This is a genomic window from Microbacterium lemovicicum (assembly GCF_003991875.1).
GTDB lineage: Bacteria > Actinomycetota > Actinomycetes > Actinomycetales > Microbacteriaceae > Microbacterium > Microbacterium lemovicicum.
In genome coordinates, this window is sequence record NZ_CP031423.1 from 169972 (window position 1) to 227642 (window position 57671).

Annotated in this window: 40 protein-coding genes and 1 pseudogene (1 of these 41 running past the window's edge); 25 read left to right on the forward strand and 16 right to left on the reverse strand. The window is 67.6% G+C overall.

Annotated elements, in window-relative coordinates; genetic code table 11:
• The 8 genes and pseudogenes from CVS47_RS00805 to CVS47_RS00840 form a co-directional block, all read left to right on the forward strand.
• Positions 1-738, forward strand: the final stretch of a protein-coding gene (locus tag CVS47_RS00805; protein ID WP_127094380.1) for a DEAD/DEAH box helicase. Its footprint begins 1902 nt before the window's first position; 738 of the gene's 2640 nt are visible here — the last part of the coding sequence; the start codon falls outside the window, past its left edge; its stop codon occupies positions 736-738.
• A gap of 374 nt (positions 739-1112) precedes the next feature.
• A pseudogene (gene recQ / locus CVS47_RS00810) lies at positions 1113-2938 on the forward strand (DNA helicase RecQ).
• 49 nt (positions 2939-2987) lie between these two features.
• Positions 2988-4760: a glycoside hydrolase family 3 protein gene (locus CVS47_RS00815; protein WP_127094381.1), complete on the forward strand. Its 1773-nt coding sequence runs from the start codon at positions 2988-2990 to the stop codon at positions 4758-4760.
• Between the two features lie 62 nt (positions 4761-4822).
• On the forward strand, positions 4823-5614 hold the full coding sequence (locus CVS47_RS00820; protein ID WP_127094382.1) for an alpha/beta fold hydrolase: 792 nt from the start codon (positions 4823-4825) through the stop codon (positions 5612-5614).
• The gene (locus CVS47_RS00825) at positions 5614-6279 is read left to right on the forward strand and encodes an esterase/lipase family protein (RefSeq protein WP_206502791.1); all 666 of its coding nucleotides are present in this window, start codon (positions 5614-5616) and stop codon (positions 6277-6279) included. The genes CVS47_RS00820 and CVS47_RS00825 overlap by 1 nt, the downstream gene beginning before the upstream one ends.
• 251 nt (positions 6280-6530) lie before the next feature.
• A complete protein-coding gene (locus tag CVS47_RS00830; RefSeq protein WP_127094384.1) occupies positions 6531-8636 on the forward strand; it encodes an acyl-CoA dehydrogenase family protein in 2106 nt (701 codons plus the stop codon).
• Between the two features lie 49 nt (positions 8637-8685).
• The gene (locus CVS47_RS00835; protein WP_127094385.1) at positions 8686-9258 is read left to right on the forward strand and encodes a DNA-3-methyladenine glycosylase I; all 573 of its coding nucleotides are present in this window, start codon (positions 8686-8688) and stop codon (positions 9256-9258) included.
• A gap of 204 nt (positions 9259-9462) precedes the next feature.
• Positions 9463-11835 carry an ATP-binding cassette domain-containing protein gene (locus tag CVS47_RS00840; RefSeq protein WP_127094386.1) on the forward strand — a complete coding sequence of 791 codons (2373 nt, stop codon included), beginning with the start codon at positions 9463-9465 and terminating at the stop codon, positions 11833-11835.
• Positions 11836-11885: 50 nt separating this feature from the next.
• Here the strand turns inward: CVS47_RS00840 and CVS47_RS00845 are convergent, their stop codons facing one another.
• Positions 11886-12350 carry a recombinase family protein gene (locus CVS47_RS00845; protein WP_127094387.1) on the reverse strand — a complete coding sequence of 155 codons (465 nt, stop codon included), beginning with the start codon at positions 12348-12350 and terminating at the stop codon, positions 11886-11888.
• A 104-nt stretch (positions 12351-12454) separates the two neighbouring features.
• Entirely contained in the window at positions 12455-14215 is a 1761-nt protein-coding gene (locus CVS47_RS00850) for a cation:proton antiporter (protein WP_127094388.1), read from the reverse strand.
• A 189-nt stretch (positions 14216-14404) separates the two neighbouring features.
• On the opposite strand from CVS47_RS00850, the gene ypfJ reads away from it, so the two are divergent.
• Together ypfJ and pip are read left to right on the forward strand one after the other, a co-directional pair.
• Positions 14405-15283, forward strand: coding sequence for a KPN_02809 family neutral zinc metallopeptidase (gene ypfJ / locus CVS47_RS00855; protein ID WP_127094389.1), 879 nt, complete (start codon positions 14405-14407; stop codon positions 15281-15283).
• On the forward strand, positions 15280-16257 hold the full coding sequence (gene pip / locus CVS47_RS00860; protein WP_277600950.1) for a prolyl aminopeptidase: 978 nt from the start codon (positions 15280-15282) through the stop codon (positions 16255-16257). Before ypfJ ends, pip begins: the two co-directional genes overlap by 4 nt.
• A gap of 85 nt (positions 16258-16342) precedes the next feature.
• On the opposite strand, the gene CVS47_RS00865 is transcribed toward pip, so the two are convergent.
• The 6 genes from CVS47_RS00865 to CVS47_RS00890 all read right to left on the reverse strand — a co-directional run bounded on the left by CVS47_RS00865 (position 16343) and on the right by CVS47_RS00890 (position 23222).
• Positions 16343-18046, reverse strand: coding sequence for a GMC family oxidoreductase (locus tag CVS47_RS00865; RefSeq protein ID WP_241240224.1), 1704 nt, complete (start codon positions 18044-18046; stop codon positions 16343-16345).
• Complete coding sequence (locus tag CVS47_RS00870) at positions 18043-19746, reverse strand: aldehyde dehydrogenase family protein (protein WP_127094390.1); 1704 nt, start codon at positions 19744-19746, stop codon at positions 18043-18045. Before CVS47_RS00870 ends, CVS47_RS00865 begins: the two co-directional genes overlap by 4 nt.
• An 85-nt stretch (positions 19747-19831) precedes the next feature.
• Entirely contained in the window at positions 19832-21097 is a 1266-nt protein-coding gene (locus CVS47_RS00875) for a kynureninase (RefSeq protein ID WP_127094391.1), read from the reverse strand.
• Complete coding sequence (locus tag CVS47_RS00880; RefSeq protein WP_241240225.1) at positions 21087-22058, reverse strand: amidohydrolase family protein; 972 nt, start codon at positions 22056-22058, stop codon at positions 21087-21089. The genes CVS47_RS00875 and CVS47_RS00880 overlap by 11 nt, the downstream gene beginning before the upstream one ends.
• Positions 22059-22063: 5 nt before the next feature.
• Positions 22064-22921, reverse strand: a complete 858-nt coding sequence (gene kynA / locus CVS47_RS00885) for a tryptophan 2,3-dioxygenase (protein WP_127094392.1) — start codon at positions 22919-22921, stop codon at positions 22064-22066.
• A gap of 40 nt (positions 22922-22961) precedes the next feature.
• Positions 22962-23222 (reverse strand): glutaredoxin family protein, encoded by a 261-nt coding sequence (locus CVS47_RS00890; protein ID WP_127094393.1) that lies wholly within the window; start codon positions 23220-23222, stop codon positions 22962-22964.
• Positions 23223-23361: 139 nt separating this feature from the next.
• Here CVS47_RS00890 and CVS47_RS00895 point away from each other — a divergent pair, with 139 nt between their 5' ends.
• Together CVS47_RS00895 and CVS47_RS00900 are read left to right on the forward strand one after the other, a co-directional pair.
• Positions 23362-24510 carry a glycosyltransferase gene (locus CVS47_RS00895; RefSeq protein WP_127094394.1) on the forward strand — a complete coding sequence of 383 codons (1149 nt, stop codon included), beginning with the start codon at positions 23362-23364 and terminating at the stop codon, positions 24508-24510.
• A gap of 212 nt (positions 24511-24722) precedes the next feature.
• Positions 24723-26345 (forward strand): metallophosphoesterase, encoded by a 1623-nt coding sequence (locus CVS47_RS00900; RefSeq protein ID WP_127094395.1) that lies wholly within the window; start codon positions 24723-24725, stop codon positions 26343-26345.
• A gap of 67 nt (positions 26346-26412) precedes the next feature.
• Here CVS47_RS00900 and CVS47_RS00905 read toward each other — a convergent pair whose 3' ends face one another.
• A complete protein-coding gene (locus tag CVS47_RS00905) occupies positions 26413-26859 on the reverse strand; it encodes an FAD synthase family protein (RefSeq protein ID WP_127094396.1) in 447 nt (148 codons plus the stop codon).
• Between the two features lie 225 nt (positions 26860-27084).
• On the opposite strand from CVS47_RS00905, the gene CVS47_RS00910 reads away from it, so the two are divergent.
• From CVS47_RS00910 to CVS47_RS00920, 3 genes are read left to right on the forward strand one after another with little or no spacing between them, the layout of a single operon-like run.
• Positions 27085-28068: a glycosyltransferase family protein gene (locus tag CVS47_RS00910; protein WP_127094397.1), complete on the forward strand. Its 984-nt coding sequence runs from the start codon at positions 27085-27087 to the stop codon at positions 28066-28068.
• Positions 28049-29104 (forward strand): NAD-dependent epimerase/dehydratase family protein, encoded by a 1056-nt coding sequence (locus CVS47_RS00915; protein WP_127094398.1) that lies wholly within the window; start codon positions 28049-28051, stop codon positions 29102-29104. The genes CVS47_RS00910 and CVS47_RS00915 overlap by 20 nt, the downstream gene beginning before the upstream one ends.
• A complete protein-coding gene (locus CVS47_RS00920) occupies positions 29101-30192 on the forward strand; it encodes a Gfo/Idh/MocA family protein (protein ID WP_127094399.1) in 1092 nt (363 codons plus the stop codon). Before CVS47_RS00915 ends, CVS47_RS00920 begins: the two co-directional genes overlap by 4 nt.
• Before the next feature lie 23 nt (positions 30193-30215).
• Here the strand turns inward: CVS47_RS00920 and CVS47_RS00925 are convergent, their stop codons facing one another.
• From CVS47_RS00925 to CVS47_RS00935, 3 genes are all read right to left on the reverse strand, one after another.
• Positions 30216-32711 (reverse strand): right-handed parallel beta-helix repeat-containing protein, encoded by a 2496-nt coding sequence (locus CVS47_RS00925; RefSeq protein ID WP_127094400.1) that lies wholly within the window; start codon positions 32709-32711, stop codon positions 30216-30218.
• Positions 32712-32985: 274 nt separating this feature from the next.
• Positions 32986-34053 (reverse strand): glycosyltransferase, encoded by a 1068-nt coding sequence (locus tag CVS47_RS00930; protein WP_241240226.1) that lies wholly within the window; start codon positions 34051-34053, stop codon positions 32986-32988.
• Between the two features lie 122 nt (positions 34054-34175).
• Positions 34176-35159, reverse strand: a complete 984-nt coding sequence (locus tag CVS47_RS00935) for a glycosyltransferase (protein WP_127094402.1) — start codon at positions 35157-35159, stop codon at positions 34176-34178.
• A gap of 108 nt (positions 35160-35267) precedes the next feature.
• Between CVS47_RS00935 and CVS47_RS00940 the strand changes: the two genes are divergently transcribed.
• Both CVS47_RS00940 and CVS47_RS00945 read left to right on the forward strand, forming a co-directional pair.
• Positions 35268-37313 (forward strand): glycosyltransferase, encoded by a 2046-nt coding sequence (locus CVS47_RS00940; protein ID WP_127094403.1) that lies wholly within the window; start codon positions 35268-35270, stop codon positions 37311-37313.
• A gap of 134 nt (positions 37314-37447) precedes the next feature.
• Positions 37448-38062: a CDP-alcohol phosphatidyltransferase family protein gene (locus CVS47_RS00945; RefSeq protein WP_338142384.1), complete on the forward strand. Its 615-nt coding sequence runs from the start codon at positions 37448-37450 to the stop codon at positions 38060-38062.
• Here the strand turns inward: CVS47_RS00945 and CVS47_RS00950 are convergent.
• The gene (locus CVS47_RS00950) at positions 38040-39200 is read right to left on the reverse strand and encodes a glycosyltransferase (RefSeq protein ID WP_127094405.1); all 1161 of its coding nucleotides are present in this window, start codon (positions 39198-39200) and stop codon (positions 38040-38042) included. The genes CVS47_RS00945 and CVS47_RS00950 overlap by 23 nt on opposite strands.
• A 170-nt stretch (positions 39201-39370) precedes the next feature.
• Here CVS47_RS00950 and CVS47_RS00955 point away from each other — a divergent pair, with 170 nt between their 5' ends.
• The 3 genes from CVS47_RS00955 (at position 39371) to CVS47_RS00965 (ending at position 48696) form a co-directional block, all read left to right on the forward strand.
• Positions 39371-40045 carry a hypothetical protein gene (locus CVS47_RS00955; RefSeq protein ID WP_127094406.1) on the forward strand — a complete coding sequence of 225 codons (675 nt, stop codon included), beginning with the start codon at positions 39371-39373 and terminating at the stop codon, positions 40043-40045.
• A 277-nt stretch (positions 40046-40322) separates the two neighbouring features.
• On the forward strand, positions 40323-47324 hold the full coding sequence (locus CVS47_RS00960) for a PKD domain-containing protein (protein WP_164734575.1): 7002 nt from the start codon (positions 40323-40325) through the stop codon (positions 47322-47324).
• Positions 47325-47403: 79 nt separating this feature from the next.
• A complete protein-coding gene (locus CVS47_RS00965; protein WP_127094408.1) occupies positions 47404-48696 on the forward strand; it encodes a hypothetical protein in 1293 nt (430 codons plus the stop codon).
• A 16-nt stretch (positions 48697-48712) separates the two neighbouring features.
• Here the strand turns inward: CVS47_RS00965 and CVS47_RS00970 are convergent, their stop codons facing one another.
• Positions 48713-50251 carry a glycosyltransferase family 39 protein gene (locus CVS47_RS00970; RefSeq protein WP_127094409.1) on the reverse strand — a complete coding sequence of 513 codons (1539 nt, stop codon included), beginning with the start codon at positions 50249-50251 and terminating at the stop codon, positions 48713-48715.
• Complete coding sequence (locus tag CVS47_RS00975; RefSeq protein WP_127094410.1) at positions 50235-51638, reverse strand: tyrosine-protein kinase domain-containing protein; 1404 nt, start codon at positions 51636-51638, stop codon at positions 50235-50237. The genes CVS47_RS00970 and CVS47_RS00975 overlap by 17 nt, the downstream gene beginning before the upstream one ends.
• Before the next feature lie 290 nt (positions 51639-51928).
• Here CVS47_RS00975 and CVS47_RS00980 point away from each other — a divergent pair, with 290 nt between their 5' ends.
• From CVS47_RS00980 to CVS47_RS00995, 5 genes are all read left to right on the forward strand, one after another.
• The gene (locus tag CVS47_RS00980) at positions 51929-53071 is read left to right on the forward strand and encodes a glycosyltransferase (protein WP_127094411.1); all 1143 of its coding nucleotides are present in this window, start codon (positions 51929-51931) and stop codon (positions 53069-53071) included.
• Positions 53072-53100: 29 nt separating this feature from the next.
• Positions 53101-53820, forward strand: coding sequence for a polysaccharide biosynthesis protein (locus CVS47_RS16725; protein WP_164734576.1), 720 nt, complete (start codon positions 53101-53103; stop codon positions 53818-53820).
• An 8-nt stretch (positions 53821-53828) separates the two neighbouring features.
• Positions 53829-54536 carry a lipopolysaccharide biosynthesis protein gene (locus CVS47_RS00985; protein ID WP_164734577.1) on the forward strand — a complete coding sequence of 236 codons (708 nt, stop codon included), beginning with the start codon at positions 53829-53831 and terminating at the stop codon, positions 54534-54536.
• The gene (locus CVS47_RS00990; RefSeq protein WP_127094413.1) at positions 54533-55588 is read left to right on the forward strand and encodes an acyltransferase family protein; all 1056 of its coding nucleotides are present in this window, start codon (positions 54533-54535) and stop codon (positions 55586-55588) included. The genes CVS47_RS00985 and CVS47_RS00990 overlap by 4 nt, the downstream gene beginning before the upstream one ends.
• 78 nt (positions 55589-55666) lie before the next feature.
• Positions 55667-56308 carry an arsenate reductase/protein-tyrosine-phosphatase family protein gene (locus CVS47_RS00995; protein WP_127094414.1) on the forward strand — a complete coding sequence of 214 codons (642 nt, stop codon included), beginning with the start codon at positions 55667-55669 and terminating at the stop codon, positions 56306-56308.
• Positions 56309-56365: 57 nt separating this feature from the next.
• On the opposite strand, the gene CVS47_RS01000 is transcribed toward CVS47_RS00995, so the two are convergent.
• Positions 56366-57511 (reverse strand): DUF1972 domain-containing protein, encoded by a 1146-nt coding sequence (locus CVS47_RS01000; RefSeq protein ID WP_127097120.1) that lies wholly within the window; start codon positions 57509-57511, stop codon positions 56366-56368.
• Positions 57512-57671 lie beyond the last annotated feature (160 nt).

Below are 57671 nucleotides of genomic sequence, written 5' to 3' on the forward strand. Positions count from 1 at the left end.
TACCCGCAGCCCCTCGCCGAGCTGCTCGCGCAGTCGTTCGAGGTCTTCGCATCGAGCCAGCCATGGGTGCGCGACTTCGAGCTCTCGCCCAAGTCGGTCGTGCGCGACATGTTCGAGCGGGCGGTGTCGTTCGCGGAGTTCATCTCCGTCTACCAGCTCGCCCGCAGCGAAGGCCTCGTGCTGCGCTACCTCAGCGACGCGTACCGCGCGATCCGCCAGACGGTGCCGGCCGAGGCGCAGACCGAAGACCTGCTCGACGTCATCGCGTGGCTGGGCGAGCTGGTCCGCCAGGTCGACTCGAGCCTCGTGGACGAGTGGGAGAGCCTCATCAACCCGGTCGCCGACCCGACCGCTCCGGTCGTGCCGCCCGCGCCCCCGTCGGTGCTCACGAACCGCCGCGCGTTCGTCGTGCTCGTGCGCAACGAGCTCTTCCGCCGCGTGCAGCTCGCCGCGCTGCAGCAGGATGACGCCCTCAACGAGCTCGACCCCGAGGTCGACTGGTCCGCCGCGCTCGACGGCTACTACGACGACCACGACGTGCTGCTCACGGGCGGCGCCGCGCGGTCGCCGGCGCTCGTCACGATCGACGAGTCCGAACCCGGCGTGTGGCGTGTCGAGCAGACGCTCGACGACCCCGAGGGCGATCACGACTGGCGCGTCCGCGCGGAAGTCGACCTCGCCGCCTCCCAGGAGGAGGGCACCGCCGTCGTGCGCGTGACCGAGGTGCTCCGGCTGTAGCCCGGGCAGCCGGAGCCGCGGGTGACGAGCCGAACACCGGATGCCGCGGCATCCGCTCCTCACGAGGCGACCGTCCTCCCACGCGGCTCACTGCGGACCGTCCGGCGGGCGGCTGCGTCGGCGGCCGCGGATACCCTGGAGAGGTGACCCCTCCTGCCGCGCCCGGCGACCCGTACGCCGACCTCGTGTGGGATCCCGATGAGCTCGCACCGCCCGACGACGAGTTCGCCCCGCCGCCCGACGAGTACCTCCCCGGCGGCTTCGACGACCGGCCGGCCGGTCCCCGTGCGACCGGCGAGCGCAGCGCGACCAGCCGGGCGGCGAGCAGCAGCGCGCCCAGCCGGGCGCCGAGCAGTGCCGCCCCCGTCCGCGGCGTGCGCGCCGCGCGCTACCCGACCGCCGCGGCGGCGCTGCACGACGTCTACGGCTACGACGCGTTCCGCGGTGACCAGGCCGACATCGTCGAGCACGTCATCGGCGGCGGCGACGCCGTCGTGCTCATGCCGACGGGCGGCGGCAAGAGCGTCACCTATCAGGTGCCCGCGCTGGTGCGAGAGGGCACCGGCCTCGTCGTCAGCCCGCTCATCGCCCTCATGCACGACCAGGTCGACGCGCTCACCGTCAACGGCGTGCGGGCGGCCTACCTCAACTCCACGCAGAGCCCCGCGGAACGCGCCGACGTCGAGCGCGCCTACATCGCCGGCGAGCTCGACCTCATCTACGTCGCCCCGGAGCGGCTGTCCTCGCCGGCCACGGCCTCCCTGCTCCAGCGCGGCACGCTCAGTGTGATCGCGGTCGACGAGGCGCACTGCGTGTCGCAGTGGGGCCACGACTTCCGGCCCGACTACCTCGCGCTCGGCGGCCTGACCGACCTCTTCCCCGGCGTGCCGCGCATGGCGCTCACGGCCACGGCCACCGCCGCCACGCACCGCGAGATCACTGAGCGGCTGCGCCTGCCCGAAGCACGCCACTTCGTCGCGAGCTTCGACCGCCCGAACATCCAGTACCGCATCGAGCCCAAGGTCGACCCGCGCCGCCAGCTCGTCTCCTTCGTCAAGGAGCACGCGGGCGAAGCCGGCATCGTCTACGCGCTGAGCCGCAAGTCGGTCGAGGCCACCGCTGAGCACCTCCGCACCCAGGGCGTCGACGCACTGCCCTATCACGCGGGTCTCGACGCCGGCATGCGGGCCCGCCACCAATCCCGCTTCCTGCGCGACGAGGGCGTCGTGATGGTCGCGACCATCGCGTTCGGCATGGGCATCGACAAGCCCGACGTGCGCTTCGTCGCGCACATCGACTGCCGAAGTCGGTCGAGGGCTACTACCAGGAGACCGGCCGCGCCGGCCGTGACGGCGAGCCGTCGGTCGCGTGGATGATCTACGGACTCGGCGACGTCGTGCAGCAGCGCCGCATGATCGACCAGAGCCCCGGCGACCGGTCGTACAAGATGCGCCTGGGGCAGCATCTCGACGCCATGCTCGCCCTCTGCGAGACGATCGGATGCCGCAGGCAGAACCTCCTCGGCTACTTCGGCCAGGACTCGGCCCCCTGCGGCAACTGCGACACGTGCCTCTCCGCGCCCGAGACGTGGGACGGCCTCATCCCGGCGCAGAAGCTGCTCTCCACGATCGTCCGCCTCCAGCGCGAGCGGAACCAGTCGTTCGGAGCAGGTCACCTCATCGACATCCTGCGCGGCTCCGACACCGAGCGCATGCGCCAGCAGGGCCACGACCGGCTCTCCACCTTCGGGCTGGGCTCCGACCTGTCCGAGCAGGACTGGCGCAGCGTCATCCGCCAGCTGCTCGCGCGCGGCATCCTGGTGGCGCAGGGCGAGTACGGCACCCTCGGTCTGAGCGACGCGGCCGCTCCCGTCCTGCGGGGCGAGGCCGACGTGCCGCTCCGTCGCGATGTGCTCGGGCGGGGCGGCGGAGGCGGCGGCTCCCGATCGCGGCGCGCGACGGCGCCGGCGAGTCTCGGGGGAGCCGACCAACCGCTGTTCGAGGCACTGCGCGCGTGGCGCGCGGAGCAGGCGCGCGAGCAGGGCGTGCCCGCCTACATCGTGTTCGGCGACGCCACCCTCCGCGCGCTCGCCGAGCAGCGCCCCACGTCGCTCGCCGCGCTCGACGGCATCACCGGCATCGGCGCCAAGAAGCGCGAGGCCTACGGCGAGGCGGTCGTGGCGGTCATCGCCGAGCACTGATCCGCGACCGATCCACAAAACCTATCGTCGTTCGGTTTATGCTCGACCCATGAGCAACGACGCCCCGGCCCTCGACGACCGCCCCTGGCTCGACTCGGCGCTGCCGATCGAGGAGCGCGTCGACCTCCTCATCGCGGAGATGACGCCGGAGGAGAAGGCCGGTCTGCTCTTCCACACCATGCTCGGCGTGGGCGACCTCGAGCAGGCCAATCGGGCGTTCGACCTCCCGTCCGGCCGCGAGTACGTGACCGAACTGCACATGACGCACTTCAACGTCCTCGGCGCGGCTCCCACCGGCCGGGAGCTCGCGGCCTGGCACAACGCGCTGCAGCGGCTCGCAGCATCCACTCGTCTCGGCATCCCCGTGACGCTGTCGACCGATCCGCGGCATTCGTTCAGCGACAACCCCGGCGCCGCGATCAACTCCGGACCCTTCTCGCAGTGGCCCGAGACGATGGGCCTCGCCGCCATCGGCGATGCCGACCTCGTCGAGCGCTTCGGAGACATCGCGCGCCAGGAGTACACCGCCGTCGGCATGCGGGTCGCCCTGCACCCGCAGGTCGATCTGGCCACCGAGCCGCGGTGGGCGCGCGGCTCGGCGACCTTCGGCGAGGACGCCGATCTCACCTCGCGCATGGGGGCGGCGTACATCCGCGGCTTCCAGGGCGCGGCGTTCGGTCCGGGATCCGTCTCGACCATGACGAAGCACTTCCCGGGCGGCGGCCCGCAGAAGGACGGCGAGGATCCGCACTTCGCCTACGGGCGTGAGCAGGTCTACCCCGGCGGGCGGTTCGAGCTGCACCTGAAGCCGTTCGAGGCGGCGTTCGAGGCCGGCACCCGCCAGATCATGCCGTACTACGGCATGCCGGTCGGCACCGAGCACGAGGAGGTCGGCTTCGGGTTCAACAGGTCGGTCATCACCGGACTCCTGCGCGAGCGCTTCGGCTTCGACGGCGTCGTCTGCACCGACTGGCGCCTGCTGACCGACTCGGTCATCCTCGGCGACACCCATCCGGCGCGCGCGTGGGGCGTCGAGCACCTGTCGCCGAAGGAGCGGGCGAAGAAGGTCCTGGATGCCGGAGCCGACCAGTTCGGCGGTGAGGCGTGCCCCGAGCTCGTCCTCGAGCTCCTCGCCGAGGGCGGCCTCACCATGGACCGGCTCGACGTGTCCGTCCGCCGCCTGCTCCGCGAGAAGTTCGCGCTCGGCCTGTTCGACGACCCCTTCGTCGATGAGGACGAGGCCGACCGCATCGTCGGTCGCGCCGACTTCCGCGCGGAGGGCGAGGCCGCCCAGCGCGCGTCGGTGACCCTCCTCGCCGACACGGGCATCCTTCCGCTCGCCACCGGCACGCGGCTCTACGTCGAGGGGATCGATGCGCAGACGGCCGCCGCCTACGGCACCGTCGTCGACGACCCCGCCGACGCCGACGTCGCGATCCTCCGCCTCCACGCGCCGTTCGAGACGCGCGCGACCGCGTTCGAGAACTTCTTCCACGCGGGTTCGCTCGACTTCCCCGTCGAGGTGATCGCGCACGTCCGCGAGGTGGCCGCTGCCGTGCCCACCGTCGTCGACGTGCTCCTGGACCGGCCGGCGATCCTCGAGCCGCTGGCGGATGTCGCGGCCGCCCTCACCGCGAACTGGGGGGTCAGCGCGGCCGCGCTCCTCGACGTCCTCACGGGCGCGGCCGTGGCGAAGGGCCGGCTGCCGTTCGATGTGCCGCGCAGCATGGCGGCGGTCGAGGCATCCCGTCCCGACGTCCCGTTCGACACCGCCGACCCGCTGTTCCGCTTCGGCCACGGACTGGACCTGCCGGCGCGCTAACCCGGCGCGCCCGCGCGCACAACCCGGCGGGTACGGCGGTCGCGCGCCGTTATCGTGAGCGGATGCCTCGACCCTCCGTGCACGTCCGCCCGCTGCTGCGGTCGTGGTTCGTCGACGACCTCCAGCTCCGCACGCGCACGTCGACCGGGGCCGTGGGCAGTGCGCGGACGTACGTGCTGATCCACGGGATCGGGATGTCGCACCGTTACCTCATGCGCCTCCACGGCGAGTTGGCGGCTTCCGGCGCGACCGTCCACACCTTCGATCTGCCCGGGTTCGGCGGCTTGCCGAAGCCCGGACACGACCTCGACGCCGGAGACATGGCGGACGCCCTCGCCACGGTGCTCGACCGGCTCGACGTCGGTGCCGCCGTGCTGGTCGGACAGTCGATGGGCACCCAGTGGGCGGCCGAGCTCGCGGCCCATCGCCCCGACCTGGCCGCCGCCGTGGTGCTGATCGGGCCGGTGTCCGACGAGCGGCATCGCTCCTTCGCGGGGCAGGCGGTCGCCCTCGCCGTCGACACGCTCCGGGAGTCGCCGGACGCGAACCTGCTCGTCTTCACCGACTACCTGCGGTGCGGCATCCCGTGGTACCTCGTGCAGCTCCGCCACATGCTGACCTACCGACTGGAGGAGACGGTGTCGAGGATCGAGGCCCCGGTGCTCGTGCTGCGCGGCGGTCGCGACCCGATCGCCGGCGTCGAGTGGTCGCGCCGGCTGCGCGACCGCGCCCGCCGCGGATCCCTGGTGAGCGTCCCGGGCCACGCGCACAACGCGCAGCACTCCGCGCCGCGCGCGGTCGCCGCTGCGATCGAGGCGTTCGCGGCGGCGCAGAGCGCGATGGCGACGACGTGATGACGCTGCTGCGCAACCTGGCCTGGTGGGTGCAGGACTACACCTATGCCGCCATCTGGCAGGTGCGGGCGGCCTTCGACCGCACGACCCCCGAGAGCTTCGGGACCGGACCCGGCGTGCCCCTGGTCATCCTCCCCGGCGTCTACGAGACGTGGCAGTTCCTGCAGCCGCTCATCACCGCGCTGCATGATCGCGGCCATCCCGTGCACGTGGTGGCACCCGCGCGCCGCAATCAGCGCCCGGTCGCCGACATCGCGCGGCAGGTGGAGGACTACCTCGTCGCGCACGGCCTCACCGACGTGGTGCTCGTGGCGCACAGCAAGGGCGGGCTCGTCGGCAAGCAGGTCATGACCGGCGGGGAGGGGGCGGAACGCGTGCGCGGCATGGTCGCCGTCGCGACGCCCTTCGGCGGATCGCTCTACGCGCGGTTCATGCTCGGCCGCACGCTGCGGAGCTTCTCGCCGGCGAACGCGACGATCCTCGCGCTCTCGCGCTCCACAGACGTCAACGCGCGCATCGTCTCGATCTACGGGCGCTTCGACCCGCACATCCCGGAGGGCAGCGAACTCGCCGGCGCCAAGAACGTCGAGCTCGAGACCGGCGGCCACTTCCGCATCCTCGCCCACCCGCGGGTGATGGCCGAGGTGGCCGCGCTCGCGGAGTAGCCGGCGAGGCCGAGCATCCCGGCGGGTCCGACGTGCGACCCGCCGTCCCTCACCGTCGCCTCCTCGGAGTGCCGCCGCCGCGGCCCGCCGGGATGCCCGCTCGACCCGCCGCACCGTCGGCTGTGGGGGGAGCACAACGCGCCGGCGAGACGTGGTCCCGTCGACTTGGAGGTATCACCCAACCCGCTTGGGAGGTCGTTGGAGGAGTCCTACCGTGGACACGTCTTCACGCTTCGCCGAAAGGTACCGACATGGCCGACGCCGCCGTTCGCCCCCACCGCCCCGCCACGAGCAGGCGCACGCCCGCCGGAGGTGCTCCCCGCGCCCCGCACACCCCGGAAGAGGCCTCGGAGGCGCGCATCGACGTCGCCGCCGTGACCGACCTCCTGCTCGGAACCTGGGGCGAGACGCGCCGTGAGGCGCGCGAGATGATCAAGGACCCCGCGTTCTGGCAGGTCGCCGGCATGCCGATGGACCAGCACCGCGAGCGCGTGCTCACCCAGCTGCACCTCCTCGTCGAGGCGGGCGGCTCGCGCCGCGCGTTCCCCACGGAGTACGGCGGACTCGACAACAACGGCGCCAACATCGCCGGCTTCCAGGAGCTCGTGCTGGCCGACCCCAGCCTGCAGATCAAGTCGGGCGTGCAGTGGGGCCTGTTCGGCTCCGCGGTGCACCAGCTCGGCACAAAGAAGCACCACGACGCATGGCTGCCGGGCATCATCGACCTGTCGATCCCGGGGGCCTTCGCGATGACCGAGACCGGGCACGGATCGGATGTCGCGGCGCTCGGCACGACGGCGACGTACGACCCCGCGACCGAGGAGTTCGTCATCCACACGCCGTTCCGCGGCGCCTGGAAGGACTACCTCGGCAACGCCGCCCTGCACGGCAAGGCCGCGACCGTCTTCGCGCAGCTCATCACCGGCGGCGTCGACTACGGCGTGCACTGCTTCTTCGTGCCCCTGCGCGACGACGAGGGAAACTTCCTCCCCGGCGTCGGCGGCGAGGACGACGGCGTCAAGGGCGGTCTGAACGGCATCGACAACGGCCGCCTGCACTTCGATCAGGTGCGCGTCCCGCGCTTCAACCTGCTCGACCGCTACGGCCAGGTCGCCGCCGACGGCACGTACACCAGCGAGATCGCCAGCCCCGGCCGCCGCTTCTTCACGATGCTGGGCGCACTGGTGCAGGGGCGCGTGTCGCTCGACGGCTCCGCCACGACCGCGACCGCCCTCGCCCTCTACATCTCGCTGACCTACGCGGGCCAGCGCCGGCAGTTCGACTCCGGCGCGGGCACCGACGAGGTCACGCTGCTCGACTACGGCAAGCACCAGCGGCGCCTCATCCCGCTGCTCGCCCAGAACTACGCGCAGTTCTTCGCGCACGACGAGCTGCTGAAGAAGTTCGACGGCGTCTTCTCGGGCCGCACCGACACCTCCGAGGAGCGCGAAGACCTCGAGACCCTCGCCGCCGCACTGAAGCCGCTCTCGACCTGGAACGCCCTGAACACGATCCAGGAGTCGCGCGAGGCCTGCGGCGGCTCGGGCTTCCTCGCCGAGAACCGCATGGTCGACCTGCACCACGACCTCGACGTGTTCGTCACCTTCGAGGGTGACAACAACGTGCTGCTGCAGCTCGTCGGCAAGCGCCTGCTCGCCGACTACGCCGCGCAGTTCAAGGGCGCCGACACCGCCGCGCTCGCGAAGTTCGCCGTCGGTCAGACCGCCGGTCGGGTGTTCCACGGCGCGGGCCTCCGCCAGCTCGGCCAGGCCGTCGCTGATTTCGGCTCGACCGCCCGATCGGTGGAGCTCGGGCTGCGCGTCGAGCAGCAGCACGAGCTCCTCGCGGGGCGCGTGCAGCAGATGGTGGCCGATGTCGCGGGTGCCCTCCGTCCCGCGTCCAAGCTCTCCCGCGCCGAGGCCGCCGCCCTGTTCAACCGCCACCAGAGCGAACTCATCGAGGCCGGTCGCGCCCACGCCGAGCTGCTCCAGTGGGAGGCGTTCAGCGACGGCGTCGCGCGCATCGACGACGAGGGCACGCGCCGGGTGCTCACCTGGCTGCGCGACCTCTTCGGTCTGCACCTCATCGAGAAGCACCTGGCCTGGTACCTCATCAACGGGCGTCTCTCGGCGCAGCGGGCTTCCGCGGTGAGCCGCTACATCGACCGTCTGACCTCGCGCCTGCGCCCCCACGTGCAGGATCTCGTCGACGCCTACGGCTTCGCGCCGGAGCACGTGCGCGCACCCATCGCCTCCGGTGCCGAGCAGCGCCGCCAGGACGAGGCCCGCGAGCACTACCGCCGCCTGCGCGAGTCGGGCGAGGCGCCCGTCTCCGAGAAGTCGCTCAAGAAGAAGTAGGCCCTCCGGCCCCGGGTCCGGTGGGGGAGGCGCTCGCTAGAGTCTCTGCGTGAGCACCGACGTCCTCCTCGGACCCGACGGCCGCGCGCGCTGCGCGTGGGTCGGTGACGACGACGAGTACCGCCGCTACCACGACGAGGAGTGGGGGCGCCCGCTGCACGGCGATCGGAAGCTGTTCGAGAAGATGAGCCTCGAGGGCTTCCAGGCCGGCCTCTCCTGGATCACGATCCTCCGCAAGCGACCGCGCTTCCGCGAGGTGTTCGCCGGCTTCGACCCCGAGACCGTCGCCGCCTTCGGCGAGGCGGACGTCGAGCGCCTGATGACGGATGCCGGGATCATCCGCAACCGCGCGAAGATCCTCGCCACCATCGGCAACGCGCGCCTCGTGCGCGACATGGCCGACGGAGAGCTCGACGCGCTGCTGTGGTCGTTCGCGCCACCGCCGCGCCCGGCCCCCGGCGCCTTCGCCGACGTGCCCGCGACGACGCCGGAGTCCGCGGCGATGAGCGCGGAGCTCCGCCGCCGCGGCTTCCGCTTCGTCGGGCCGACCACCATGTACGCGCTCATGCAGTCCGGCGGGATGGTCGACGACCACGTCGCGGGCTGCTGGCGCGCTGCCTGACCCGCCCGCCCGCGCCCGCCGCCGCCCCGGCCTCACGCGCGCTCTTTCCCGCGAGACTGCATCGGGAGCGCGAGACGTAGGGGAATCCCCTACGTCTCGCCGCCCGGGTGCAGTCTCGCGGGAAGTCCGGCATCGCGCAGGATCGAGGAAGCGCGATGTCAGCCGGGTGCGCCACACTGGTGGCACGCTTCCCGAGGAGGGCTCATGACCGACGACGCGCGCCCGGCCGCAGCATCCGCTCCGTCGCCCGACAGCCATGATGTGCTGCGGGTCGTCGGCGCCCGGGAGAACAACCTCAAGAACGTCACCGTCGACATCCCGAAGAGGCGCCTCACCGTCTTCACGGGGGTGTCGGGCTCGGGCAAGTCATCGCTCGTGTTCGCGACGATCGCGAACGAGTCGCAGCGGCTGATCAACGAGACGTACCCGACCTTCGTGCAGCAGTTCATGGGGCAGCTCAGCCGGCCCGAGGTCGACGCGCTCGAGAACATCAGCCCGGCGATCGTCGTCGACCAGGAGCGGATGGGTGCCAACGCGCGCTCGACCGTCGGCACGGCGACCGACGTGCACGCCATGCTCCGCATCCTCTTCAGCCGCCTGGGTCAGCCCCACGTCGGCTCGCCGCAGGCCTTCTCGTTCAACGTCCCCTCCGTCTCCGGCGCGGGCGCCATCACGATCGCCACCGGCTCCGGCGCGGGACGCAAGGAGCGCCGGTCGTTCGAGATCACCGGGGGGATGTGCCCGCACTGCGAGGGGCTCGGCACCGCGTCCGACCTCGATCTCGACGCCCTCCTCGACAAGACGAAGTCGCTGGCCCAGGGAGCGATCCTCGTGCCCGGGTACACCGTCGACGGCTGGATGGTGCGCGCCTACACCGAGTCGGGCTTCCTCGACCCCGACAAGCCGATTCAGGACTTCACGGAGCAGGAGCGCGCCGACTTCCTCTACAAGGAGCCGACGAAGGTCCGCATCCAGAGCATCAACATGACCTACGAGGGTCTCGTGCCCAAGATCACGAAGAGCATGCTCCAGAAAGACCGCGACGGCCTGCAGCCGCACGTCCGCGCGTTCGTCGACGCCGCGGTGACCTTCATGCCCTGCCCCGAGTGCGGCGGCACGCGCCTCAACGAGGGCGCGCGGTCGTCGCGCATCGGCGGGGTCAACATCGCGGATGCCGCGGCGATGCAGATCAGCGACCTCGCGGCCTGGCTCGCCACCGTCGACGACCCGGAGGTCGCGCCGCTCATGGCCGGCCTGCGCGACACCGTCGGCTCGTTCCTCGACATCGGACTCGGCTACCTCTCGCTCGACCGCGCCTCGGGCAGCCTGTCGGGCGGGGAGTCGCAGCGCATCAAGATGATCCGCCACGTCGGCTCGCCCCTCACCGACATCACCTACGTCTTCGACGAGCCCACCGCCGGCCTGCACCCCCACGACATCCAGCGCATGAACGCGCTCCTGCAGCAGCTGCGCGACAAGGGCAACACCGTGCTCGTGGTGGAGCACAAGCCCGAGGTGATCGAGATCGCCGATCACATCATCGACCTCGGGCCGGGCGCCGGACGGCACGGCGGCGAAGTCCGGTACACGGGCGATGTGGCGGGCCTGCGACGCTCCGACACGATCACCGGACGCCACCTCGACGATCGCGCTCGGCTGAAGCCTTCGACGCGCATCGCCACCCGGTCACTGCCGATCCGGGGCGCGACGCAGCACAACCTCAAGGCCGTCGACGTCGACATCCCGCTCGGCATCCTCACGGTCGTCACCGGCGTCGCGGGATCGGGCAAGTCATCGCTCATCCACGGCAACGTTCCCGCCTTCGACGACGTGGTCGTCGTCGACCAGACCCCGATCAAGGGCTCGCGCCGCAGCAGCCCCGCCACCTACACCGGCCTGCTCGACACCATCCGCGCCGCCTTCGCGAAGGCGAACGGCGTGAAGCCCGCCCTCTTCAGCGCGAACTCCGCCGGCGCTTGCCCCGCCTGCCGCGGGCTCGGTGTGATCATCACCACCCTGGGCTTCACGCAGACCGTCGAGACGCTCTGCGAGCTGTGCCAGGGCACCGGGTTCAGCGACGAGGTGCTCGAGTACACGCTCGACGGCAAGAACATCGCGGAGGTGCTCGCGCTCTCCGCGTCCGAAGCGCTCGAGTTCTTCCCGAAGGGGCCGGCGGCGCTCACGCTCGCCCGTATGGTCGACGTGGGCATCGGCTACATCACGCTCGGACAGGCGCTCAACACCCTGTCGGGCGGCGAGCGGCAGCGCCTGAAGCTCGCGATCTCGATGGCCAAGAAGGGGGCGGTCTACGTCCTCGACGAGCCCACCACGGGCCTGCACCTGGCCGACATCGACAACATGCTCGGGATGCTCGACCGACTCGTCGAGGCGGGCAACAGCGTCATCGTCATCGAGCACCACCAGGCCGTGATGGCCCACGGCGACTGGATCATCGATCTCGGTCCCGGAGCGGGCCACGACGGCGGCAGGGTCGTGTTCGAGGGCACGCCGGCAGATCTGGTCGCCGCGGGCGGGACGCTCACCGCGACCCACCTCGCCGCCTACGTCGCCGGCTGAGAGCGGCTCGCCGTCGGCCGCAGCGGATACCCCCGCCCGGGCGTGCGGCCTCAGCGCCCGGCGTCGTAGAGGTGCCGGCCGCCGGCGCCCAGCACCTTCACCACGACACCGCGGCGGTGCAGCTCGGCGACGGTGCGGGTCTCCTCGTCGATGTCGCGGCCCAGGGCGTGCACCGTGGCCACGACGAGCACGTCACCCGCGCGGAGCGTGCCGAACAGGCGCACGAGGCGCTGCTCCCACGTCTCCATCGTCTCCGGGGACGGATGCCGGAACCCCTCGATCGGCACACCGAACCGCGTCAGCTCGTCACGCTGGGCCACGATCGACGGCATGTCCTCGCGGGAGATGACCAACCCGACCAGGCGGGAGCCGGCCGGCCGGGCGCGCCACCAGTTGTGGTCGCTCTGCAGCTCGGTGAAGCACTTGGGGCAGTCCGCCGCGACATGGGGGAGGTGCAGGGGCGCGGTGGCCGCGGCATCCGCTGTCCCGCCCGACGCCCTCGTCGTCTCGCTCATCCCGGTGCCACCCCCTCGCCTCCATTGTGCACTGCGGCGCGGCGCCGTGCTGCCGAGAAGCGCGACCGTCAGGCGCGGCGCCGTGCTGCCGAGAAGCGCGACCGTCAGGCGCGGTCGCCCAGTCGCAGCTGGATGCTGATCTCGTCGGCGTCGAGCTCGGCCAGCGCGTGCCGGAGCGCGAGGGTGCTGTAGCTCCCCTCGGATGACAGCTCGAGGAGGCGCCGGCGCATGACGCCGATCATCGCCAGTCGCAGCTCGATCAGGTCGCGCCCGAGCATGCTCGTGTCGTCGTCGGGCGGTGTCGTGAAGCGGGCGCCGACGCGTTCGACCAGTCCGTCCGGGAACGGTGACCCGTCACGGCGCACGATCGTCGTGTCGTCCCCGACCAGCTCACGGGAGGCTGCTGCCCGCAGCTCGTCATCGATCGCGCGCTCCTCGGCGGCCGACGGGCCGGCGGGTGCCTCGCTCGTGAGCTTCAGCATGCGGGCGACGCGGGGGAGCGTCGTGCCCTGCAGGAGGAGGCTCCCCGCGGCGACGAGGAACGCGGTGAGCACCAGCAGGTGCCGGTGCGGGGCATCGGCGGGCAGGGTCTGGGCGGCGGCCAGGGTGACCACGCCCCGCATCCCCGACCACACGATGATCGAGCCGTGCCGCCAGCCGAGGGGCGATGCCCGGTAGTAGTCGAGGTCGGCGACGGTGCGCGAGATCCGGCGGCGCGCGACGCCGACCCACTTCTCCCGGCGCTCCGGGTCGCTGGGCAGCCGCCGACCGAGGGCGGACGCGGATCCGCCGGGCGGTTGCGCCGCCGCGTGCTCGACCCGCTCGGCGAAGTGGTCGAGGCGGTCGCGGCCGTGCGCCTCGGCCCGCCTGCTCGAGCGGCCCTGGAGCGCGATCAGCACGGTGACGTACAGCGCCCGCACGGCGACGAGGATGAGGAAGGCGACCCCGGCGAGGGCGAGCCCGTGGCCGAGACCCCGCTCGGCCGACATGTTGGCGGCGACGATCTCCTTGAGCTCCAAGCCCATGAGGAGGAAGACCGCGCCCTCGAGCATCAGCTCGATCGTGCGCCAGTTCAGCTCGTCCGACAGGCGCTGCTCAGGGGTGAAACGGCGGGCGGCGCCCTGGCCGGTCACGATGCCCGCGACCACCGAAGCGACGAGGCCGGAGCCGCCGAGGTGCTCCGTGGGCAGGTAGGCGACGAACGGCACGACGAAGCTGATGGCCGTGTTGGCCGCCGAGTGCGACACACGCTCGCGCACGAGGAGGTTCAGGTAGCCGACGAGTCCGCCGATGATGAGCGCGAGGAACACACCCCACGCGAAGCTGCCGATCGCCGCGCCCCACGAGACGGCGCCGGCGGCGAAGGCAGCCACCGCTGTGCGCAGCAGCACGAGGGCCGTGGCGTCGTTGAGCAGGCTTTCGCCCTCGACGATCGTGATCACGCGCGGTGAGATGCCCAGCCGCTTCGCGATCGTGGTGGCGACGGCATCCGTCGGACTCAGGATGGCGCCGAGCCCGATCGACAGGGCGAGACCGAGGTCGGGGATCGCCCAGAAGAAGAAGAGCCCGAGCGCGACCGCGCTGACGAGCACGAGCAGCACCGACAGACCCGCGATCGGACGCAAGTCGCGCCGGAACTCGATGGCCGGCAGCGACACCGCGGCCGAGTACAGCAGAGGAGGCAGCACGCCGACGAGGATGATCTCGGGATCGATCGGGTCGATGTGCATGAACGGCAGCAGGCTGACCCCGGCGCCGATGGCGACGAGCGCGAGAGGCCCCGCGATGCCCAGCCGCGGCGCGACCGCCGTCGTCAGCGCGATGACGATGACGAACGTCAGCGCGATGACGAGCTGATCGGTCACCGACCCGCTCCGGCCGCGGGCGGTGCGCTCTCCTGCATGAGGCGAGCATATTCCCGGCGGTCTCCGCCGCCGCTCATGCTGCGGGCGCCGGCCCTCGCAGCGCGCCCCTCCTCCCGCGCAGCGCGCCGGGGGACGGATGCCGCGGCTCGGGAGGCCGCGGCGGTGCGGCCCGCCCGGTACCGTGACCACATGACGTTCAACGACAACGCCCGCGTCGGGGGCAACACCGCCAAGCGGCGCGGCGGGGGCGTCGCCGTCGCCGGCGGCGGCATCGCGGGCATCGGAGCCCTGGCGGTGCTGCTCTTCTCCCTGTTCACCGGGACCGACCTGTCCGGCCTCCTCGGGGGCGGCGGCGTTCCCGCCCAGCCCGGCAGCGGCGGAGGCGAGGCGATCGCGAACTGCCAGACCGGTGCCGACGCCAACGAGAGCGACGACTGCCGGCTGGCTGCGGCATCCCTCAACATCGATCAGTTCTGGGCGGCGACCGTCGAGGGCTACCGCCAGCCGCAGCTGATCATCGTCGACGGCTCGACCTCGACGCAGTGCGGGACGGCCTCCAACGCGACCGGGCCGTTCTACTGCCCGCCGGAGGAGACGGTGTACGTCGACCCCACCTTCTTCGCGCTCCTGCGCGAGCGCTTCGACGCCACCGCCGGCCCGCTCGCGCAGCTCTACGTGCTGGCGCACGAGTACGGCCACCACGTGCAGAACATCACCGGACTGATGGAGCGCTACCCGAACAACGGCACGGGGCCCGACAGCAACGGCGTCCGCACGGAGCTGCAGGCCGACTGCTTCGCCGGTGCGTGGGTGGCCGCCGCGGGGGACCAGCTCGACGAGACCGGCACGCCCTACCTGCAGCAGCCGACGCAGCAGCAGATCACCGATGCGCTGAACGCCGCGGCATCCGTCGGCGACGACCACATCCAGCAGGAGTCCGGCCAGGGCGTGAACCCCGAGAGCTGGACGCACGGCTCCAGCGAGCAGCGTCAGCGGTGGTTCGACGCGGGCCGCGAGGGCGGAGTGGGCGCCTGCGACACGTTCGCCGTCTCGGGAGGAAGCCTGTGATCGCCACGGATGCCTCCGACGCGCTGTACCCGCCCATCGAGCCGTACGAGACCGGGATGCTGCTGGCCGGAGAGGGTCAGCGCATCTACTGGGAGCAGAGCGGCAACCCCGAGGGCAAGCCGGTGGTGTTCCTGCACGGCGGTCCCGGCGGCGGCACGTCACCGTGGCAGCGCCAGCTGTTCGACCCGGAGAAGTACCGCATCGTGCTGTTCGACCAGCGCGGCTGCGGTCGCAGCACGCCGCATGTGAGCGAGCCCGACGCCGACCTGAGCCACAACACGACGTGGCACCTGGTGGCCGACATCGAGCTGCTGCGCCGCAACCTCGGGATCGCGAAATGGCAGGTCTTCGGGGGCTCGTGGGGGAGTGCCCTGGCCCTCGCCTACGCGCAGACGCACCCCGAGGCCGTCAGCGAGATCGTGCTCCGAGGCGTGTTCACGCTGCGCCGGCACGAGCTGGAGTGGTTCTACGAGGGCGGGGCGTCGGCGATCTTCCCCGACCTGTGGGAGGACTACATCGCCCCGATCCCCGTGCTGGAGCGGTTCCACCTCATCGAGGCGTACCACCGGCGGCTGACCGACCCCGCCCCGGCGGTGCACGTTCCGGCGGCCCTCGCGTGGACGACGTGGGAGGCGTCGACCCTGACGCTCACGCCCGACGCGGGTCTCGTGGAGTCGATGACCGACACCGACAAGGCCGTCGCCTTCGCCCGCATAGAGAACCACTACTTCATGAACGGCGGCTGGTTCGAGGAGGGGCAGCTCATCGCGAACGCGGGCGTGCTCCGCGACATCCCGGCGGTCATCGTGCAGGGACGCTACGACATCTGCACGCCGATCATGACCGCGTGGGACCTCCACCGGGCCTGGCCGGAGGCCGAGCTCGTCGTGGTGGATGACGCCGGGCACTCCGCGACCGAACCCGGCATCGCCCGCGCCCTCGTCGCCGCGACCGATCGCTTCGCCGCGCGGTAGCCCCGTTCGCCGGGCGGCGCCGCGGGTCGGGACGCCCGTCCGCGACCGTCCATTGCGCCGAATCGGGCGCCGGGGAACCCGGCGGTCAGGTCGACGCAGCCTCACGGATGAGATCGGCGGCGACCTCGCCGATCACGATCGCGGGCGCGTTGGTGTGGCCGCGGATGAGCGTCGGCATGACGGATGCGTCGGCCACCCGCAGTCCGGACACCCCGCGCACCCGGAGCTCCGGGTCGACGACGGACGCGGCATCCGTCCCCATCCGCGCGGTGCCCACCGGGTGGTACAGCGTGTGCGAGTAGCGCGTGAGGCTCAGGCGGTCGCGCTCGGCCGGCGTCATCGACTCGCCGCCGGCCGGCTGCACCCACGACCCCCTGGTCAGTGCCGACAGCGCCTTCGTCGCGATGAGCTCCTCGCACGCGGCGAGGCCCGCGAGCATGGTCGCCTCGTCCAGGCCGTCGGGGTCGGACAGGTACCGCGGATCGATGAGCGGCTTGGCCGCCGGGTCCGCCGATGCGAGCCGGATCGTGCCCCTGCTGCGCGGTCGCAGCAGGATCGCCCCCACCGTGAGCCCCTCCGCCGGCAGCGGCACGAGTCCCTCGCCGACGTAGGGTGCCGAGGCGAAGATCACCTCGATGTCCGGAAGACCGGATGCCGCGCGGGCGGGGGCGGCCTGGGTCACCCGGTCGGCCACCTCCGTGCGGATGAACCCGTACGCCTCCGCGACGTTCGAGGTCAGCATCCCGCGCCGCCGCGCAAGGTAGGCCGCCAGCTGCAGGGGCTTCTCCGCGCCGAAGAGAGTGCCGCCAGCGGCCGTCGGCGCGAGCCCGGCGACGAGGTGGTCCTGCAGGTCGGAGCCGACGCCGGGTGAGTCCACGCGGAGCCGGATGCCGTGCTCGGCGAGATGCGCGGCGGGCCCGATCCCGCTCAGCATCAGCAGCTGCGGGGTGTTGATCGTGCCGCCGGAGAGGATGACCTCGCGCCGCGCGAGGGCGTGCCGGGGGATGCCGGCGATCTCGACGTAGACGCCGGTGGCCCGCGCATTCCCTCCGTCGTCCGGGGCGAAGGTGACCCGGCGCACGAATGCGTTCGTCACCACGCGGAGGTTCGGGCGGGCGCGGGCGGGTTTCAGGTACGCGTCGGCGGTCGATGCGCGCGCGCCGCGTCGCTGCGACACCATCGTCTGGCTGAACCCCTGGCCCTCGGGGAGATTCGCCGGGGTGACCGGATGGCCGGCCTCCCGCGCGGCGGCCAGGAACGCCGCGGTGTGCGGCCGGGGGTCGCGCTGGTGCTCGACGGACTGCGGCCCCGCCGCACCCTGGGTCGCATGCGCCGGCGTCTCGGTCCGCTCGACGCGCACGAAGTACGGCGCCAGGGCGTCCCACGACCAGCGCGGACCGGCCGTCTCCGCCCATTCGTCGTAGTCGGCGGCGAAGCCGCGCACCCACATCATCGCGTTCAGCGACGACGAACCGCCGAGCGTCTTGCCGCGGGGCCAGAACACGGTGCGGTTCTCGAGGGCGGGCTGCGGCACCGTGTCGTACCCCCAGTCGTACGCGCCGCGGAACAGCTTCGAGAACGCCGCCGGCACGTGCAGCTCGAGCGCCGCGTCGGGCCCGCCGGCCTCCAGCAGCAGCACCTGCACCCGAGGATCCTCGCTGAGACGCGCGGCGACCGCCGCACCCGACGATCCGGCGCCGACCACGATGTAGTCGGCGCTCAGATCGGCGCTGCGCGCGCGCCCGCGCCGCAGCCGTCCCGCGCGGACGAGACGCCGAGGGGAGCTCACGCGCGGAACGCCTTCACGAGCGTCCCGGCCATGCGCGCCCAGTTGCGGTCCATCCGGAAGCGCGTGAAGCCCTCGCTCACCGCCGCGCCGGTGCGTGCCGTGACGAACCAGGGCGGCTTGGGCAGCAGGCTGAAGCGTCCGGGGCCGAACAGCGCGGACGCGGAGCGCGGGAACGGACGGAACGGACCGCGCACCACCGACCGCTCGACCCGGTCGAGGAGCAGTGCGTTGTGGACGACGCCGATGCCGCTCTGCACGTCGGCGACCGTGCCGCCCGGGAAGGCGCCCCACGTGAGGGTCGGAGTGAGAAAGGCGAACGCCGTCCAGGCGTTGATCGCGATGTCGCCGTAGCGGAGGTCGGCGATGGAGTGCTCGAACCCGTCGCCGAGGGCGTCGCGCGTCACCGGATCGATGAGCACGTTGGCGCCGAGCGTGCCCACCAGCTTCTCGTTGGCATGGGTCACCGCGGCATCCAGGAACTCCTGCCCGGATCCGGGCAGCGACACCACACCGAGCACGGGCGAGAAGTACTCGACGGTCTCGAGGTCGCCGGCATCGTGGCCCGGCGGCACCTCGACGATCGCCCGCCGCCGGCCCGCGCTCCAGCGTGCGTCGGGATGAGCGGATGCTGCGGCCTCCAGCTTCTCGGAGCTCTTCGGGTACCAGACGGGCCGATCGGGAGCGGCGGCGTACGCCGCGCGCAGGGCGCCGAGGAAGGCCGCGCGCTGTGGCCAGTCCTCGCTGAGGATCACGACCTGCCCGGCGATGCAGTTGTGGCCGGCGTTCTGCAGCCGCATCGTCGCGACGTGCTCGGCGTGGAAGCGCAGGTCGGCCGGCGTCCACTCCCCGGGCACGATGATGATCGGCGAGACGCCGCCGAGCTCGGCGGTGATGGGCGTGGCGAGCACCGGCTCCGGTCCGCCGTCGCGCACGATGAGGTCGAACGTCGCCGCCGACCCCGTGATGTGCACGTGCGCGATGTCGGGGTGGGTCACGAGGGCCGCCCCGGCCGCGCCGTCGCCGGTGACGATGCGCAGGAAGCCCGGCTCGATGAGCGGCGCGAGCGCGCGCTCGTAGACGGGGACGAGCGCGTCCTGCGTCGGGTTCACCTTGAGGATCACCACGCGGTTGTGGGCGAGCAGCTCGTAGAGAACGTCCAGCACGGGGATGGAGGTGATGTTGCCGGCTCCGAGCACGAGGCCGATGCCGGCCTTGTCCGTCGGGTGCAGCTGGCCGAGTCCGGCGCTGACGCGTGCCTGCGTCTCGGTCACGCCCGGCTCGAACCACACCTCTCCGGTGTAGCCCGACAGCAGCAGCGCATCGGTCGCGGTGAGGGGGAAGGTGTAGGCGCGCAGGCGGTCGCCGGGTGCGGAATCCAGCAGCACATCGCCCAGCGGGCTCCGCGACGAGGCCAGCGCCTCGAGCGTCGTGCGATAGGCCTCGAGCGCGGTGAGCACCGCGTACGGGCCCGACAGCCACTCCTCGCCGCTCAGCGGATGACGCGTCGAGAGGCCCTTCGACGTCGCGGCGACGTCGGCCCATTCCTCCGCCACGGCCGACACGGTGGCGTGCAGCCGCTCGAACAGCCGCTCGCGCTGTCCGAGGGTGAGATGCGCCCACACGCCGACGCCCGTGCGCAGGGCGGCGAGGTCGGCGTCCAGCGACGCGGAATCGGATGTCGTGGGCGCGCTGATCGACACGTCGCTCTCCTTCGTGCGGGTGGCCCTCAGCTTACGTCCGTGGTCCGGAGGGCGCTCGCCGGGCCGACGCCGCGGCCTCGAGGGATCAGATCGCGTGCCGCCGCACCGACGCCTCGACCGCGCGCATCCCGGCGAGCGTCTCGGCGAAGCTCGTCGACAGCGGCGAGAGGCCGATCCTCAGCCCGTCGGGGTCGCGGTAGTCGGGGATCACGTCCTGCTCCCACAGATCGGCCGTGACCTTCCGCATCGCCGGATGCGAGAGCGTCACGTGTCCGCCCCGTCGCTCCCGATCGCGAGGTGAGGCGACGGTCACGCCGAGAGGCGCGAGGAGCGCGTCCGACACCCGCTCCGCGAACGAGGTGAGCGCGAGCGACTTCTCGCGCACCGCCGCGATGCCCGCCTCCGCCAGCATCCCGAGGGTGTCCTGCATCACCAGCATCCCGACGATCGGCGGCGTGCCCGACAGGAAGCGGCGCATGCCGGCGGCCGGGGCGTACTGCGGTCCCATCGAGAACACGTCCGCGGCGCCCATCCAGCCCTGCACCGGCTGCGTCAGGGCGGCCTGGTGCCGCTCGGCGACATAGACGAACGCCGGCGACCCCGGCCCGCCGTTCAAGTACTTGTAGGTGCAGCCGACGGCGAGGTCGAACCCCCAGTCGTCCGCGTGGACGGGCACCGATCCGGCCGAGTGGCACAGGTCCCACACCGTGAGCGCGCCGGCATCGCGGGCGATGCGGGTGAGCGTCTCGGCGTCCGCGAGATGGCCGGAGCGGTAGGCCACGTGGCTGAGCAGCACGACCGCCGTCGCGGGGCCGACCGCCGCGCGCAGCGTCTCCGGCTCGACCCCGCCGTCGCGCGGCACCTCGATCCACCGCACGGTTCCGCCGGTCTCGCGGGCGATGCCCTCGACGAGGTATCGGTCGGTGGGGAAGTTGTCGCGGTCGACGACGATCTCCACGCGCGCGGGATCGTCGGCGCGCTGCGCCTCGAAGGCGGCCCGCAGCGTCTTGTAGAGGAGCACCGTCGTCGAATCGGCGATCACGGTCTGACCCGCGGCCGCGCCGATCGCGACGCGCCCGATCTCGTCTCCGATCGCGAACGGCAGCTCCATCCACGACTCGTCCCAGCCGCGGATGAGCCGGCCGCCCCACTCCTGCTCGACGAAGGTCGCGAGCCGCGCCGCCGTGGCCTTCGGCGGACGCCCCAGCGAGTTGCCGTCGAAGTACACGAGCGCACTCTCCGCCCCGACGAAGCGGTCGCGGAAGCCGCGCAGCGGGTCGGAGGCGTCGAGGGCGGATGCCGCGGCATCCAGTTCGGCCGCATGCAGGGCGGTCATCGGCTCACTGGTCATCGGGCACGAGCTCCTCTGTGGGAACGACCCGCGCACCGGCGAGCCAGTCGGGCACCTCGGCGAGCGAGGCCGGCGGGGCGCCGGGGACGAAGGTGGACACGCCGTGCAGCACGGCGGCGCGCGGCCAGGGATCGGCGAGCGCGGCGATGACCGCCGCACCGTCGAGGTCGGCGGCGAGAAGGAGCCGCACCTCGGCCGCGTTCACCCCGAGCGGTTGGGGCCCGTTGCCGAGATCGGTGCCGTACAGCACGCGACCGCCCGCCGCGGCGAAGCGGCGCAGATTGTCGACGGCGCGCGGCAGTGCGGGACCGTCGTGGATCGCGAGGGTCGAGATCCACACCTGTCCGCGGTCCAGGGCGCCGCGCAGCAGGGCGTCGTCGACGGCCTCGGTGAACGGCGTGTGCGCGAGGGCGTCGACTCCCGCCTCGACGGCGAGGCGGGTCATCCCCGCGCCCTGCGCGTGCGCGACGACCGGCAGCCCCCGCTCGTGCGCCCGCGCGACGACGGCCGCGAGGGTGTGCGCGTCGACCACCGGCCCGGCGTCGGCGTTGAGGGCGACCTTGATGACGGATGCCCCGAAGTCGGCCTGCTCGTCGACGGCGGTCGGCGCGCTGCCCGTGGCCCCCTCGCCCGAGGATCGGCCGATCTCGCGGACGATCGCGGGCGGCGCCCAGGCCCGCCCGGCGGGGTAGCCGCCCGGCGCCGTGAGGAAGGCGCCGGCGTAGTCGATGTGCGGCACGGCGCGCTCCGCGCGGAACAGCGCCGCAGGGTCGCCGCCCAGGTCGATCACCGCGGCGATGCCGCCGAGGAAGACCTTCGCGAGGTCGACCAGGTGCCCGTGCACGTGGTGGTCGGCCAGGGGCGGGAGCGCCACTCCGATCTCTCCCGAGATCGCCCGCCGCGCGACGGCGGCCTCGTCGCCGAGGAGCGCGCGCACGGTGAACGGGTCGGGGTGCAGCATCCGGATCAGCCGATCTCGGTGCGCACGGCGAAGAGCTCGGGGAAGAACGTCAGCTGCAGGGCGCGCTGCAGGAACGGGACGCCGCTCGACCCGCCCGTGCCCGTCTTGAAGCCGATGATGCGCTCGATGGTCTTGAGGTGACGGAAGCGCCAGAGCTGGAAGTTGTCCTCGAGATCGACGAGCTCCTCGCACGCCTCATAGGCCGTCCAGTGCTTCTCCGGGTCGGCGTAGATCTGGGCGAAGAGCGGCACGAGCTCGGGCACGAAGGTCCAGGCCGTGGTGACGTCGCGTTCCAGGATGCCGGCGGGCACGGCGTAGCCCGAACGTGCGAGCAGGCGGAGGAACTCGTCGTAGAGGCTGGGGGCCTCCAGCGCCGCGGTGACCAGCGCCAGCGCCGGTGCGTCGTCGGCGAACACCCGCAGCATCCCGGCGTTCTTGTTGCCGAGGGTGAACTCGACGGCGCGGTACTGGGCGGACTGGAAGCCGCTCGCGCTGCCCAGCACGCCGCGGAACTGCGCGTACTCGGCGGGGGTGAGGGTCGCGAGCACCGACCACTGCTCGGTGAGGGTCTTCTGGATGTGCTTCACACGAGCGACGCACTTGAGCGCGGGAGCCAGACGGTCCTCGCGCAGCAGACGGCAGGCGGCCGCCAGCTCGTGCAGCACGAGCTTGAGCCAGAGCTCCGTCGTCTGGTGCTGGATGATGAACAGCAGCTCGTCGTGGTGCTCGGGGTCGCTGAGCGGGCGCTGCGCCGACAGGAGCGTGCCGAGGTCGAGGTAGCCGCCGTAGCTCATGCGATCCGCGAAGTCGGTGACGACCGTCTTCTCGATCGTGCGGGTGTTGTCCTGGACGCCGTCGCTCACGCGCCGAGCCTATCCACCCGCTCCGTGTCGAGCCGCGTGCTCAGATGAGCGAGAGCTCGCGCAGCTTGCCCTCGACGTCGGCGTTGGACGGCTCGACGTGGTGCGACGAGTCCGGGTAGACGACGACCGGGATCTGGGTGCGACCCGAGATCTCCTTCGCGACGTCGGCGGCTGCCGGCTCGGCGACGAGGTCGACGTAGGTGTACTCGACACCGAGCTCGTCGAGCTGCTTCTTGGTGCGGATGCAGTCGCGGCACCAGTCGGCGCCGAACACCGTGAGGGACGAGGGAAGATCGGTCATGCATCCAGGGTAGACGCGGTGCGGGCTCCCGGGCTCGACACCGGATCGGCGTGGGCGAGGAGCAGAACTCTGTGTTTACGCTATGGACTTCTGTCAACGGTCTTTCCACTGCGCGTGCCCATGCGAAAATCGAAGGATAATGCAGCTCTCCATCGTCGTCCCCACCTTCAACGAAGCTCCCAACATCGCGGAGCTCGTCCGCCGGGTGTCCGAGGCGACCGCGGACATGGACGTCGAGGTCATCTTCGTCGATGACAGCACGGATGCCACGCCCGAGACGATCCGGGAGGTCGCGGACGCGGCATCCATCCCCGTCCGTCTGATCCACCGCCAGGACCACATCGGCGGACTCGGCGGCGCCGTGGTGACCGGCATCCAGGCCGCGACCTACGACGCGTGCCTCGTCATGGACGGCGACCTGCAGCATCCGCCCGAGGACATCCCGCTCATCGCGCACCGGCTCGATGTCGGTGACGTCGACCTCGTCGTGGCCTCGCGCTACGTCGCCGGCGGAGAGGCCCACGGACTGGCCGACAAGAGCCGCGTCATGGTCTCGCGCTCCTCGACGGCCTTGACCAAGGCGATGTTCCCGCGGCGTCTCAAGGACGTCAGCGACCCGATGACCGGCTTCTTCGCCGTCGACCGTCGCTCGATCGACATCGACGACCTGCAGCCGCGCGGCTTCAAGATCCTGCTCGAGATCCTCGCCCGCAAGACCATGCGCGTCGCCGAGGTGCCGTTCTCCTTCGCCGACCGTCACGCCGGCGACTCCAAGGCCTCGTTCCGCCAGGGCCTGCACTTCCTCGTGCAGCTCGCCGCGCTGCGATTCGGCAAGATGTCGCTCTTCGCGATCATCGGCGGGCTGGGCGCCGTCGCGAACGTGCTGATCGTGTGGGCGCTCACCCACCTCGGCATGGACTACATCGTCGCCGCCGTGATCGCGGCCGAGCTGACGATCGTCGCCAACTTCCTGCTGATCGAGCGCTTCGTCTTCCAGGACATGCGCAGCGAGGCATCCGGTGTCTGGTCGCGGTTCGCGAAGTCGTTCACGTTCAACAACGTCGAGCTGATCATCCGCATCCCGGTCATGGCCCTCATGGTCGGCACCGGCCACATCTCGGCCGTGCTCGCCACCGCCATCACGCTCGTCGTGGCATTCTTCGTGCGCTTCGTCTTCCACTCGCTGGTGGTCTACGCACCGAAGCGGTCCAAGGCCGCGCCGGTCAGCCGCACCCGCCAGGTGCTCCGCGAGCTCGACGAGCAGGCGATGGCTCCGGGCGAGCTCTGATCCGACGCGACACGCGTTTACCGGTCCCACCTGGGACTTGGCGCACCCGGTATATCCGTGAGAATGCTCTCACGCGCTATCCCCGCTCGCTCGTAGCGCCCTAGGGTGGCCCTTGCGGGAATGATCGGCCCACCCGAATCGGCCGACGTCACCGTGTTCCGCCTCGACCTGGTGTCGGTGGACGGCATTCAACGCGCTGGGGAGCGATGTTCATGATGACGAGAGCAGAACTGCGGCGTGCGTCGATGCGACGACGTCGACGGACGATGACGGCGATCGTGGCCACGGTGAGCCTGGCGGCCACCGGCGCTGTGGTGGCAGGGACCACGGCGGCGAACGCCGCGCCCGGCTGCTACGCGGCCGACACGACGGTCGAGCGCTGGGAGGACCCGCGCGGGGTCGTCATGTTCACGACGGACGACGCCCAGGAAGCGGATGCCGCGGCCTCCGGCTTCACGGCCACGGGCGACGCGTTCGCGGTGGCGAGTCAGCCTGCGAAGGGACTCGTCCCGCTGTACGACGCCTACCGCACGACCTCGGGCAACCACGCCTGGATCATCTGGGATCGTGAGTACCGCAACGTCGTGAACCTCGGTTGGGAAGGTCGCGGCGCCATCGGCTATGTCTCGCCGACTCCGCTGGCGGATTGCGACTCTGTGGCAATCACGCGCGGCGTCAAGGAATCGTTGCACACCGTCGTGATCGGCGACGAGGAAAAGGCCGATGCCGCCGCTGATGGGTACCGGATCGAGTACAGCTGGTATGCACCGGTCCTCTCTGCTGAGCCGACACCGGAGCCCGTTCCGACCACGGCGCCCTCGCCGACCGCACAGCCGACGCCCACGGCGGAGCCCACTCCGACGCCGGAGCCCACGCCCGACCCGACGCCGGTCGACCCCGCGCCCCCCGTCGACCCTCAGCCGCCCGTCGAAGGAGACGGCGATGGCCTCTTCACCGTAGCGACGTACCCCGACACACAGCAGGAGGTCTTCAGCTGGTCGGGAAGCCGCTTTCGCGACCGGTCGGAGTGGCTGGTGGAGCAGCGCCAACAGCTCGACCTCCGCTTCGTCGTTCACACCGGTGACGTTGTGAATTGGGATGCGGATAGCCACGATCAGTACGTGAACGCGGAGGCGGCGATGGACCCGCTCGAAGAGGCAGGCATCCCGTACCAGCTCAGCATCGGCAACCACGACACGATGGCGACCGGACCCGGAGGAGGCGCGCGCGACTCGAAGCGTACTCGCGAGTATCAGCGCACGACCACGACGTTCAACCAGTTCTTCCGCCCGTCCGACTACTCCGCGCTCAAGGGCACCTTCGAGCAGGGCAAGGTCGACAACACATACTCCGTCTTCGAGGCGGAAGGGGCGACGTGGCTCGTGCTGAATCTTGAGCTGTGGCCCCGCGAGTCGGTCGTGGACTGGGCAGAGGGCGTCATCGACGGCAACCCGCGGGCCAACGTCATCATTCAGACCCACTCCTTCCTCGATGCCAACGCCAACATCGATGGCGCCGGTCAGTCGCTGACGCGCTGGTCATACGGCGACTCGTCCCCGCAGTACATCTATGACCGGCTTGTCGCTCCGTACGGCAACGTCAAGGTGGTCACGAGCGGTCACGTCGGAGCGGCGGCGTCCAAGGTGGTCACGACCGCGGCCGGCAACAAGGTCGCCTACATGCTGCAGGCGATTCACTCGAATACGGACAACCCTGTTCGCCTGTCTCAGTTCGACGTGAACGCGGGAAAGATCGACACCAAGGTCTACTCGCCCGAAGACGGCGTCACCTGGGACGCCAACAGTCTGACCGGTCTGTCCTTCATCAAGGACTGACCAGGAATATGCGAAAGGGGCGGCGCCGATGGCGTCGCCCTTTTTACTTTGCTGGCGCTCGCAACGGTCAGGCGAGCTGCTCCGCGGCGCGCGGCCTGCTGAGGATGTCGATCGCCGTGCGCAGTTGGGTGCTCGACGTGTGCGCGGTGTACGGGAAATAGACGACTTCCACGCCGACCTCGGCGAACTCCCGCTCGAGGCGCAGGCCCTTCTCGGTACCGCGCCAGTCGTCACCCTTGAAGAAATGCGTGAAGCCGACCTCGCGCCAGGTGTCGAGCTTGTCGGGCACGGTCTCGACGTGCACCGCGTCGACGAACGAGATGTGGCGGACGATCTCCGCGCGCTCGTGCGTCGGGATCATCGCCTCGACGCCCTTCACCTCGCGCAGCATCTCGTCACTGACCACCCCGGCTACGAGATAGTCGCAGTTCTCCTTCGCGTGCCGAAGGATGTTGAGGTGCCCGACGTGGAAAAGGTCGAATGCACCAGCCGCATAGCCAACGCGAAGCGTCATAGAAGATCCCCCAGAGATCAGATGCGCGGAACTCCCCAGTCCTGCGCTCAGGAGGCCAGTGTAGCGCAGTCGCTTTCGCCTTGACCTCATGGACCGTCGTCACGCCTGTCCCTCGGCCGACAGTGCGGCTGCTCTTCCCCATGCCTTCCACCGCCGGTCCGGAAAGGAGCACGCTCTCCCGCCCGGTAGGGTCATCGTGTGGGTGGGGTATCAGCGGGTCCGATCGTGATGGTGTCGTTCTCTGCGACCAATCGCGATCCCCTCACCACGGTCTTGTTCGACGCATTGAGCGAACACATGGACATACGTCACTTCACGTGGCGCTTCGCGATCCTCGGCCACTATGACGTGCTGAACATGCACTGGCCGGACCACCTGACCAAACGCCACGGGCGGCTGCAGACGTGGGTGAGGTGGATGCTGTACCTCCTCCTCATGATGCGCGTTCGTTGGGGACGACCCGTGCTCGTGCGCACCCTGCACAACCTTGCTCCGCACGAGGGCAGGCGAGGGGTCGAGCTCGGGCTTCTGCGTCTCACCGATCGATGGACTGACACGTTCATCACGATGCAACCCGACCCGCCACTGAGTACGCGGGCTCCTATCGTGTTCATTCCGCAGGGCCACTATCGCGATGTCTACCAGAAGATGCCGCGCCGCGAAGCTCTCGCCAAGCGCCTCCTCTTCTTCGGCATCGTCCGAGCGTATAAGGGTGTCCCGGAGCTTCTCGACGCCTTCGCGGAATCCGAGGATGACGAGATGTCACTCAGGATCGCAGGCCGAGTGCTCGATGCCGAGGTGGGATCGGCCGTGAGAGCAGCGGCCGCGAAGGACCAGCGAGTGAGCTTGCATCTGGATTGGGTGACGCATGATGCTCTAGCCGAGGAAATTCAGCTGAGCGAGATGGTCGTGTTGCCGTACCGGGAGATCTTCAATTCAGGCACGGTGATCGTGGCCTTGTCCTTGGACCGTCCCGTGCTCGTGCCCGAGGATCAGACCACTGCCCGTCTCCGCGACGAGGTCGGCCCAGGCTGGGTGTTCTTGTTCCAGCCGCCTCTCACCGGCCGCGACATCGAAGTCGCTCTTGCCAGTCACCGACTGTCCCGCCCTTCGGACCCGCCCAATCTCTCTGCGCGTGAGTGGAGCGAGATAGCGTCTGCCTACGCACGAACCTTCGAGGAAGCCATCCATGCCAACAGCAATAGTTAGTCCGCTCCCTGCCGACGCGAGGATACTGGTCACCGGTGGTAACGGGTTCGTCGGTGAGTGGGTGGTGCGCAAGCTGCTTGAGAGAGGTTTCACCAATCTCGTATGCATCGCCCGGTCGGCGGGTGGTGCGATCGCAAATCTGCAGGCTGAGTTCCCGAACGCGACTGTGGACGTGGTCGTAGGCAATCTCCTCTCGGCGTCGAGCTGCGCCGAAGCCGTGCGCGGCGCAAGAGTCGTTTACCACTTGGCAGCAGGTCGCGGTCGAACGTTCCCGGCCTGCATCCTGAACTCGGTTGTGACCACTCGAAATCTGCTCGACGCCGTCGTCGCCGAGGGCTCGGTGGAACGATTCGTCAACGTGAGCTCCATGTCGGTGTACTCGAACGCGGATCTTTCCCACGGTGGTCGGCTCCGCGAGGACACGCCGATCGATCTCGAGATCGCCGAGCGCCATGATCCCTACGCGTACGCGAAGGCCAAGCAGGATGAACTGGTGGAGGAGTACGCCCACACCCGCGGCCTTCGGCAGGTGACGGTCAGGCCAGGCTTCGTGATCGGACCGGGGAAGCCGAATATTCCCGGGCGCGTCGGCAACGCCGCTTTCGGCCCGTTCCTCAACGTGGGTCCGTCGAACCAAATGCCCTTCACATACGTTGAGAATTGCGCGGACGCCATCGTGGCTGCAGGACTCGTCAGCGGAATCGAGGACGAGCTGTTCATCATCGTCGATGATGACCTGCCGACGAGCTCCCAGTATCTGCGCAAGTACAAGAAGAAGATCGGCTGGTTCCCGACGGTTCCCACTCCCTATCGCGCGTACCTCGGTCTGACGGGGATGCTCGAGTGGTATTCGCGCTGGTCCAAGGGCCAGCTGCCGCCGACGTTCAATCGTCGCTCGACGCGCACGTACTACAAGGGCAACACCTACTCGAACGCCCACGCCAAGCAGCTCCTCGGTTGGCACCCGGCGGTGTCGATGGACGACGCGCTCGATAGGTGCTTCCGATTCATTCGATCCACGAAGGGCACAGCATGATCCGGGTAGCGATAATCGGGTGCGGGAATATTGCTGAGAAGCACGCCTTGCAGATCGGACGGATCGACGGTGCGGAACTTGTCGCTGTCTGTGACCAGGAACCTCTCATGGCGGCGCAGCTTGCCGATCGATTCAGCGTCCCTCACCGCTTCACCGACGTTCGAGCGATGCTTGACGAGAGCAAGCCTGACGTGGTGCACATCACCACCCCGCCGACGAGTCACTACGCGCTTAGCATGCAGTGCTTGACCGCAGGTGCGAATATCTACGTGGAGAAGCCGTTCACGCTCACGACGGATGAGGCGCGAGAGGTGATCGCGCTGGCTGCAGAAAAGGATCTGCGCGTCGTCCCGGGTCACAACGGACAGTTCACTCACGCGATGGTCAGGATGCGCGAGCTGGTGGCATCGGGTTATCTCGGCGGCAAGCCCATGCACATGGAAAGCCTCTACTGCTATGACCTCAGCAACCCGGTCTATGCCCAGGCGATGTTGGGAAACCGCGACCACTGGGTCCGCAAGCTGCCGGGCTCTCTGCTGCAGAATCTCATCAGCCACGGCGTGGCGCGCGTCGCAGAGTTCCTCGAAAGTGATGAGCCCGAGGTGACGGCGGTCGGCTTCACCAGCAACCTCCTCGACGGTCTCGGGCACGGCGACATCATCGACGAGGTGCGCGTCATCATCAAGGACGGGGACCGGTCGACGGCAGTCTTCACGTTCTCCACACAGATCAAGCCGGAGCTGCACCAGTTCCGGCTTTACGGGCGCAAGAACTCGCTCGTCGTGGACGACGACTACCAGGTACTCGTCAAGATCGACGACCGCAAGTATCGGAGTTACTTGAGATACCTCGTTGCTCCCGTGCATTTCGCGGCGCAGTATGCGAAGAACGCCGGATGGAACACCCGTCACTTCCTTCGCCGCCAGTTCTTCTTCCCGTACGACTCGGGTATGAAGACGCTGCTCGAGGACTTCTATTCTTCGATCGAGCGGGGAACCCCTGCGCCGATCTCGCCGGGCGAGATCCTTCGCACGTCCATCATCATGGATCGGATCTTTGAGCAGGTGCGGCCGGCAGCAATCTCCTGATTGCCCCCGGCCGCACCAGTTGTCTATCGATTGGAGCCGAGCGCCTTCGTGCCCGAGGGCCAGCCAGCAACTGCCGTTGCGTCCGATGGCAAGGAGACGGCGACGCCGACATTCGCCGACCTGTCGGCCGCCATGTCCGCGAGTGTTTTCACTGTGGAGGTCATGGCATTTCTCCACGAGGTGTTCTTGGCCGCGGCAAGGTCGTCTGGAGTGTTGTACTTCACCTCCGTCTTGTTGTCGCCCAGTCCCCAGGAGACCATGGTGGGGCCACCGGCAGCCTTGTTATTGAAGAGATTGCCCGTGATCGTGAGATTCCACGTGTCGACTGCTCGGTTCGATCGCCCGTCCATCGCTCGGATCGAGAAATAGCCGCCCGATCCGAAGACATTGTTGGACACGACGATGTCTTTGACGATCCACGTCATCTCACCCTCTAGGCCCGCGTTCCTCAGGTAGGTCGCACTCCTCTCCGAGGTGGCATAGCGGCGGGCGTCCTGTGCGAGCTTCAGGCTGTGGAGTGAATTAGCGCCGAAGTCGCTGTTGTAGATCCGGACGTTGGATGCGTTAAAGACTGCTACGCCTTGCTCTCCTCCTAGGGTCTGATTGTTCATCAAGAGCACCTTCGCGGAGAGCTCGATCACGATCTGCGTGAACGAATTGTTGTTCGCTCGCACGCCGGCGATCTTCACGTTGTACGAGGAGACGTCGAACCAGAGTCCATTCGCCTTATTGTTGACGACGTCGCTGTTTGTGACCGTGACGTTCTGCGACGAGGTGATCTTGACTCCACCGGCCACAGGAGCCTTCTTGAAACGCTCCGTATTGTTTCCGGAGATGACTGAATCGCGGAGCACGAGGTTGTGCGCGACGTTCATTCCGATGCCGAGCATGCCATTGTTCTCCGCGGTGACGCGCTCCACGAGGCCGTCGGCGTTGGTGAGGGAGAGCCCGATGGTGGCGTTCTGCGAGATGACGACGTCACGAAGCGTGGATTTCACGTTTTGCATCCGGATGGCGCCCTTCAGGTTGAAGTTAGTGCCATACCGGCGGACGCCGAACCCCTGAAGGGTCGTACCCTCAGACACGACATTGAATGCCTGGCCGAGGTCACTGGCACGCACCGTCTTTCCGGCGGGGTTCGAACCCAGGATGATTTTCTTGGCTGCGTAGTCGACTGCGAACGTCCCGGGGACCACTTCTGCGGCGGAAGCAACCTGACGTTGAGCGCTCCCGTCGATGAACACCTGGTCAGGGTGGGATGCCATCGGGTAGTTCGGGTCCGTGTAGCGCGAAGCGTCGCCAGCAATGTCCGACGAGAACTGCGCGCCCCAGTTGCCCGCGACCCATGTGGAGCCGGACTGAATCCAGTTCGTGACGGTGGAAGAGCCGTCGAACCATACAGTCTCGTTCGGGTAGGCCTGAATCGTCAGCGATTTCGCCCACGGGACCTCGACCTGCTCGTGATAGGTCCCGCGACGGATGACGATCGTGTTGCCGCTCCTGGCGGCATTGACGGCCGCCTGCACGCTCTTGTACGGAGCGCTGCTGCTGCCGTTCTGCGTGCTCGCCGTAGAGGAGTTGCTGACGAAGATGGCACCGGACGGAACTGGATAGGTCGTGGTACCCACAGTCGCTGAGCCGCGTCCCGTCGAAGTCGATGCCGGCGCCGCTGCTTGACTCGTGGTGGGAGCCGGTGCGGGGGCCGTCGTCGCGGTAGGCGTCGGCGACGGTGTTGTGACGGGTGCCGCGGGAGCTGCGCCGGACGTCAGCGGTGACGCATTGTCGGTGATCCAGAGGTTGTCCACCACGAGGTCGGTCCGGGAGGTCGCGGTGTCGACGAGGAAACCGCCGAAGGAGACTGCCCCTGCGCCGGTGATCTTCTGCGCCGACGAGTCTGTGAATGTCAATTGTGGTGTCGACGTCGCTCCAGGTGCCGAAAGCCGCACCTCCACCTTGACCGGGTCCACCCCGGTGACCGTGGTGTCGAGCGCCTGTGCCGAGGTGTTGAGAAGCGAACCCTGGAGGGACACCTTGGCAAGCGAGGTCTCCGTCTTCCCGTTCATCCTTGACAGGGCGAGGGTGGGACTGCCGGTCGCATTCGTGTGGAGTCTCACTCGGTACTCCGAGCCGTCCGCCTGAGAACGCACGTTGAACGAGTAATAGGCATTACCGGAGGCCGCCTTCAGGCGCACCGTTGCCTGGGCGCGAACGTCACGGACGCTGACTGGAATACGCGCCACGGCCGACTGGGCTGCGGACAAAGAGAGGATGCCCGCGCTTCCGTCGACTGTCAGAGCGTTTTTCTCGCTCGACCAGCTGCTCCAGGCTTTACTCGAGGAGGACGTACCCCAGCCTGAGGACGAGGATCTGGTGAAATTGTCGGAGAAGACCACGCTCGGTGTCGCGGCGGACGCGGGAGCAGCGACCAGCAGACTCGTGGTGAACGCGATGGCGGTGACGGCTGCGCCGATAGCGGACAGGCGGCGACGCGGCGTCAGGGGGACGTGAGCACGGGGCATGATTCTCTTCTCGGTCGACTCACCAAGGCACCGTTGATAGCACGACGAATAACGCCCGAAATGGAGCGTGTTCGGGAAGCAAGCGCGTCGGCGCACACAGCGGGGGATCTGTGAGGGGTTGTTCCAAGGTAACGGGTCGCTTTTGGCAACCCTTACCGGATGAGACTTATCTCACGAGTCCCTCATGGCCAGCTCATGTGCTCTCGAAGTCGCGATCTGTCGCGTGCGGGTCGCGGAATGACACCGTTGTCGCGGTGAGCGCGGCCCGCGCCGACTACCGAGTCAAAGCCTGGTCGTACCAGCCGTCCACAGCTCCAGGCAAGCGATCGATGCTCCAGCGGCTGGTCGGCGTTCCGCCCGCTGCGGCTGCGAGCAGTAGCTGCTCGGCGAGGTTCTTCACGATGTCCCCTGAGAGGGACGCGGGGAAGACGTTAGGAGATGCCAACAAGGGTGGGCCCCCGAGGGGAAGGCACACGGTCGGGCAACCGATCGAGTTGGCCTCCGCTGCCACCCAGCCCGCCTGATCGTGCATCGAGGGGAAGAGGAACACCTGGGCCTGAGCGATGGCCTGGAGTACTTCAGCGCGGGGACGTTGGCCGAGGAACACCACGCGGTCCGACACCCCGAGGTCCCGCGCGCGGCTCTCGAGTCGCGTCCGGTCGTAGCCGGCCCCATAGATCTCCAGCCGCCAGCCGACCGCCCGGGGGTGCGCAATGGTGTCGATGGCGAGGGCGGCGCCCTTCCAGGCCAGCAGCCGTCCCGCGAACACGGCCGTCTTCGCTGAAAGCTCCTTCGCGCGAGCGGGTAGATCGTCCAAAGACGCATTCGGCTCGATCACGACGGCGCTCCCCCGTCGTTCGAAATGATCACCGACCTGCGGATTCTGTGCCACGACAAGGGCGGCACGGCGTGCAACGGGGTCGCCGCCGATACTGCGAGCTGCCGAGGTGATGGCCTTCCGCGCAACCTCGGTGACGATCCCGCGAAGGCCGAGCCACTTGGCGAGTCGTCTGACGGGCACACTGCTCGATCCGCCGACCGGCCCCCAGATGAAGGGAAGGTCAGGAACGGCAGTGAGCCCGGACGGCATCCAGTCGTTCGCGAAGGTCACGTGGTGCGCCAGGTTGAAGTGATGCTCGGCGTGTAGTCGACGTGCTGTGCGACCGAGTGCCCTCTGCCAGAGCAGGTAGTACCAGTACAAATCCCAGGACCGCTTCTTGAGCCGCACGAGGCGAGGACTGAGATCGAGGTAGACGGGGTGGAGGCGCGACGCGAGTTTCGGATCCGTCGCGAGCGCGCTCTCGATCGATTCACGGAACCGGGGCCGCGTGACGACCCACACGTCGCAGCTCTCCGAGGCTGCCCGCGCGAACTCCCAACCGGCTCGCGCCTCGGGCTCACTGAGCGGACCGCACGCATACGCGCTGAGAAGGACCCGCCGGCGTCGGGTCGACTCCACGCCGCTCACGACGACGCCCGACGCCGGCGACCGTACTCGTTGTGGGCGTAGCCGGCGACACCGGCCAGCATTCCCAGTCCCCGGTAGACCATCCGATGCCCCTTCGCGCGATGCGACGAGTTACGGGTGACAACACCGGCGATCCAGCGCGCACACCCGTAGAAGACGCGTCCGGCGCCGCGCGACACCACCCTCGCGCGAGCGATCAGGCGTCGTCGCGGGCTGCCGGCCAGCGCGAGATCCACCCGAGCCGAGGTGTTACCGAAGCGGAACGTCCTCATGAGGACCCACTTCTTCGTGAATCGGTTCTCTTCTTCCTGCTCGACCACGACCGCGGCCTCCGCCCAGCGGATCTCCCCGCCGCGAGCGGTCAGCTGCCTCGTGAACATGCTGTCGCTACCGCCGGTCAAGCCGAAGCGCTCGTCGAATCGCAGGCCCAGCGCGCGAATGGTGGGCAGATGGAGGAGGAGGTTGTTGGTGGCTGCCTCGTTCATGGGCTGGCCGTCAACGCGCACGGGGCGGATGAACGCCCCACTGTCACGGATCCAGGGTTCGAGCTGCGCCGGAAACACCGTTACGACTTTGCCGGCTACCGCCGCGGCGCCGGTCTCGCGCTGTCGCTGAGTGATCGTGTCAAGCCAGCCGGGTTGGACCACTTCGTCATCGTCGAGAAAGATCAGGACATCGGACGTGGCGGCTTCGTCGAGCGCTCGATTGCGCGCGGCTGCTATTCCCGGCGTCGATTCGACGAAGTACCGAGCTCCGTACTTTTCGGCGACGTCACGACCAGTCGCGCGGGGGTCGTTATCGATCACGAGGATTTCGTGGGAAGCAGTTCCCGCACGGTTCGCCTCGTCGACTTGCGAACGGATTGCGTTCAACGCATTCGCCAGCGGCCCCGGCCGCTTGAAAGTCGCGAGAGCGACGGTAACTGGACCCACACCCGTCATATGACGCCCCGTCCTCCTGCCGGTGAGACTTCCGAGCATGTCACATGATGGACACGGGTGTGATTTCAGGACGACGCGCGCCCAGCCTAAAATCAACCTCGTCGGTTCCGCCGGTGTCCGAGTCGACCAGAGAGCGAGCGCGGCTATATGTCCATCGACGCCGGCGCATGCGCCGTCCTCATCGTCAATTACGGTTCTCACGAGCTGATCCGCCGAAATACGATGCTCTCTCAGCTCCCAACCGGCATCAGGGTCTTCGTCGTCGACAATCCGACGACCGTGGAGGAGCGTGCGGCCGTCGCTGCGCTCAGCGAGGAGTCCGGATGGCGACTTCTCACGCCGGACGAAAACCTCGGATTCGGCGGGGGCATGAACCTCGCCGCGTCGGTCGCTCTGAGCGACGGATGCCAAGTGCTGCTCGCCCTGAATCCGGACGCATACCTGGTGGAAGACGCCACGATCAGACTGCTCGAGTACGCGTACGACCACCCGAGAGCCATCGTGGCTCCGAGGATAAGTCGTCCGGATGGGAGGCCGTTCTCCTCGATGATGAGTCTCGACCTGACGTCTGGATCCGTCGGGCGAGCCGACTCCGGCGTGACGGCTGGCGCATCGGTTGCGTGGCTGAGCGGCGCATGCTTCGCGATGAGCGCCACGTTGTGGCGTGAGCTCGACGGCTTCGACGACGACTATTTCCTCTACTGGGAGGACATAGATCTGTCCTTTCGAGCGCGGAGCATCGGGGCTGAGCTGCGCTTGCTGGAGGACGCGGTGGCCATCCATGACCCTGGCGGAACGCAAGAGCAGCGAGGCCGGGCGAAGTCGTCGATTTACTACTTCTTCAACACCCGCAACCGCCTCCTCTTTGCCGCGAAACACCTGCCGCGGGCCGATCGGATGCGCTGGCTCGCCAGGTCCGCAGGCGAGGGTTATCGCATCCTCCTCCGGGGTGGGCGACACCAGTTGGCTGCTCCGCGGCGTTCGGTGCTTCCCGTCATACGCGGCACGATCGCTGGTGCGGCGGCGGTGCTGCGCTCCGTCCGCAGTCGATCGGTGCGCCCTCGATCCGGCCAGGGGCTTCCGCATCCCGCTGTCCGTTCGCAGTTCATCTTCGCGCCCCGAGCGCGCCTATATGAAACGGTGCGAAGCGCACATCTGGAGCGAGCTCACCAGATGGCGCCGGCAGCCATCGTCTACCGCTGGCGGCGGTACGATTTCGACCCGTCGCTCACGGACGGGCTCGAGATGGTTCGGTTGGGGCGGCTCTCGGCCGGCTTCGTCCTCCGCCGCTCGAACGTGCGCGAGCTCGAGATCAACGAGCCGCTGATGTACGCCAGCCTGCCGACTTCAGCGATTGTCATCGCGCTCGTCTCCTTTCTTCGTGCGTCGCACCGACGGCCACGTCTCGTCGCCTACGCGATCGAGAACAGCAATCCCTTCGCCCAGCAGGGGGGCTCCGTCCGGGCCCGTCTGCAACGTCGAGTCAGATTTGCGATCGCCCGGTTCGTGTGGCGTCGGATCGACAGGGTGGTCTACGGCACCGAGTCGTCGCGCGATCTGTACCGCTCGCTGCTGGGACCATCCGGCGGCGCCGAGAAGGTCATCCTCGCGCTCCCGGCACGTATGAAGGCCGGCCACATCTCCAAGCCGCTTCCCACGGTCGTCTTCCTCGGCGCACTGGTGCAACGCAAAGGGCTGCCGCTTCTACGTGAGGCGTGGCCCATTGTCCGCCATCGACTTCCTGATGCCACGTTGACGGTGATCGGGAAGGGCGCACTGCAGTCTGATGTCGAGAAATGGGCGGCCGAAGACGAGACGGTCACCTTCATAGCCGATCCGCCCCGGGCCACCATCCGAGACGAGCTCGCCAAGGCGAGAGTCCTCGTGCTTCCGTCTCAGCCGAGCGCGACGTGGCGCGAGCAAGTCGGCCTGCCGATCGTCGAAGGGCTGCAGCAGGGGTGTGCGATCGTGACGACTGATCAGACGGGCCTGGCAACGTGGTTGGCCGAACGCGATCATGGTGTCGTGTCCTCACCCAGCAGCGCTGGCGAGCTCGCTTCCACGATCGTGACGCAGCTCGAGCGCGGTGACCGGGCAGTGCACATCACCGGGTCCTTGCCAGAAGAAGATGGGCGTCTGGAAGCGGACGCGTGGTTGTTCGCGGATGAGAGCACCGCTGAAGGGAAGATGTGATGGCCGACGAAACGTGGGGGCAGGCACTGCGGCGGTTGGGGTCAGCACAGAAAGGGCACGCACGGGGCGCCCCGGCGTACTCCGTGTACGTCAATCGTCGGGTGGGCAGGGTGCTGGCTGCGACCGCATACGTCATGGGGCTCACGCCCAACGGAGTGACGGCGGTGAGCGCCGTCTTCACCTTCACCGGGATCATTCTCCTCGTGGCCGTTCCCACGGCGCCTTGGCTGGGAATCGTCGTAGCCCTTCTTCTTGCGCTGGGGTATGCATGGGATTCGGCTGATGGTCAGCTCGCCCGCTTGCAAGGCGGTGGAACGATCGCAGGGGAATGGCTGGACCACTTCGTCGACGCGATAAAGATCGCGACTTTACACCTAGCCGTCCTCGTGGGCCTGTTCCGTTTCACCGACATCTCCGCGGGGTGGCTGCTGGTCCCACTCGGATTCAGCGTCGTGGCAACGGTTTCCTTCTTCGGCACACTGCTCAACGACCTTCTCAAGGGTGCGCGGGGGGTCGCTTCCAGCCAGGCGCGCGGAGGCGGCACAGCATTGAGATCGCTGGTGCTGGTGCCGACCGATTACGGTCTGCTGTGCCTGGTCTTTGTTCTATGGGGGTGGCCGACGCTGTTCCTGGCCGTCTACGCGCTCTTGGGTGTCGCCTGCACGGCCTTCCTCGCGCTCGCCGCCGTGAAGTGGTTTCGCGAGATGCGCAGGATCGACGCTCCTGTTACCGCCGGAGGAGCGAGCTGACAGCAGTCATCATCGTGCCGATATCTTTGCGGTAACGCGCAGGGGAGTAGCGGGCGGAAGCGGCGGCGGCCTCGTCTTCCAATTGCGGAGCGAGGTTCGGCCAGCCCGCCACCGCAGAGCGGAGTGCCTCAGCGATGGCAGACGAGTCATCTGGGGCGAACAGGATGGCCGTTGCGACCCCCGCGGTAGCCTCCCGGAGCCCGCTGGTGTCACTCGCCAGAACGACACGCCTCGCGATGACGCCTTCGACCGCTGTGTTCCCGAACGGCTCGTCGAGCCTCGAAGGCACGACGAGGATGTCGTTCTCCTCGACGACGGACCAGATGTCCTGTCGGAAACCCAGCAGGCGAACCCGCTCCTCAAGTCCGAGCGCAGTGATGCGCTGGCGCAGTGCGTCCTCGAACCACTCATAACCCGGGAAGACGCCGCCGAGCAGATCGAGGCGCATGTCAGGGAGGTCGGTGTCCAACAGTGCAAGTGCCTCAATGAGAAGGTCCGGTCCCTTGCGAGGGGAGAGGCGTCCGACATAGACGACCCGGACCGGTGCCTCGAGTCGTTCCCGTGGGATTGCAACGCGCTGAGGCCCTGCCACTCCGTTGTAGACGACCACCGCGCGCTCGGCCATCCTCGGGAAGGCCTCCCTGAGGACGCCACGGCTGAACTCGCTGTTGACCAGCACCTTCTGGGCCAAAAGGGCGGGAGCGTACATCCCCCGCTTCACAAGAGCGGAGGCGCCCTGCTCGCCCTCATGGAGATGAACCACGGCGGGGATCCTCGACCACCGAGCCGCGACCGGCCAGAGCGGGAGCGTCACAGTGCTCACGTAGACGGCGTCTGGTTGCAGGGCCTTCAGTATCTTCCTCGAGCTGCGGAGGCCTCGGATGGTCCCTGACAGCAGCCGTGGCCAGCCTGCGGGCTTCAGAAGACTCTTGCGGAGGACCAGTGTCGGAGCGATGACGACGTCGGCACCCGCCGCGCGGAGTTCAGTGGTCAGCGGTCCATCATCGGGCAGGACGACGGTGACGTCGGCGCCGGCCTCCCGCATTCCGGCCACGCTCTCGAGCATGACGCGATCTGAGCCGTACAGCTCTGCGCTGGGGTGTGCGACCAGATAACGGCGGACGTGTTCGCGGGGCATGACTTCGCTCTCCTGAGTCCGACGGTCGAGTCGCCATCGTATCGGAGTGCCAGCCGCAATCATCAGGTGACTCAGACCACTGTGTCAGCCTGTATGCAGGCGGGAGCCGATACGCTGAGCCCACGACCGGTCCGGGGGGACTGTCGTACAGCCTGGGGGAGAGGCGCGACATGACAGACATTGAGACTTCCGCGCGGGATGAAGCGGCAATACGATCACGCCGCCGCATATGGCTGATTACCGGTGTTGCCGGGGGTGCCGCCGTCGTCGCGCTGATCTGCGCACTGCTCTTCATTCCCCGGACCGTCAGCCCCGGAGCCTCTACAGATGCGGCGCCTGATGACGTTGCGGTGGTTACGCCGACGACAGAGCCTGCTGCGCCAGCGGTGAGGCCGGAGGGTGACACCGTTACGCCACCTCCGGCGACGGGGGTGCCCGATGACGCGTACCCCGAGCTGGAGCCAGTGCCTGTCGATTCCATCGTGGACACGCAGGGACTGAGAGTTGCGCTGACGCGTTTCGAGTCCGTGCAGGGCGAGGTTCAGGGGCCGGGCGAGGTCGCCGGCGCAGCAGTGCGGGTGACGCTTTCCCTCACGAATGAAGGCGACGGAGATCTCGATCTGGATCTGGTCGTACTCAATGCCTTCATGGGAAATCAGCGCGATCCTGCCGAGACGTACGAACAGCCGGGCGGCTCGCCGGTGACGGGCACTCTTGCGCCGGGGGAGACCGCGGAAGGTGTCTACCTGTTCCGTATCCCGGAGGACCGTAGGGGAGACGTCACCTTCATCGTCGACTACCGCCAGTCGGAGAGCGCCGTGGTGTTTCGGGGCGCCATCTCCTGATTCCGGGGGACTGAGGTTCGGCGGATTTGTCCGCGAAGGCGGATTCGTGCGCAAAGGTTGTGAAGACGAGGACTTCTCACATAGAGTTCTCTGAACTGGGGATTACCGTGCCTTCCGGGGCCGGTCAATGCTGCTCGCCGGGGGGCGAGCGGAATGGGGAAAAGTCGTGGCTAACACGCATGCTGTTCTGTTGAGCACTGGGGAACGAAAGTCAGACGGCGTCGCACGACGTTGGCTGAAGGGCGCGGTGGCCGGAGTGACGACCCTCGGGCTCGTCGTGGCCGGACTGGCCATGACCGCGGTGCCGGCGTCCGCCGACAGTTCGCCGGCGCCCGGCGTCGAGGAGACGGTCACCGCTGACCCGCTCCCGACCGCGCAGATCGACGGCGTGGCCTGGACACAGGCGATCGTGGGCAACACCGTCTTCGTGGGCGGGGAGTTCACGAACGCGCGGCCCGCGGGTTCCGCGGCGGGTGTCAACACCTCCGCCCGACAGAACCTCATGTCCTACAACCTCTCCACAGGCGTCATGACGTCGTGGAACCCCGGCGCGAACGGTATCGTCCGTTCGATAAGCGCCTCGCCGGACGGCTCTCGCATATACGTCGCCGGCTCGTTCACAAATATCGCCGGGGTGGCGCGCAACCGTGTCGCCGCGTTCGACGCGACAACCGGCAACATACTTCCCTGGAACCCGGGGGCGAACTCCGCGGTCTACGACATCGTCGCCCGCGGGAACACCGTGTGGTACACGGGCATCTTCTCGAGCGCAGCAGGCGGTGCGCGCACCAAGGTGGCGGCGGTCACCGCGTCTACAGGCGCCCTGCTGCCCTTCTCGGCCGACGTGGCCGACGGCAGCCCGCGAGCGATCGTGGTCAGCCCGGACGGTGGCAAGGTCGTCATCGCGGGAGGCTTCACGAGCGTGAACGGCTCGACGAACCCCGGGCGCGGAATGGCGGCGCTGAACGCCGTCACCGGCGCTTCCGAGCAGTGGGCCGTGAACAGCCTGATCCGCAACGCCGGCACGAGCGCCGGCATGTACGACCTCGCTTCGGACAACGACAGCGTGTACGGCGTGGGCTGGAGCTACGGGGGAACCGCGGAAGACGGCTTCGAAGGCACCTTCCGGGCGAACTGGAGCGACGGGTCTCTCGTCTGGCTCGAGGACTGCCACGGAGACAACTACTCGGTGGCTGTGACCTCGGATGTCGTGTACACGGCGTCGCACGACCACTACTGCGGCAACGTCGGCGGCTTCCCCCAGACGCCTTCGCCGTGGCAGCTCAACCACTCGCTCGCGTTCGCGAAGACGTATCACGGTAAGACGCTGACCAACGACATCTACGGATACAAGTCCTACGGTGGGCAGCCCGCGGCCTCCTTGCTCCACTGGTACCCCAAGTGGGCGGTCGGCACCTACACCGGCAAGAGCCAGGCCACATGGACCGTGCAGGCGAACGACAACTACGTGGTCTACGGCGGCGAGTTTCCGTCGGTGAACAACGTCGCGCAGCAAGGCCTCGTGCGCTTCGCCAAGAAGGCGCTGGCCCCCAAGAAGCAGGGGCCGCAGCTTTCGAACACGCAGTTCCCCGTCTCGGCTCTGTCGCTGCGCGCAGGCGAGGTTCGGGTGTCCTGGAACGCCAACTACGACAAGGACAACGAGACCCTCACGTACCAGCTCTACCGTCAGGGGACGTCTCTTCCGATCTACGAGACGACCGCGGCCTCGAACTTCTGGACGCAGCCGGTCATGAAGTTCACGGACAAGACCGTGACGAACGGCCAGACATACCAGTACCGCATCCGCGCAACCGACCCGGATGGCAACGCTGCGACCGGTGCGTGGACGAGCGTGCAGGCCTCGGCCGACTCCGCGTCTGCCTATAGCCTCGGCGTGATCGATGACGGCGCGAAAGACTACTGGCCTCTGAGCGAGGCAAGCGGCACGATCGGGTCGAACTGGGCCGAGGGCGGCGACGTCAACGTGTCCAATGGCACGCGCGGCGTGGCTGGACCGAACCTGGCCAAGTCGAGCAAGTCGACGGGGTTTGCGGGTGCCGAGAACTCGTACGCGACCTCGACAGTGCGCGAGACCGCTCCGGATACCTTCACCGTGGAGGCATGGGTCAACACCACCAGCACGCGCGGAGGCAAGATCGTCGGCTTCGGCAACTCCGCGACGGCGAGCTCGAACAACTACGACCGTCACGTGTACATGAGCGCAGACGGCACGATCAACTTCGGCGTCCACCCGGGATCCGTTCGCACTGTGAACTCCTCCGGCGGATTCAACGACGGAGCGTGGCACTACATCGTGGCCTCGATGGACAGCTCTGGGATGAAGCTGTACGTGGACGGCCGACTCGTAGGCAGCCGTGCCGACACCACGACGGGACAGCCGTTCGACGGCTACTGGCACATCGGGGGAGACAACACGGGCGGCTGGCCGGGCGTGACGGACCAGTACCTGAATGGATCGATCTCGGACGTCGCCGTTTATGGGGAGAGCCTCAGTCGGGACACGATCAACCAGCACTGGATCAACTCTGGGCGTGCCAGCACCATCACGCCTGCTCCTGCCGACGCGTACGGCAAGTCCGTCTATGAGCTGTCCCCCACCATCTACTGGCGTGCGAATGAATCAGCCGGTGCGAGCACCGCTGCCGATTCCGGCAAAGACTCTGTCACGGGCGCTTACAGCGGGAGCATCGGTTTCGGAGCGCCCGGAGTGATCAAGGACGTCGCCAACAGCGCGATCAGCCTGTCACCGAACGGCGGAGCGCAGACGGGAATCGCGAGCACGCAGGCGTTCACCAACCCGACGACGTTCGCGGTCGAGACCTGGTTCAAGACGGACAGCACCAGTGGAGGAAAGCTGGTCGGCTTCGGCGACCGAAACGTCGGCACTAGCGGCAGCTATGACCGCCACATCTACATGTCCGGCGATGGACGTGTGAAGTTCGGCACGTACAACGGCAACCTCAACATCATCCAGAGCGGCACGGGATACAACGACAACAAGTGGCACTACGTCGTCGGACAGATCTCTGCGAGCGGCATGCAGCTCTACGTCGACGGCAATCTGGTCGACAGCAATGGGAACACGCAGTCGCAGTCCTACAACGGCTACTGGCGTGCAGGAGGCGACTCCGGTTGGGAGGGCGACCAGTACTTCCGGGGCTCGCTCGACGAGATCGCGATCTACCCGGCACCGCTCACGCCCGAGCAGGTCGGCGCGCACTACGACCTCGCTCGACTGGGGTACGTCAACTCCAAGCCCGTCGCGGCGTTCTCGAGCATCATCACGGACCTCGCCGTGGCCTTCGATGGCTCTACGTCGAGTGACGTGGAAGGTCCGATCGCTTCCTATTCGTGGAACTTCGGCGACGGACAGACGGCTACGGGCGCCCAGCCGTCCCACTCGTTCCCCCGTTCGGGAACGTACAACGTGAGCCTGATCGTGACGGATGGACAGGGTGCGTCGTCCACCATCACGCAGCCGGTTTCGGTCATCGGAGCGAACGAGCTCCCGACCGCGGCGTTCACCTCGACGGTGAAGCACTCGGCGGTGACGTTCGACGCGACCTCAAGCGCAGACACCGACGGGACGATCGTGAGCTACGCCTGGGCATTCGGCGACGGCGAGACGGCAACAGGACAGACGACGTCGCACACATACGCCACCGCCGGCGCCTACACGGTGACGCTGACGGTGACCGACGACAGGGGCGACTCGTCGGCGAGTCAGCAGAGTGTTCAGACGACGACTGCCCCCTCGGCCCCGACAGACGCGTACGGTGCTTCCGTCTTCAACCTGGCGCCCAGTCTCTACTGGCGGCTGGGTGAGACCTCGGGATCAGTCGCGCGCGACGCATCTCTCGAGGACAGCGACGGCACCTATTACGGCAACGTCACGCGCGGGCAGGTCGGGGCGTTGAAGAACGTCGCGAACACCGCGATCGGCACCAACCCGAACGGCGACGTTCAGACGGGTGTCGCGTCCAACAAGCGCTTCGTGAACCCGACGACGTTCACGATCGAGTCCTGGTTCAAGACGGATTCCACCTCTGGCGGAAAGATCGTCGGTTTCGGCAATGCGCAGCAGGGCTGGAGCAGCAGCTACGACCGCCATGTCTACATGTCCGGTGACGGTCGCGTGAAGTTCGGCGTCTGGACGGGTCAGTCTCAGATCCTCGAGTCCGCTCCTGGCTTCAACGACAACAAGTGGCACCAGGTAGTCGCGCAGATGTCGTCGTCGGGAATGAAGCTTTACATCGACGGTCAGCTCATCTCCTCCAATGGCAACTCGGATGCGCAGCCCTACGACGGGTACTGGCGCGTCGGCGGCGACAGCGGATGGGAAGGCGACGGTTACTGGCGCGGGTCGATCGATGAGGTCGCCGTCTACCCGACTGTGCTGACCGCTTCGCAGGTTGCGACCCACTACCAGCTCGGAAACGTCGGCTTCGTGAACCAGCCGCCGGTGGCGAGCTTCGTCACCAGCGGGTCGGCCATGACCGTCGACTTCGACGGAACAGCGTCGAGTGATCTGGACGGCCCCATCGCCTCCTACTCCTGGAACTTCGGGGACGGGACGACGGGTGCCGGAGCCACGGTGTCGCACACCTATGCGATTGCCGGAACTTTCCAGGCCACTCTGACGGTCACGGACGGGCAGGGCGTGACCAACGCCGTCACCCATGATGTGACGGCGCCGGCTCCCAACAAGCTGCCGACCGCAGCTTTCGTCGAGACGATCCAGGATCTTTCCGTGTCGCTCGACGCCACGGCCAGCTCCGACTCGGATGGGACGATCGTGTCGTACGCCTGGGACTTCGGTGACGGAACGACGAGCACCGAGGCCGCCCCGATCCACAACTACGCGCGCGGTGGTGACTTCGTCATCACCTTGACAGTGACGGACGATCGAGGCGGGTCGGCGAAGGCCACGAAGCAGGTGTCCCTGATCGCGCCCAACGTGGCGCCGGTCGCGGCGTTCTCGACGTCGGTCATCGGACTGTCCGTATTCACCAACGCCTCGGCATCGACTGATGGGGACGGCAGCGTCGTCTCGTACATCTGGTCCTTCGGAGACGGAGCTACGGCTACCACGACCACGTCGACTGCCAGTCACCGCTACGACGCGGCCGGCACCTACGAGGTTTCGCTCACGGTCGTCGACGATGACGGCGCCAACTCGGCGCCTCAGACGCGACAGGTCGTGATCGCTCCGGCGAATCAGGCTCCGGTGGCGGCGTTCACGTCGTCGGCGAGTGGTCTGGTGCTGTCGGTGGATGGGGCGACGAGTTCGGATCCGGATGGGACTGTGGCGTCGTACGCGTGGAACTTCGGTGACGGTGGTACGGCCACGGGTGCTCAGGCCTCGCGGACGTACGGTGCGGCGGGCACGTACACGGTGTCGTTGACGGTGACCGATGACAAGGGTGCGACCAACACCAAGACGGCTGACGTGACGGTGACCGCTCCTCCGGCTGGTTCCAACGTGCTGGCCAAGGACACGTTCGAGCGGGCGGCAACCAACGGGTGGGGTTCGGCTGACCAGGGCGGTGCGTGGTCGGTGAACCTTGCGTCGCGCTTCTCCGTCGCCGGTGGCGTGGGGAAGGTCGCAGTGACGACGGGAACGTCTCCGGTGGCGACGTTGGGCTCGGTCTCGAGCTCGTCGGCTCGTGTGACGGCTGAGTTCTCGGTGGACAAGCTCGCTGAAGGTCAGTACGTCACGGTCATCGGTCGGCAGGTCGGATCGGCGCAGTACGCCGCGCGTGTCCGGCTCGCCGCTGACGGTTCGGTGAAGCTGAACATGCTCGAGGGCAGCAACGGCGTAGGACCCACCGTCACGCCCACTCTCAAGGTGGTCGCGGGTGAGAAGTACACCGTGATGTTCGAGGTGACCGGCACTGCTCCGTCGACCCTGTCGATGAAGTTGTGGAAGTCGACCGACGCAGAGCCGGGCGCGTGGGCGGTGACGCGGACCAACACCGCGGCGGCGCTGCAGGTGCCTGGTTCCGTGGGCCTGTCCTCGTTCCTGCCGTCGGGTGCCGCCGCGTCAGCGCCGGTCGCTCTTACGATCGACAACCTCTCCATCACAGACCCGAAGGTCGTGGTTGCTCCGGCGAATCAGGCTCCGGTGGCGGCGTTCACGTCGTCGGCGAGTGGTCTGGTGCTGTCGGTGGATGGGGCGACGAGTTCGGATCCGGATGGGACTGTGGCGTCGTACGCGTGGAACTTCGGTGACGGTGGTACGGCCACGGGTGCTCAGGCCTCGCGGACGTACGGTGCGGCGGGCACGTACACGGTGTCGTTGATGGTGACCGATGACAAGGGTGCAACCAACACCAAGACCGCGGCGGTGACGGTTGCTGCTGCTCCGGCGAATCAGGCTCCGGTGGCGGCGTTCACGTCGTCGGCGAGTGGTCTGGTGCTGTCGGTGGATGGGGCGACGAGTTCGGATCCGGATGGGACTGTGGCGTCGTACGCGTGGAACTTCGGTGACGGTGGTACGGCCACGGGTGCTCAGGCCTCGCGGACGTACGGTGCGGCGGGCACGTACACGGTGTCGTTGACGGTGACCGATGACAAGGGTGCGACCAACACCAAGACGGCTGACGTGACGGTGACCGCTCCTCCGGCTGGTTCCAACGTGCTGGCCAAGGACACGTTCGAGCGGGCGGCAACCAACGGGTGGGGTTCGGCTGACCAGGGCGGTGCGTGGTCGGTGAACCTTGCGTCGCGCTTCTCCGTCGCCGGTGGCGTGGGGAAGGTCGCAGTGACGACGGGAACGTCTCCGGTGGCGACGTTGGGCTCGGTCTCGAGCTCGTCGGCTCGTGTGACGGCTGAGTTCTCGGTGGACAAGCTCGCTGAAGGTCAGTACGTCACGGTCATCGGTCGGCAGGTCGGATCGGCGCAGTACGCCGCGCGTGTCCGGCTCGCCGCTGACGGTTCGGTGAAGCTGAACATGCTCGAGGGCAGCAACGGCGTAGGACCCACCGTCACGCCCACTCTCAAGGTGGTCGCGGGTGAGAAGTACACCGTGATGTTCGAGGTGACCGGCACTGCTCCGTCGACCCTGTCGATGAAGTTGTGGAAGTCGACCGACGCAGAGCCGGGCGCGTGGGCGGTGACGCGGACCAACACCGCGGCGGCGCTGCAGGTGCCTGGTTCCGTGGGCCTGTCCTCGTTCCTGCCGTCGGGTGCCGCCGCGTCAGCGCCGGTCGCTCTTACGATCGACAACCTCTCCATCACAGACCCGACGATTCCGTAACTGCTCGACCTAGTGACCCTCCCCTCGCTTTCCGAGGTGAGGGTCACTCCTTTCGAGCTGTGGTTGAGTGTGAGTTGACATGAGCAGACCGATCCCAGGGCAATACAGCCACATATCAAAGGCGGGTGTCGTCCCGGTCGAGAGCGTGGTGGCCCTGCTGTTCGTGGCCGCGATGGCGGTGCGAGTCAATATGCCGCTGTTCCTCCCGTGGAACGTCGTTGTCGCTCTCCTTGTGTTCCCTATCGCTGCACGCCACCTCACCAAGTTCGAATGGATGCTGCCTGTGGCGGTCGGGAGTGTCGCCGCGGGACTAGCCGGCGTGTTCCTCACCGAAGCCTCCACAGACCCAACTTCATTCAACGTCCTGGTCTCGAACGCATCGCGTGTGCTCGGTTGGGGGCTCGTGCTCTCGGCGATGCTCTGGGCGCGCTCCGTTGCCGGGGTGCCGAAGATGCTTCTGGCTTTCGCGGTGGGGCAGCTTCTCAGCCTGGGTCTGAACGGAGTCAGTACTGACAACGCCTGGAAATTCTCCCTGTCCTTCCCTGTGATCCTGCTGACGCTCTCTCTTCCCGTACTCGTCAGAAGTAGGGTCGCCCAGCTCGTCGCGTGTCTCGCGCTGGCGGCGGTGTCCGTGGCGTCTGACTCGCGGTCATCCGCGGGCTTCCTCTTAATCTCGATAGCTCTCGTGCTGTCCCAGGGCGCTGGGGATGGGAGCCTTCGCTCGATCGCGATGCGACGATGGCTTGTGGTGGTGCGGATCGGAGCGGTTGCTCTTGGCGCCTTCTTCCTGCTCCAGGCGGCCCTGCTGGAAGGATTTCTGGGCGAGCAGGCGGAGGCCCGTACCGCGTATCAGATCCAGAACGGTGGCTCTGTGCTGGCCGGAGGGCGCCCTGAGATGGGCGCAAGCGTCGCTCTCATCCTGGCGAAACCCTTCGGCTATGGTGCGGGAGCTGTGCCGGAACCGTCTGACATCCTCGTCGCGAAAGGCGGGATGAGTACGCTCGGCTACGATCCGAACAACGGGTACGTCGAGAACTACATGTTCGGGCGTGGCTTCGAGGTGCATTCCGTCCTGGGAAACCTGTGGATTCAGTTCGGCATCCTCGGTGCGATCTTTGCAATCGCGGTCGCGATCCTCCTCGTGCGGGGGGCAGCCCACCAGCTCGCCTTGGGAACCGCCACCGCGGTCATGGTCTACCTCGCGATTCGTGGGGTGTGGGACATCGCTTTCAGCCCGACACTCAGCAGCTTCATCGTGATGCCTCTTGCCTTGGCGGCGGTCGCGGTGCCGAAAGTTGCAGCGCGCCACGGCGACCCGCTTTCGGGCGATGGCCTGCGCGCTCGCGACCGCGCTTCTCGACGATCGGCGTGAACTCCCGATCGTCGCGTCAACCGCGGCGTGTGTATTCGATGACGGTGACGTTAGGACCGGACCAGCGGACGCTTCCGTCGAAGCCGGCCTCTTCGATCAGGGCTTTTCCGTCCGCCACCACGTTCTGCGGATAGCGGTCGCCGTACAGCATCCAGATGTGCGCGTAGCCGGCCAGTTCGTTTTGGACTTCGCTGAGCTGGACAGACACGCCGTCGAGCGAGTCCGTCTCCGCACCGGTCTTGCGAAGTGTCAGATCTGTGAGTCCTTGGAAATTTCCGGGGTAGGCCTCTGCGATCCGCCTCGCCGTGAGCGATACGAGCGACGCGTCGTATCGCGGCGAGAAGTACACGGCGTCTCCTGGTTGCGCATATTCGCCGACGATGGCGGCAGCCGCAGACCAATCCGATCCTGACTTCGAGAACGGAGTGCGCTGTGATGCGAGCACGATCAGACATCCGATGAGACAGATGGCGCCAATGACGACAGCAAGTCGACGGCGCAGGGACCGAAGGCCGAGTGCGATCAGCACAGCGGCGGCTGGCGCCGTGAAGGTGAAGTAGCGAGGTTGGTAGACGGGCGCGACGATGATGGCGTAAAGGGCGATCGCAACCGTCGGGAGCGCGAGCCACGGCAATGCCACGGCGAGCAGCTCTCTCTTCATGTCGCCCGGGCGTGCAGGGCGCAAGATCGCCAGCGCCATGATCACGGCGCCGGACAGTCCGAGCAGAATCGCCGCCGCCTGCCACGCAATGCCGAAAAGTGAGGGCAACGCGGCGTCATTGGGCGTCTCCCCGAGGTACAGCTGATTCACCAGCACCTTGCGCAGGAGGCTGAGAGGGTTCCGATCGCCTCCCGTTCCGAGCTGCGACTGCTGCGATCGCACGAGCGCGAGGAAAGGAAGTGTGGCCGCTGCAGTAACAGCCGTCGACACAGCCCACCCGATCCAAACTCTGCGTGGGGACCGCCGGACCGCCAGCGTGACCCCGTGACCTGCGACGAGGAACACCAGATAGATGTTGAAGAAAACCGCAGCGATCGCGAGCAATGTGTACGCCACCCACGGGAGGCGCTTCGAGCCCGCCTGCCATGCTCTGACCAGCGCCCACGTGCTCCACACCGCTGCCAGCGCGCTGAAGATGAACGGGCGCGCCTCAATGCCAGCCCACGCGAGGCGAGGGAGGAGAGCCGCCACTGCCGATGCGGTGATGGCCGTTGAGGGTGTCGCAAGCCGACGAACGAGAAAAAGCACTCCTACACAGGTCCCCGCGAGTGCGACCGCACTTGGAAAGCGCAGTCCTACGGCCCCGATCCCCGTCAGCTGGACCCAGCCGTACATCAGGAAGTAGTAGGCGCCGTGCACAGCATCGATGTTCGAGAGAAGACCGAGCAACTGTGCGGGCGATCGTTCCGCGGCCGAAATCGTCACTGCCTCGTCTGTCCATAGGGAGATAGACCAGGACGGGGTGACGCCGACCAGGAGCCCGAAGAAGAAGACAGCGAGAGGTGCGCCGCGCTGTGAGGCGATGAAGATCCCAGACCTATCGGCGAGAGACATTTTCTCGAACGCTCGTGGGATCCTTGCGCTTCAAACGGGCGGAGCGACCCGCCTGATCCTCGTAGTAGGCGCTCGACTGAGTGCGTCGAACGTCATTGAGAACGAGGCCGAGAACAGGCGTCGGGCTCGATTCCAGCGCGAGAAGTGTGCGCCGCAGCGCATCCCGTTTGGTGACCCGGCTTCGGACCACGATCACGATGCCATCCACGAGCGGGGCGAGCCAGAGGGGGTCGCTGACCGCCAGCACCGGGGGTGTATCGACGATGACGAAATCGTACTGCTCGCGGGCCTCTGCGATCACACCGCGGAGCAGCTCCGAGGTGAGGATCTGGCCCGGATTCGGAGGCAGCACTCCAGACGTCAGTACCTGTGCACCGTCGTTGCCGAGCGGTTGCACCGCAACGTCCATCGTCGTCTCGCCGAGAAGAATCGATGTCAGGCCGACAGACCCCTCGAGTTGCGACAGGGTGGCGATGGACGCTCGACGAAGGTCAGCGTCGATGAGAAGAACGGAGTTGCCCTGCTCCGCCAGGATCAGAGCCGTCGCGATGCTCATCGAAGACTTTCCGTCACCGGAGTGGGAAGAGGTGAACAAGAGGACCTTCTTAGCCCCATCGACGTTCGCGAAACGCAGACCGGCGACGAAGCTCCGCACAGATTCCGCCACCGCGCTTGTGGCGTCCGTCCGGATGACTCCAGGCAGCGACCGGCTGGAGCCGGTGGTGTACACATCGCCGAGCACAGCTATGTCTGAAACGGCAGCTATGTCCACGTGTGAAGAGAGGCGCGTCGCCAGAAGGCGCCGAAGGAGGGCGTATACGACACCTGCCACGAGCCCGGCCAATCCCCCCAGCAATGTGAGCAATCGGACATTCGGGGAAATGGGCGCGTTGGGGGGAGTGGCGGGCGTGATCGTTTCGATTCGCACCGCGGGCTGTGCATCATCGAACTGAGGTGAGAGGTCGCGAACCGCCACAGCCAGCTGGCTGCCGATCGCGTTGGCCACCGCAGCAGCGGTGTCGGCGTCGCGGCTCGTCACCCCGATCTCGAGCACCTGCGTGTTCAGGGGTGCCTGCACAGATACCGACGTGGCCAGGGCCCTGGGCGTCGAATCGAGGCCCAGCCGATCAACCACCGGTTCGAGAACCGTGGGCGATGTTGCGACGAGTGCATACGTCTGGACGAGGTTCTGCACGTAATTCGACCCCTGAACGAGCTCGCTCGTACTCGCCCCTCGCGCGGGAATGATGACGACGTCAGCCTGAGCGCGGTACACCTTAGGCTGCACCGTCGCGTAGCCGAAACCGGCTCCGGCACCGATGGCGGCCAACAGCAAAATGATCCACCAGCTTCGTCGCAAAGAGGCGATGTACTCGTGCAGTGTCATGTGACGGTTCGATTCGTGAGTGACGGCGACAAGCGTGTGCCGATGCAGTTGCTACATTCTGTCTGGTAGACGAGCAGACACGGAATCGGGCGGCGCCAGGTCTCGACCGTCGAGCGCCGAGTCGGCCTGCCGATCTTCACCTCATGCCACACCGACCGCGCTCGGCCATGTTGGGAGAAACATACCGCGACCGGTAGCATGGGTGCTTGGGGACTGCGCTCATGGGGATGGGCGCCATCTGGCATTGCTTACGAGCGTCGCCTGGATGAGTTCGGACTGGGGGCTGCACCATGAATCTGACTGTGATCGTGCCGACGTTCAACGAGGCGCCGAATGTGCGCCCGCTTGTTGAGCGCATCGGCACAGCCGTGGGTGGTCTCGAGGCGGAGATCCTCTTCGTCGATGACAGCAACGACGACACGCCTGAGGTCATCCGGGCGGTGGCCGCCTCCTCGGGGCTTCCCGTGCGCGTCATCCATCGTGAGCGACCTAAGGGCGGGCTGGGCGGCGCCGTCGTCGAAGGCCTCAAGGCTGCCTCTTCGGATTTCTGCCTCGTCATGGACGGTGACCTTCAACACCCACCTGAGAAGATCCCTGTGCTATTCGAGAGGGCATCCCGCGGAGATGTGGATGTCGTCGTTGCGTCGCGTTATGTGGAGGACGGTTCCTCGCACGGTCTGTCGGATCGATCCCGTGTACTCGTGTCGCGGGCATCGACGGTGCTGACACGGGCGATGTTCCCCATCCGTCTCAAAGATGTGTCCGACCCTATGACCGGATTCTTCTTGGTCGACCGTCGATCCCTGCCGCTGGACGATCTACAGCCTCGCGGGTTCAAAATTTTGCTCGAGATGTTGGCGAGAACGACTCTCCGGGTTGCGGAAGTGCCGTTCCACTTCGCCGACCGCCACGGCGGGGAGTCGAAGGCATCCTTTGCGCAGGGGCTCCATTTCCTGGCGCAGCTCACAGCGTTGCGGTTCGGCAAAATGTCGTCCTTCGCCATCATCGGGGGCCTCGGCGCGCTCGCGAACATCGCCATCGTGTGGGGGCTGACGCGTTTCGGCATGAATTACGTCGTAGCGGCGGTCATCGCTGCCGAGGTCACCATCGTGGCCAACTTCCTGCTGATGGAACGTTTCGTCTTCCAAGACATGCGCAATCAGGCGTCGAGTATTCGATCGCGCTTCGCAAAGTCCTTCGCCTTCAACAATGCGGAAGCGGTCATACGCATCCCCATCATGGCTCTCATGGTGAGCAGCGGGCACATCTCAAGTGTGATCGCGACCGCGATCACGCTTGCAGCCGCATTCGTTGTGCGATTCCTCTTCCACTCGCTTGTCGTGTACGCGCCCCGCCGCGCGCGTGGGACCTCCCGTCGAGTGGCTCGAGAGCGCGAACTCGATCTGCCTGCTCTCGCTCCTGGAGAACTGTGAACGCCTCGCCACGGCGACAGCCGTCCGTCGTGAAGAGGGACTCTCCCGGTTCGCCGGCGACCGTGGTGGTGGAAGAGGTGGCCGACCCGACGTCCGCAACGCTCACCGTCGAAGAGGACGTCGCCACCGATGCGGGCCAGACGAAACGACTGGGTACGCGAAACGGCGTTCTGAGGTCTGTCGGCGCCAGTGCTGCCGCGCGTTTCGCTGTCATGCCGATCAGCGCTTTCCTGGGAATCATCGTCACGCGACTCCTCATAGAGAATTACGGCGAGGCAACGTACGCGCAGTACATACTCCTCGTTAGCGTCGGCGCTCTCATCCCTTTCGCTGATCTCGGTGTCGGCGCCGCCATCATGAATGCAGCCGCAGGCGCGAAGAATCCGAGAACGGATGCGCACCTGCGCTCCGTGCTCGTCGCCTGCATCCGCGTCCTCGCCTCCTCGGCGATCGTCATCATCCTCGTCGCGGTGGCAATCTACGCTCTCGGTGCGTGGCCGGCCCTTCTCGGCGAGGGACTGACTCCATCAACCGGTGGACTCGCGGCGACGCTGTGTCTTGTCGTCTTCGGGTTCTCGGTGCTGACATCCTTCGGTCAGCGCATCATGATCGCACTCGGCTTGAACAGCACGGTCATCCTCCTCCAGGTTCTGCAGACGCCCATCGTGCTCCTCGTGCTCTGGACCGTCATCAGCACCGGGGTAGTGGAGGCTACATCGCCGTCGTCTCCTACCTGGCGACGTTCCTGATCGGCATCGTGGTCCTGATCATTGCTGCGCGGAAGATCAGACCCGCCGTGGGTCGTGCGATGCGCGAGGCTGTCACTCCTGGCGTGCGCGGAGCGCGAGTATTCGACACCGCGTGGCCGCAACTCGTCATGATGGTCGCTCTGCCTCTCGCGATGGCGTCCGATCGACTCGTTCTGAGCCACCTCAGCACGCTCCAGGCGCTGACCGAATACAGTCTCGCTGCCCAGATGTTCATGCCGTTGTACGGAGCGGTTGCCGCGGCCGGCATGTCCTTGTGGCCGGTGTTCGCACGCGCGCGCCAGACAGGGCAGCGGAGCCCCGTGTCGCCCTTCGCCATGTCAGCGGCTTTCGCCGGATTCGGCTTGGTCGCCGCCTCAGTGATGATGCTGCTCTCCGGCTGGCTCGCTGAGATCGCGTCGGGGGGAGTCATCTCGCTCGGCTGGCCCATTCTGGTGATGTTCGTTATCTATGTCACGGTCCAGGCGGCGAAGTATCCGTTCGGAGCCTTCCTGACGGATGCCAAAGGCCTTCGTTTCCAGGCGTACTGCGTCCTGCTCCTGCTACCCATCAATCTCGGACTGACACTGCTGCTCACCCCCCTCCTCGGCGCCCCAGGCCCTCTCATCGGCTCGGTCATCGGGGTCGTTCTCTGTCAGATGATCCCCAACGCCATCATGGTGCGCAGGCGTCTGAAGGGGACGGAGGCACCGCGATGACGTCGTCGGCGCTGGCTCCGGCCACAGGACGCCTCGAGTGGGTTGATGTGGCCAAGGGCATAGCCATCACTCTCGTGGTCCTCTTCCATGCGGTCATCTTCCTGACAGACATCGGCCTTGCCGGATTCTGGGCCAAGCTCAGCGGCCCACTCGACACGTTCCGGATGCCGCTCTTCTTCTTCACAGCGGGGCTCTTCGCGCAGAACCTGCTTCGAGCCCCGTTACTTGAGGTTTTCCGTCGGAGGTCCGCCAAACTCGTCTGGCTCTACCTTCTCTGGTCCGCGGTATGGGCGGTCGTCTTCCAATTCCTGCCGGTCTACCGCGACACCGACGGTCAGACGATGTCGCCGATTCTGCTGTGGCTCCGAGCGCTGGTGCTGCCGAACGAGAGTCTCTGGTTCCTATATGCCCTGGCCCTGTACTTCGTCGCAGCCCGGGTGATCCGGCCCCTACCGATGTGGGTTCAGCTGGTCTTGGCGGGAGCGATTTCCGTCATCGTGGGATCAGCGATCATCGATTGGGGCAACTCACCGTGGGAGAAGACGCTGACTTACTTCTTCTTCTTCCTCTTGGCCGTTCATTTCGGTCCGAGGATCCGTCATACGGCTCCCGGCATCCGTTGGTGGGCAGCCGTCGCGGTCATGGTCGGTTACGGCGTGCTACTCGCCGTCGCCCTGCGTCTCGACCTGCTTGCAATGCCGGGTACTCGTCTCGTTCTCGGTGTGGCGGGAGTGGCGGCCGGCATCGGTCTGTCTGTCCTCATCGGGCGAGCGCAGCGGCTGCGCTGGGTGTCCCTGCTCGGCAAGAACACTTTGCCTGTATATGTCCTGCACTTCTACGTCGTCCTGGGTGGAGTGGCTGTACTCGCCCAGATCCGGGCCACCGCTGAACCATTCAGTGCGGTATGGGTGCCGGCTCTGACGGCCGCGGGCATACTTGTGAGCCTTGGCATCCATCGGGTGAGCCGTCGCGTACCGGGCCTATGGGATCTGCCGCGCAAATGGCGGTACCCGGTTGCCGCCGACTCGGTTGCGAGCAAACGTCTGACGTAGCTACGACATTTCACCGCGTCGCGGGCGCTTCAGACGCCGTTGTCGTCACATCTCCGCCTGCGCCGCAACACCAGAGGAGTGCAAAAGATCTTGGCTGATGGAGTTCTGTTCGTTTGCTCGGCCAATGTGTGCCGGTCCCCGATGATGCAATTCGCTTACCAACAAACACTCGGCGACTCACTCTCCGCCTGGCCTGTCGTGAGCAGAGGCGTGCGAGTGATGGAGGCGATGCCGATCTGCTCCGTCGTTGCCGAGATGTTGCCTGACGCCCCTACGGCCGCTCACTCCTCACGGCAGGTGAGCGAACGCGTTGTAGGAAGGGCTGCACTGGTTATCGCGACGACGACGGCGGAGTCCGCTGTTCTCGCCCAGGTGAGTCCGGAGGCGCGGCATCGGACGTTCACGTTCCAGCAAGCGCTTTCCCTCGCTGCGCGACCCGCCACGGACGACGAGATCGAGCGTGCTCGCGCTGGGCTGGCGCACGGAAGTCAACCTCTCGTGGAGATCGTTCATCTTCTGAACAGGCGACGGGGCACGGAGAGCGAGATGCCGAAGAGGTCGGGATTGCGGATCGGTGTGCCGTTCTCGGACTCCGACAACTTCTTCGACGTCCACGGCGATCGCAATAGTCGACACCGGAAAGCGCTCAAGACCCTGCGCAAGGACGTCGAGGACTTCGCCACGCACATGAGGCATCTCGCCCGCGCAATGGGAGCGTGAGAAAAGGCGCCGCCCCTCCGAATTCCGGAGGGGCGGCGTCATCACGTCAGCGCTGGTTCAGGAGAAGTCCCACTCCTCAGCGGTGCGCTTCGCGCGACGTCCGAGCTTGTGCATCGACTCGCCGGCGGCGAGGCGCTGCGCGAGGTCCTCGTAGCCGTCGGCGACGTCGTCCCAGCGGAAGGCCACCTCGGCCCGACGCTGGTTGCCGGCGGCGAGACGGTCTACGGCTTCCGGCTCGTTCTCGAGCGTGGAGAAGTGCGTGACGAGGTCGGTCGAGTCGACGAAGAACCAGGCCTGGTCGTCGAGCACCTCGCGGTTGAACTGCACGTCGTAGCCGATGACCGCGGTGCGGGCGCCCATGGCGCGCAGCAGTGACGGGTTGGTGCCGCCCACGGAGTGGCCGTGGACGTACGTGTAGGCGTGCGCGTACAGCGCGTCGAGGAGGTCCTGGTCGAAGACGCCGCCGAGGAAGATGATGCGCGGGTCGTCACCGGCCGCGTTGCGGATCGACTCGGTGTAGCCGGCGCTGTAGGGCGCCGAGCCCACGACGACCAGCGGCATCCGTGCGCTGCTGCGCTGGTATCCCTCGACGATCTCGAGGACGTGGTTCTCGGGCTCGAAGCGGGCGACCACCAGGTGATAGCCGTTCGGACGCAGCCCCAGACCCTCGATGCCGTCGGTCGGGACGTCGTTGATGATGGGCGCGCCGTAGCGGAGCAGCTCGGTCGGAACGCGGAACTGGTGCGCGTAGTACGCGGCGATGCCGGGGGCGTCCGCGATCAGCGCGTCGGCGGTGCGGACTCCGAAGAGCTCGGCGCCACGGTAATAGGCCTTGCCGCGGGCGCCCCACTTCGACCGGCGCCACTCCAGGCCGTCCATGTGGAGGGCGGTCGGGATGCCGCGGGCACGCAGCATCGGCAGGAACGGCGAGTTCGCGGCGTTGAAGACGAAGGCCGCGTCGGGGCGGCGGTGCGCGAGGGCGTGCAGTGTCGACAGGCCGGTGTGGCTCAGCGTCTCGAGCTGCTTCTGCGCGACGGCCGGCAGGTGCACGACCTCCATGCCGAGGTAGCTCTTCTCGCGCGACTCAGACCCGCGGGTGTAGACCCGGACGCGGTGGCCGCGCTCGACGAGACGCTTGCCGACCTCCTCGACGGCGGTCTCGAAGCCACCGTAGGCGGCCGGCACGCCGCGCGTGCCGACCATCGCGATCGACAGCTGAGCGGTGCGACGGCGCGCGCGGGTGGTGATGACGGGCGCGGAATGCGTCTCCGTCGCGGTGATGATTTCGGTTCGATCGTGTGCGATGACCATTGTCAGCTTCTTCCTGGCAGGTTCGTGCTCGAGCAGGTGACAGGGGAGAGGG

Bases quoted from the DNA above. Each gene is read 5' to 3' on its own strand.
- CVS47_RS00915 (WP_127094398.1), top strand. From the start codon at position 28,049: ATGCCAACAGCAATAGTTAGTCCGCTCCCTGCCGACGCGAGGATACTG.
- CVS47_RS00920 (WP_127094399.1), top strand. From the start codon at position 29,101: ATGATCCGGGTAGCGATAATCGGGTGCGGGAATATTGCTGAGAAGCAC.
- CVS47_RS00970 (WP_127094409.1), bottom strand. From the start codon at position 50,251: ATGTCTCTCGCCGATAGGTCTGGGATCTTCATCGCCTCACAGCGCGGC.
- CVS47_RS00900 (WP_127094395.1), top strand. From the start codon at position 24,723: ATGATGACGAGAGCAGAACTGCGGCGTGCGTCGATGCGACGACGTCGA.
- CVS47_RS00840 (WP_127094386.1), top strand. From the start codon at position 9,463: ATGACCGACGACGCGCGCCCGGCCGCAGCATCCGCTCCGTCGCCCGAC.
- CVS47_RS00905 (WP_127094396.1), bottom strand. From the start codon at position 26,859: ATGACGCTTCGCGTTGGCTATGCGGCTGGTGCATTCGACCTTTTCCAC.
- CVS47_RS00825 (WP_206502791.1), top strand. From the start codon at position 5,614: ATGACGCTGCTGCGCAACCTGGCCTGGTGGGTGCAGGACTACACCTAT.
- CVS47_RS00830 (WP_127094384.1), top strand. From the start codon at position 6,531: ATGGCCGACGCCGCCGTTCGCCCCCACCGCCCCGCCACGAGCAGGCGC.
- CVS47_RS00815 (WP_127094381.1), top strand. From the start codon at position 2,988: ATGAGCAACGACGCCCCGGCCCTCGACGACCGCCCCTGGCTCGACTCG.
- CVS47_RS00965 (WP_127094408.1), top strand. From the start codon at position 47,404: ATGAGCAGACCGATCCCAGGGCAATACAGCCACATATCAAAGGCGGGT.
- CVS47_RS00890 (WP_127094393.1), bottom strand. From the start codon at position 23,222: ATGACCGATCTTCCCTCGTCCCTCACGGTGTTCGGCGCCGACTGGTGC.
- CVS47_RS00950 (WP_127094405.1), bottom strand. From the start codon at position 39,200: ATGCCCCGCGAACACGTCCGCCGTTATCTGGTCGCACACCCCAGCGCA.
- CVS47_RS00990 (WP_127094413.1), top strand. From the start codon at position 54,533: ATGACGTCGTCGGCGCTGGCTCCGGCCACAGGACGCCTCGAGTGGGTT.
- CVS47_RS00980 (WP_127094411.1), top strand. From the start codon at position 51,929: ATGAATCTGACTGTGATCGTGCCGACGTTCAACGAGGCGCCGAATGTG.
- CVS47_RS00945 (WP_338142384.1), top strand. From the start codon at position 37,448: ATGGGGCTCACGCCCAACGGAGTGACGGCGGTGAGCGCCGTCTTCACC.
- CVS47_RS01000 (WP_127097120.1), bottom strand. From the start codon at position 57,511: ATGGTCGGCACGCGCGGCGTGCCGGCCGCCTACGGTGGCTTCGAGACC.
- CVS47_RS00880 (WP_241240225.1), bottom strand. From the start codon at position 22,058: ATGCTGCACCCCGACCCGTTCACCGTGCGCGCGCTCCTCGGCGACGAG.
- CVS47_RS00935 (WP_127094402.1), bottom strand. From the start codon at position 35,159: ATGCTCGGAAGTCTCACCGGCAGGAGGACGGGGCGTCATATGACGGGT.
- CVS47_RS00845 (WP_127094387.1), bottom strand. From the start codon at position 12,350: ATGAGCGAGACGACGAGGGCGTCGGGCGGGACAGCGGATGCCGCGGCC.
- CVS47_RS00925 (WP_127094400.1), bottom strand. From the start codon at position 32,711: ATGCCCCGTGCTCACGTCCCCCTGACGCCGCGTCGCCGCCTGTCCGCT.
- CVS47_RS00955 (WP_127094406.1), top strand. From the start codon at position 39,371: ATGACAGACATTGAGACTTCCGCGCGGGATGAAGCGGCAATACGATCA.
- CVS47_RS00875 (WP_127094391.1), bottom strand. From the start codon at position 21,097: ATGACCAGTGAGCCGATGACCGCCCTGCATGCGGCCGAACTGGATGCC.
- CVS47_RS00940 (WP_127094403.1), top strand. From the start codon at position 35,268: ATGTCCATCGACGCCGGCGCATGCGCCGTCCTCATCGTCAATTACGGT.
- ypfJ (WP_127094389.1), top strand. From the start codon at position 14,405: ATGACGTTCAACGACAACGCCCGCGTCGGGGGCAACACCGCCAAGCGG.
- CVS47_RS00895 (WP_127094394.1), top strand. From the start codon at position 23,362: ATGCAGCTCTCCATCGTCGTCCCCACCTTCAACGAAGCTCCCAACATC.
- CVS47_RS00975 (WP_127094410.1), bottom strand. From the start codon at position 51,638: ATGACACTGCACGAGTACATCGCCTCTTTGCGACGAAGCTGGTGGATC.
- CVS47_RS00820 (WP_127094382.1), top strand. From the start codon at position 4,823: ATGCCTCGACCCTCCGTGCACGTCCGCCCGCTGCTGCGGTCGTGGTTC.